The organism is Leptolyngbya sp. O-77, assembly GCF_001548395.1.
Taxonomy (GTDB): Bacteria; Cyanobacteriota; Cyanobacteriia; order Elainellales; family Elainellaceae; genus Thermoleptolyngbya.
The window spans coordinates 3,325,336-3,383,006 of record NZ_AP017367.1; the positions used below are offsets into that span (position 1 = coordinate 3,325,336).

General features: G+C 53.1%; 44 protein-coding genes, 2 tRNA genes and 3 pseudogenes (2 of these 49 only partly in view). 21 read left to right on the forward strand and 28 right to left on the reverse strand.

The window, feature by feature from the left end; all coding sequences use genetic code 11:
- The 9 genes from O77CONTIG1_RS14195 to O77CONTIG1_RS14230 form a co-directional block, all read right to left on the reverse strand.
- A protein-coding gene (locus O77CONTIG1_RS14195) for a GAF domain-containing protein (RefSeq protein ID WP_172799693.1) crosses the window boundary here: on the reverse strand, nucleotides 1–2,232 show its 5' portion. The gene continues 1,215 nt to the left of window position 1, outside the view; 2,232 of the gene's 3,447 nt are visible here — the first part of the coding sequence; it begins with the start codon at nucleotides 2,230–2,232; its stop codon lies off the left edge, out of view.
- A gap of 247 nt (nucleotides 2,233–2,479) precedes the next feature.
- Nucleotides 2,480–2,989: a chemotaxis protein CheW gene (locus O77CONTIG1_RS14200; protein ID WP_068511611.1), complete on the reverse strand. Its 510-nt coding sequence runs from the start codon at nucleotides 2,987–2,989 to the stop codon at nucleotides 2,480–2,482.
- Nucleotides 2,986–3,372 (reverse strand): PleD family two-component system response regulator, encoded by a 387-nt coding sequence (locus O77CONTIG1_RS14205; protein ID WP_068511613.1) that lies wholly within the window; start codon nucleotides 3,370–3,372, stop codon nucleotides 2,986–2,988. The genes O77CONTIG1_RS14200 and O77CONTIG1_RS14205 overlap by 4 nt, the downstream gene beginning before the upstream one ends.
- A gap of 95 nt (nucleotides 3,373–3,467) precedes the next feature.
- Nucleotides 3,468–4,526 carry a response regulator gene (locus tag O77CONTIG1_RS14210; RefSeq protein ID WP_068511615.1) on the reverse strand — a complete coding sequence of 353 codons (1,059 nt, stop codon included), beginning with the start codon at nucleotides 4,524–4,526 and terminating at the stop codon, nucleotides 3,468–3,470.
- An 802-nt stretch (nucleotides 4,527–5,328) separates the two neighbouring features.
- The gene (gene bcsA, locus O77CONTIG1_RS14215) at nucleotides 5,329–7,905 is read right to left on the reverse strand and encodes a UDP-forming cellulose synthase catalytic subunit (RefSeq protein WP_068511618.1); all 2,577 of its coding nucleotides are present in this window, start codon (nucleotides 7,903–7,905) and stop codon (nucleotides 5,329–5,331) included.
- A 9-nt stretch (nucleotides 7,906–7,914) separates the two neighbouring features.
- Nucleotides 7,915–10,305, reverse strand: a complete 2,391-nt coding sequence (locus O77CONTIG1_RS14220; RefSeq protein ID WP_084782651.1) for a cellulose biosynthesis cyclic di-GMP-binding regulatory protein BcsB — start codon at nucleotides 10,303–10,305, stop codon at nucleotides 7,915–7,917.
- Nucleotides 10,306–10,428: 123 nt separating this feature from the next.
- Entirely contained in the window at nucleotides 10,429–12,708 is a 2,280-nt protein-coding gene (locus tag O77CONTIG1_RS14225) for a tetratricopeptide repeat protein (protein WP_084782653.1), read from the reverse strand.
- Between the two features lie 692 nt (nucleotides 12,709–13,400).
- On the reverse strand, nucleotides 13,401–13,538 hold the full coding sequence (locus O77CONTIG1_RS24600; RefSeq protein ID WP_156435272.1) for a hypothetical protein: 138 nt from the start codon (nucleotides 13,536–13,538) through the stop codon (nucleotides 13,401–13,403).
- Between the two features lie 106 nt (nucleotides 13,539–13,644).
- The gene (locus O77CONTIG1_RS14230; RefSeq protein ID WP_068511627.1) at nucleotides 13,645–13,959 is read right to left on the reverse strand and encodes an RNA recognition motif domain-containing protein; all 315 of its coding nucleotides are present in this window, start codon (nucleotides 13,957–13,959) and stop codon (nucleotides 13,645–13,647) included.
- 279 nt (nucleotides 13,960–14,238) lie between these two features.
- Here O77CONTIG1_RS14230 and O77CONTIG1_RS14235 point away from each other — a divergent pair, with 279 nt between their 5' ends.
- From O77CONTIG1_RS14235 to O77CONTIG1_RS23605, 5 genes and pseudogenes are all read left to right on the forward strand, one after another.
- Complete coding sequence (locus O77CONTIG1_RS14235; RefSeq protein ID WP_068511628.1) at nucleotides 14,239–15,549, forward strand: sensor histidine kinase; 1,311 nt, start codon at nucleotides 14,239–14,241, stop codon at nucleotides 15,547–15,549.
- A gap of 21 nt (nucleotides 15,550–15,570) precedes the next feature.
- Nucleotides 15,571–15,840, forward strand: a complete 270-nt coding sequence (locus tag O77CONTIG1_RS24605) for a hypothetical protein (RefSeq protein ID WP_156435274.1) — start codon at nucleotides 15,571–15,573, stop codon at nucleotides 15,838–15,840.
- 128 nt (nucleotides 15,841–15,968) lie between these two features.
- Entirely contained in the window at nucleotides 15,969–16,199 is a 231-nt protein-coding gene (locus tag O77CONTIG1_RS14240) for a DUF433 domain-containing protein (RefSeq protein ID WP_068516592.1), read from the forward strand.
- Nucleotides 16,196–16,528 (forward strand): DUF5615 family PIN-like protein, encoded by a 333-nt coding sequence (locus O77CONTIG1_RS23600; RefSeq protein ID WP_084782655.1) that lies wholly within the window; start codon nucleotides 16,196–16,198, stop codon nucleotides 16,526–16,528. The genes O77CONTIG1_RS14240 and O77CONTIG1_RS23600 overlap by 4 nt, the downstream gene beginning before the upstream one ends.
- Before the next feature lie 86 nt (nucleotides 16,529–16,614).
- Nucleotides 16,615–17,564 (forward strand): annotated as a pseudogene (locus tag O77CONTIG1_RS23605) (transposase).
- Between the two features lie 790 nt (nucleotides 17,565–18,354).
- On the opposite strand, the gene O77CONTIG1_RS14250 reads toward O77CONTIG1_RS23605, so the two are convergent.
- The 3 genes from O77CONTIG1_RS14250 to O77CONTIG1_RS24610 form a co-directional block, all read right to left on the reverse strand.
- Nucleotides 18,355–18,747 (reverse strand): type II toxin-antitoxin system VapC family toxin, encoded by a 393-nt coding sequence (locus O77CONTIG1_RS14250; RefSeq protein WP_197673198.1) that lies wholly within the window; start codon nucleotides 18,745–18,747, stop codon nucleotides 18,355–18,357.
- The gene (locus O77CONTIG1_RS14255) at nucleotides 18,744–19,019 is read right to left on the reverse strand and encodes a hypothetical protein (protein WP_068511634.1); all 276 of its coding nucleotides are present in this window, start codon (nucleotides 19,017–19,019) and stop codon (nucleotides 18,744–18,746) included. Before O77CONTIG1_RS14255 ends, O77CONTIG1_RS14250 begins: the two co-directional genes overlap by 4 nt.
- A gap of 117 nt (nucleotides 19,020–19,136) precedes the next feature.
- A complete protein-coding gene (locus tag O77CONTIG1_RS24610) occupies nucleotides 19,137–20,345 on the reverse strand; it encodes a phage tail protein (protein ID WP_156435276.1) in 1,209 nt (402 codons plus the stop codon).
- A 148-nt stretch (nucleotides 20,346–20,493) separates the two neighbouring features.
- On the opposite strand from O77CONTIG1_RS24610, the pseudogene O77CONTIG1_RS14265 reads away from it, so the two are divergent.
- Nucleotides 20,494–21,505, forward strand: a pseudogene (locus O77CONTIG1_RS14265) (IS4 family transposase).
- Between the two features lie 58 nt (nucleotides 21,506–21,563).
- On the opposite strand, the gene O77CONTIG1_RS14270 reads toward O77CONTIG1_RS14265, so the two are convergent.
- Both O77CONTIG1_RS14270 and O77CONTIG1_RS14275 read right to left on the reverse strand, forming a co-directional pair.
- Nucleotides 21,564–21,977, reverse strand: coding sequence for a hypothetical protein (locus O77CONTIG1_RS14270; protein ID WP_068511639.1), 414 nt, complete (start codon nucleotides 21,975–21,977; stop codon nucleotides 21,564–21,566).
- A 139-nt stretch (nucleotides 21,978–22,116) separates the two neighbouring features.
- A complete protein-coding gene (locus O77CONTIG1_RS14275; protein ID WP_068511642.1) occupies nucleotides 22,117–23,040 on the reverse strand; it encodes a helix-turn-helix domain-containing protein in 924 nt (307 codons plus the stop codon).
- 245 nt (nucleotides 23,041–23,285) lie between these two features.
- Here O77CONTIG1_RS14275 and O77CONTIG1_RS24615 point away from each other — a divergent pair, with 245 nt between their 5' ends.
- The 7 genes from O77CONTIG1_RS24615 to O77CONTIG1_RS14300 all read left to right on the forward strand — a co-directional run bounded on the left by O77CONTIG1_RS24615 (nucleotide 23,286) and on the right by O77CONTIG1_RS14300 (nucleotide 33,160).
- Nucleotides 23,286–23,570, forward strand: a complete 285-nt coding sequence (locus O77CONTIG1_RS24615; RefSeq protein ID WP_156435278.1) for a hypothetical protein — start codon at nucleotides 23,286–23,288, stop codon at nucleotides 23,568–23,570.
- Between the two features lie 67 nt (nucleotides 23,571–23,637).
- Nucleotides 23,638–23,919, forward strand: a complete 282-nt coding sequence (locus tag O77CONTIG1_RS24620; RefSeq protein WP_156435279.1) for a hypothetical protein — start codon at nucleotides 23,638–23,640, stop codon at nucleotides 23,917–23,919.
- A gap of 303 nt (nucleotides 23,920–24,222) precedes the next feature.
- Nucleotides 24,223–24,561, forward strand: coding sequence for a hypothetical protein (locus O77CONTIG1_RS24625; protein WP_156435281.1), 339 nt, complete (start codon nucleotides 24,223–24,225; stop codon nucleotides 24,559–24,561).
- Nucleotides 24,562–25,032: 471 nt separating this feature from the next.
- The gene (locus tag O77CONTIG1_RS14285; RefSeq protein WP_068511647.1) at nucleotides 25,033–26,475 is read left to right on the forward strand and encodes a helix-turn-helix transcriptional regulator; all 1,443 of its coding nucleotides are present in this window, start codon (nucleotides 25,033–25,035) and stop codon (nucleotides 26,473–26,475) included.
- Between the two features lie 560 nt (nucleotides 26,476–27,035).
- Nucleotides 27,036–30,152 carry a PAS domain S-box protein gene (locus O77CONTIG1_RS14290; RefSeq protein ID WP_068511650.1) on the forward strand — a complete coding sequence of 1,039 codons (3,117 nt, stop codon included), beginning with the start codon at nucleotides 27,036–27,038 and terminating at the stop codon, nucleotides 30,150–30,152.
- Nucleotides 30,153–30,191: 39 nt separating this feature from the next.
- A complete protein-coding gene (locus O77CONTIG1_RS14295) occupies nucleotides 30,192–31,226 on the forward strand; it encodes a response regulator (protein WP_068511652.1) in 1,035 nt (344 codons plus the stop codon).
- Between the two features lie 317 nt (nucleotides 31,227–31,543).
- The gene (locus O77CONTIG1_RS14300) at nucleotides 31,544–33,160 is read left to right on the forward strand and encodes a bifunctional pantoate--beta-alanine ligase/(d)CMP kinase (RefSeq protein ID WP_068511656.1); all 1,617 of its coding nucleotides are present in this window, start codon (nucleotides 31,544–31,546) and stop codon (nucleotides 33,158–33,160) included.
- A 189-nt stretch (nucleotides 33,161–33,349) separates the two neighbouring features.
- Here O77CONTIG1_RS14300 and O77CONTIG1_RS14305 read toward each other — a convergent pair whose 3' ends face one another.
- The 4 genes from O77CONTIG1_RS14305 to proS all read right to left on the reverse strand — a co-directional run bounded on the left by O77CONTIG1_RS14305 (nucleotide 33,350) and on the right by proS (nucleotide 37,443).
- Complete coding sequence (locus O77CONTIG1_RS14305; RefSeq protein WP_317134109.1) at nucleotides 33,350–33,574, reverse strand: hypothetical protein; 225 nt, start codon at nucleotides 33,572–33,574, stop codon at nucleotides 33,350–33,352.
- Nucleotides 33,575–33,753: 179 nt separating this feature from the next.
- Nucleotides 33,754–34,506 carry a GerMN domain-containing protein gene (locus O77CONTIG1_RS14310; RefSeq protein WP_068511664.1) on the reverse strand — a complete coding sequence of 251 codons (753 nt, stop codon included), beginning with the start codon at nucleotides 34,504–34,506 and terminating at the stop codon, nucleotides 33,754–33,756.
- Between the two features lie 442 nt (nucleotides 34,507–34,948).
- Nucleotides 34,949–35,617, reverse strand: coding sequence for a Uma2 family endonuclease (locus O77CONTIG1_RS14315; RefSeq protein ID WP_068511669.1), 669 nt, complete (start codon nucleotides 35,615–35,617; stop codon nucleotides 34,949–34,951).
- Nucleotides 35,618–35,637: 20 nt separating this feature from the next.
- Nucleotides 35,638–37,443, reverse strand: a complete 1,806-nt coding sequence (gene proS / locus O77CONTIG1_RS14320; protein WP_068511673.1) for a proline--tRNA ligase — start codon at nucleotides 37,441–37,443, stop codon at nucleotides 35,638–35,640.
- A 276-nt stretch (nucleotides 37,444–37,719) separates the two neighbouring features.
- Between proS and O77CONTIG1_RS14325 the strand changes: the two genes are divergently transcribed.
- Together O77CONTIG1_RS14325 and O77CONTIG1_RS14330 are read left to right on the forward strand one after the other, a co-directional pair.
- Nucleotides 37,720–38,058: a hypothetical protein gene (locus O77CONTIG1_RS14325; RefSeq protein ID WP_068511676.1), complete on the forward strand. Its 339-nt coding sequence runs from the start codon at nucleotides 37,720–37,722 to the stop codon at nucleotides 38,056–38,058.
- Nucleotides 38,059–38,243: 185 nt separating this feature from the next.
- A tRNA-Gly gene (locus O77CONTIG1_RS14330) sits at nucleotides 38,244–38,314 on the forward strand.
- Between the two features lie 80 nt (nucleotides 38,315–38,394).
- On the opposite strand, the gene O77CONTIG1_RS14335 is transcribed toward O77CONTIG1_RS14330, so the two are convergent.
- Together O77CONTIG1_RS14335 and O77CONTIG1_RS14340 are read right to left on the reverse strand one after the other, a co-directional pair.
- Entirely contained in the window at nucleotides 38,395–38,745 is a 351-nt protein-coding gene (locus O77CONTIG1_RS14335; RefSeq protein WP_156435283.1) for a hypothetical protein, read from the reverse strand.
- Nucleotides 38,746–38,921: 176 nt separating this feature from the next.
- A complete protein-coding gene (locus O77CONTIG1_RS14340; RefSeq protein WP_068511685.1) occupies nucleotides 38,922–40,541 on the reverse strand; it encodes a B12-binding domain-containing radical SAM protein in 1,620 nt (539 codons plus the stop codon).
- A 705-nt stretch (nucleotides 40,542–41,246) separates the two neighbouring features.
- Between O77CONTIG1_RS14340 and O77CONTIG1_RS14345 the strand changes: the two genes are divergently transcribed.
- On the forward strand, nucleotides 41,247–42,269 hold the full coding sequence (locus tag O77CONTIG1_RS14345; protein WP_172799694.1) for a tetratricopeptide repeat protein: 1,023 nt from the start codon (nucleotides 41,247–41,249) through the stop codon (nucleotides 42,267–42,269).
- A 240-nt stretch (nucleotides 42,270–42,509) separates the two neighbouring features.
- Here O77CONTIG1_RS14345 and O77CONTIG1_RS14350 read toward each other — a convergent pair whose 3' ends face one another.
- Entirely contained in the window at nucleotides 42,510–42,866 is a 357-nt protein-coding gene (locus O77CONTIG1_RS14350; RefSeq protein ID WP_068511691.1) for a hypothetical protein, read from the reverse strand.
- Between the two features lie 445 nt (nucleotides 42,867–43,311).
- Between O77CONTIG1_RS14350 and O77CONTIG1_RS14355 the strand changes: the two genes are divergently transcribed.
- On the forward strand, nucleotides 43,312–44,457 hold the full coding sequence (locus tag O77CONTIG1_RS14355; RefSeq protein WP_197673199.1) for an endonuclease/exonuclease/phosphatase family protein: 1,146 nt from the start codon (nucleotides 43,312–43,314) through the stop codon (nucleotides 44,455–44,457).
- Between the two features lie 39 nt (nucleotides 44,458–44,496).
- Here the strand turns inward: O77CONTIG1_RS14355 and ribBA are convergent, their stop codons facing one another.
- A complete protein-coding gene (gene ribBA, locus O77CONTIG1_RS14360; protein WP_068511697.1) occupies nucleotides 44,497–46,227 on the reverse strand; it encodes a bifunctional 3,4-dihydroxy-2-butanone-4-phosphate synthase/GTP cyclohydrolase II in 1,731 nt (576 codons plus the stop codon).
- A 548-nt stretch (nucleotides 46,228–46,775) separates the two neighbouring features.
- Here ribBA and argC point away from each other — a divergent pair.
- Both argC and O77CONTIG1_RS14370 read left to right on the forward strand, forming a co-directional pair.
- Complete coding sequence (gene argC / locus O77CONTIG1_RS14365) at nucleotides 46,776–47,840, forward strand: N-acetyl-gamma-glutamyl-phosphate reductase (protein ID WP_068511699.1); 1,065 nt, start codon at nucleotides 46,776–46,778, stop codon at nucleotides 47,838–47,840.
- Nucleotides 47,841–48,530: 690 nt separating this feature from the next.
- Entirely contained in the window at nucleotides 48,531–49,343 is an 813-nt protein-coding gene (locus O77CONTIG1_RS14370) for a FadR/GntR family transcriptional regulator (RefSeq protein ID WP_068511703.1), read from the forward strand.
- A 107-nt stretch (nucleotides 49,344–49,450) separates the two neighbouring features.
- Here the strand turns inward: O77CONTIG1_RS14370 and O77CONTIG1_RS14375 are convergent, their stop codons facing one another.
- Together O77CONTIG1_RS14375 and O77CONTIG1_RS14380 are read right to left on the reverse strand one after the other, a co-directional pair.
- Nucleotides 49,451–50,116 carry a transposase gene (locus O77CONTIG1_RS14375; RefSeq protein WP_084782661.1) on the reverse strand — a complete coding sequence of 222 codons (666 nt, stop codon included), beginning with the start codon at nucleotides 50,114–50,116 and terminating at the stop codon, nucleotides 49,451–49,453.
- Between the two features lie 48 nt (nucleotides 50,117–50,164).
- Nucleotides 50,165–51,129 (reverse strand): annotated as a pseudogene (locus O77CONTIG1_RS14380) (transposase).
- Nucleotides 51,130–51,688: 559 nt separating this feature from the next.
- On the opposite strand from O77CONTIG1_RS14380, the gene O77CONTIG1_RS14385 reads away from it, so the two are divergent.
- Nucleotides 51,689–53,137 carry an aldehyde dehydrogenase family protein gene (locus O77CONTIG1_RS14385; protein WP_084782663.1) on the forward strand — a complete coding sequence of 483 codons (1,449 nt, stop codon included), beginning with the start codon at nucleotides 51,689–51,691 and terminating at the stop codon, nucleotides 53,135–53,137.
- A gap of 74 nt (nucleotides 53,138–53,211) precedes the next feature.
- Nucleotides 53,212–54,600 (forward strand): glutamine synthetase family protein, encoded by a 1,389-nt coding sequence (locus O77CONTIG1_RS14390; protein WP_084782664.1) that lies wholly within the window; start codon nucleotides 53,212–53,214, stop codon nucleotides 54,598–54,600.
- Between the two features lie 22 nt (nucleotides 54,601–54,622).
- On the opposite strand, the gene O77CONTIG1_RS25560 is transcribed toward O77CONTIG1_RS14390, so the two are convergent.
- The 4 genes from O77CONTIG1_RS25560 to O77CONTIG1_RS26980 form a co-directional block, all read right to left on the reverse strand.
- Nucleotides 54,623–55,672: a glycoside hydrolase family 19 protein gene (locus O77CONTIG1_RS25560; RefSeq protein ID WP_197673200.1), complete on the reverse strand. Its 1,050-nt coding sequence runs from the start codon at nucleotides 55,670–55,672 to the stop codon at nucleotides 54,623–54,625.
- Between the two features lie 440 nt (nucleotides 55,673–56,112).
- Nucleotides 56,113–56,186: transfer RNA gene (locus O77CONTIG1_RS14400), tRNA-Val, on the reverse strand.
- 98 nt (nucleotides 56,187–56,284) lie between these two features.
- A complete protein-coding gene (locus O77CONTIG1_RS26975; protein WP_286132327.1) occupies nucleotides 56,285–57,535 on the reverse strand; it encodes a hypothetical protein in 1,251 nt (416 codons plus the stop codon).
- Nucleotides 57,529–57,671, reverse strand: the 3' end of a protein-coding gene (locus O77CONTIG1_RS26980; RefSeq protein WP_286132328.1) for a helicase-related protein. The gene runs 226 nt beyond the window's last position; only the last 143 of its 369 coding nucleotides appear in the window; the start codon falls outside the window, past its right edge; it ends in the stop codon at nucleotides 57,529–57,531. Before O77CONTIG1_RS26980 ends, O77CONTIG1_RS26975 begins: the two co-directional genes overlap by 7 nt.

Below are 57,671 nucleotides of genomic sequence, written 5' to 3' on the forward strand. Positions count from 1 at the left end.
GGGTTTGAGCTGCTCTAGATGGCATTCGGTGAGTCCGGCTTGGGTAATATCGGCAACGACTTGCACGCGGCCTTGGCGATATTGCTCGACATACTTTTCGGCAAAGCAGGGGTCATAGATTTTGTTGGACAAGGCAGCCGGATAGCCAGATTCGACTGATTCGGCGATAAAGGTGCCGTGCCAGTTTTCGTCGAAGGCATAGACCGCGACCCGCTGACAGTTGAGCGATCGCCGCACTTCAGTAACGGCAACTCGCAAAATCCGCTGCTCCTCAAAGCTTTCGCGCATTCGGGACACAATCTCCGCCAGTTGGCGTTCCTTCTCGGCGGCGGCTTGCTGTTTTTGCAACAGCTTGGCCTGACTCAGGGCATAGCCAATCTGCACAGCAATCTGTTGCAGCAGCTCAATCTCGACCATTTCCCAATGCCGTGGGCCAGAGCATTGGTGGACACACAGCAGCCCGACCAGATCATCACCTGCCAAAATGGGAGCCACCATGTTGGCCTGCACCTCTAGGCGCTTCAAAATTTCGCAGTGGCAGTGGGTTAGTTCGGCGGTTTCGCGATCGGTCACAAAGCTGACTCGGCCGGTGTAGTAGCGCTCGATGGCTTCGGGGGTGAGGGGGTCTTCAATGGTTTGCCCCAAGGCCCGTTTCCAGCCGCGCCCGACATCTTCCGCACTGATGTTGCCACTTTTTAGGTCAGGGGCAAAGCGATAAATCAGTACGCGATCAGCTTTCAGCACTTCCCGCACCCCTTGTACGGAAGTGGAGAGGATTGTCTTTTCATCCAGGGATTGGCGGATTCGGCTGGTCACCTCTGCTAGCAGCAGAGCCCGTTCGGTGGCCTGCTTTTCTCGCTCGCTCTGCATCTGCAACATAGCCTCGGTTTGCACAACGCCATCTGCCAGTTGGTTAAAGACCTGAGCCACTTCTCCCAGTTCATCGGTTGCGTAGATTTCAGCGCGGGCCTGGCGATCGCCCTGGCTAAAGCGCTGGGCAGTCGCTTGCAGTTGCCGCACAGGACGTAGGATGGATAACCCCAGCACTTTTGCGAGCAGCAGGTTTGACGCAATAACGAACAGCACAATCAAAAACTGCACCTGTAAGCTCTGGAGAATGAGTTGGTTTAGCGCAGTTTCGGAACTTCCCCGCACTAACACAGCCGTTGGCTCACCGTTGAAATTGGGAATTGCCTCGGCAGCCAGTGTGTGGGTTATTGAGCCAACCTGTCCACGCCCGGTCACAACTTGACCACGAGCGGCGATCGCATCGCGCAATAGCTGCAGATCTTGTAGGCTAACGCCTGGGGATGCCTTACTAATGTCGGGGTTGTCTCCAGCAGCCAGAGCGGTTGTTAGTTCCAAGCTGCCATCAGGCTGCACCTGATAAACTGCACCATATCCATTTTTAAATGCAGAGAGTGGTTTTTCGACAATCCCCAGCTTGCCGTTGACGATGTCCCCCGAGACTAATGCCCCAATCACCTCTTCTGTACCGGGCGCAAAGACCGGCGTTACCGTATAGCGAATAAGCGCGTCTTTTCCCCGAATGTCTTTGGGCAGTGGCGGAGCCTCATTTTTTAGCTCATCCCACGAGACGATTGCCGTCGTTTTAATTTGTCGTGGGTTTTGCAGCACCGTACCCACTAATCCGTTGGGGTCAAATCGTTGCCCCGTGCGTTTTGCATTGGCGCTAGCGATAATCCGCAAATCCTTACCCACTAGCGTTGCATATTCAATCCCGTAGGTCTTGATCTCCTTTTGCAAAATTGTTCTAACCTCAGCTTCAGACCCTGGCGAAAGTTTTCTGCCTGCCGCATGGGTAGCTGCTGCGGCAATAATCGCTTGATTATCAGCCTGGACTTGAAATGCAAAGCCCATTTGGTTGACTTTGATGTCATAGGCAATCTCAATCATCTCTAGCTCAGATTTTGCCTGGTTTCGTAACTGATTGCGGCCAGAGGTTACAATCAGCAGCGCACCAATTCCAACCAAGCCAGCAATCGAAACTGCTGTGGAGGCTGTCAAACCGATGACTTGCTTGTTGCGAATTTTCAGGTTCTGGAACCACTGTGCCCAAGGATAGGGACTCGGCTGAGTTACTGTAATCGACTCCTTTCGATTGTTGCCGTAGGTAATGCCCCGATAAGTTAATTTATCGTTATAGTCGGGCCACGAGGATAATGCTTCCTCATGACCATTTTGAGGGAATGAATCGGTGGATGGAAGCACAGTAGAATCCGTAGAATCTGTTTTCTTGGAAGTTGGGCGAAATTCAGTGGTCATAGTTCAAAACCTAGCGCAAGAGAGGTTCAGGAATGAAATTAGGCAGCAGTGATGGATGCCGCAATCATGAGGCAGAAGGATTGGCTGAATGATGAGCCGAGGAAATGAGAAGTACGAGCTGAATCTTTTTAGCCCTGACGAAACGCAAGCATAGGTGCTGAGGGGCGTGTCATAAAACCCAAACAGGAAAACCTTAAGAGGGCTGCAAGAGGGATGAACGGGCGATCGCCTCTGCATTTAACACCAGCAGCAGCTCAGAATCTAGGGAAACACAGCCGTCTACATAAGGCGCAATGTTGCTAGAAAAATTGGCTGGCGTTGGCTGAATTAAATCGGGACTGATATTTAGAATTCCACTAACTTCTTGAACTCGAAACATGAGAGGAGTCGCTTCCGTCCGCACCAAAATCAAGTTGAACTGTTGAGAGCTGTAAAAACCAGACGAAAACCCTAACATTTGTGCCAAATCAACCACCCAGACCACCTGACTGCGGCGATTTATCAAGCCAGACAAGCAGGGATGCATATTCGGCATCGGGGTGATGCGCTGCGCGGGTACGGTGATGGCTTCCTGCACACAAGACAATGGCAGCACCGCAGGTGTTTGTGGAGTCAGATTGAATCGAATATGGGTGTGCGATCGCCCCACATAGGAGACTGGAGCCAGGGAAGACGGCGGATTGGGAACTAGAGCCGCACTCATAGCCCAACTCCAACAACGCTCATGACTGCTCGTAGCAATTGTTCACGGGTATAGGGCTTGGTTAAATACGCATCTGCCCCCTGCTTCATTCCCCAAAGACGATCAATTTCTTGGTTTTTGGACGTGCAAATAACAATTGGAACCTTGGATGTCTCTGGCTGCTTTTTGAGGCTGCGACACAATTCAAAGCCGCTCATCCCTGGCATCACGACATCTGTGACAATCACATCTGGGCGGTGTTGAATTGCTTTTTCCATTGCTTCTTTGGCAGTCACTGCATTAATCACTGTGCAGCCACTCTCTCGAAGGTAATGGCTCATCAACTCCATCTCAGAAGGCGTGTCTTCAACAACCAGGATCGTTTTCGTCAACGTGGGAGTCATGGATTCGTTTCCTCTATGAATAAAAATTGCACATGGTGTTTTGAGCAGCCTTTGCGAACGATGCTATGCCACTCTTGCTGTCTTTCAAACTTGTTCTAGCTCAAGTGCTTGAAGACAACCTTTAGCAAGTCGGATTGATTGAATGGCTTCGTTAGATAGCCAGATGCGCCAACCAATTTCGCCTTGGCGCGATCAATCAAGCCTGTGTTGCTAGTCACCATCACCACAGGAACATTTCTGAAACTCGGATGGCGGCGCAAAAGAGAACACAATTCATAGCCATCTAAGTTAGGCATCGTTACATCCAGCAAAATTAGATCAGGCTTAGTTCGTACAATTTGCATGAGCGCCTTTACCGGGTCGCTAATCAAAACGACTGAAAATATCGTGTCGTCTAGAAATGCTTGAATTGACCGCAAAATCGTTGGACTATCATCGATGCAGACGACGGTATAATGCTCTTTAGAAAGCTTGGGTGGATCTACCTCTATAGTCGAGCCATGCTCTGTAGGCGCTGTTTTCTCAGGTGCATCTTTAGATTGAGGGAAGACGGGCTGCGATCGCCCTCTTTCGATTGGAATGGTCTTAAAGGTAGGCGCTTGGGCGATCGCCATTTGTGGCTTTTGATGCGTCACATGCTGCTGACAATATTCTGCCAAATCTCGCAGATCGATCTTGCAAAAAGTCCTCCACTCTGAGAATCGCTCTCTTTCAAGCAGCTCATAGCTGCCCGCATTGATCAGCAAAAATCCCTCAATTACTTCCTTCGCCAGACTGTCAATTAAATTAAAGATATGTTCACCTATCAGGTGATTTTGATCAATCAACCAGCAAATCGCCTGATAATCTGGCACAAATTCTGATTGATAGATGGGGCGGTTTTCAAATAAGAGCCGCAGTTGCACTCGCACCGCGCTGACCAGGCTGGGCAGATGACGGCTGATTTTGCTGAGATGACGATCCAGTCGTCCAAAGGAATCAATAGAACTGGAGGCATACACCAAGTCGCCCTCTTCAAGATAAATGAACCAAGTTGTGGAACCATCAGTGACGCGCAAGCAGCCAGTCGCTTTTCGACTTTTAAGCTGGGCCAAAAGATTGAGTGGATATAACTTTTGAGGAAATCGATATCCTGCAATTGAGGTGGTATTCATGAGTCACTACTTGACCTTACTTCAAACTGTTGACAAACCTTCATAAAAGGTTCCGCAGCGTGTATCTGATTGGTTCAGTCTCTTGGGTGATGCAGTGCGACCAGCAGAGAGAACGAGGGCGATCGCCCAATCTCTTTCTTGAATGGTTCTACAGCGTTTTTGAAGCTAGTGAGGTACGTGAATAGTCAAGAAGCCCTTGCCTCGTTAGGACTGTGCGTACCTCACCCTGCAAGAAAATGCTGTATGCGCTTATTCCAGTTCCCAAATATTTGAACTACTGGAGAAGAAATGAAGTGTTAGCCTTGAGTGCTTGAACCGATAAGCAGGTTGGGCGTATGGGTTCAAGGGAGGCTTGAATGTTTTGGTGGAGATGCAGCGCTGAGCGTGGTAGAAGAGGTGGTAGATGCTTCAGGCAGGCTCTCTAAGGTCTGACTATTTCAGCAATTTGGCTGATGCGTATTATTAGATTAACAGACTTGTAAGCAACTTTTGCAAACCTCAAATAAAGATGAAACGGCAAATAAAAAGAGTGTCTTTAATTGAGCTTTTTGATTCATCTTGTATCTGCATAAACTTTAATAAAAGTGTCCGGATGTTCGCCCAAATCAATGCCATACACCAGCTTCTAATGCTATGTCATAGCTAGAACTTGGGTTGGTCGTTAGCGCTTCAGCGCTGAAGCGCTGACTACGAGCCAGGGCATCCCCCTAAAACTAAACCGTGACACTGCCCTAGCCACTAATCAGACGGCACTCCGTAGTCTCTTACACGGTTTTAACCGTAGATTCGGGAGAGCCAAAGATTAATTGAGCGATCGCAGCAGGCGGCGGATCTTATCTTTTTGCTGGCGATCGAGATCGGGTGGGAAGCTGAGTTCCAAAATAGTGCGATCGCTCAACCCAGCCAGCATTTCCACCCGCATGATTTGTGCGACCAGACTCTGCGGTTCTGGGTCATCCGGCTGACGAAACACCAACAGGCTGAGCAGTGGTTGGTTGACCTGCAATTCTTCGATTGTTTCAAGCTCAATCATTTCTATCTCCAGCCGCAGATCGCGCATCCCTATCTCCGTCAGCGTCGCCGGGTAGGATACATCACCCCACCCTTCCCAAAACAGATAGGACGCAGCCTGTACCTGCTTTCGCACGGCAATGCTGGATTCGGGTCGAAACTCGCGAAAGACTCGCCCAATGCTGGCGGCGATGAATTTAAAGGAATCTACCGGATTGTCTCGCTGCTCGCGCTTTTGGGAATACCACTCCTTTACATCGGAATAGAGGACAAGAACAAGGTCATCAGTCTGAGTGCGGCTCAGATTGATAAACTGAATGGCAACTTGTACCTGCAAGTTGCTGGTCGCCTTGGCGCGAATGATTTTGGCATCGAGTAAGACTCGCGCTCCATAATCCCCAATCAGTTCTACCCGAACTTCATCTGGTACATTAGGCCACTCATCTAGTAGTAGCAATGCCCCTGATTCGCTCACATTTTGTGTCGTGCCGCTCCACTGCTGGCCGTCGCTGTGGATGATAGCGGTAATTTTGCGAGGCAAGCGATGAGCATCGCGCAACTGGGGTTGTTCAAAGGCGACCAAGCAGGCCGCCAGCAGCAAAAACAGGTTAAACACATTCCAAACTGCATTAATCAGCACAGCCTGCGCGTCCTGTGGACTGATGACCAGCCAGAAGGGGATGGCCAGCAGGGAGGCAGCGGCGATCGCACTCAAATATACAAGATAGCGAACGCTCTCAAAATCGAAGTTGCGCTCGGTCACGGTCAAGCCCTTGTCTGTCACGTTGAACGATCCCAGCTTTGGATTAATCAACGCCAGCAGCGTCACAATGCCCGCCTGAAATGACATGGCAAATTCATACACTTCGTTCCAGAAAGAGAAGCGAACGTGCTTGTAGGGAATGTGGTTGGTCTGCATAGACAAGAGAATGTGCGGCAGCGCATAGGCCATGGTCTCTAGCCCTAGCCCGCGCACCGATGAAATGCCCAGCAGCAGGTAAATCATCGGCGCAATCACATACATTAGTCTCGGAAAGCCAAAGAAAAAGTGTGATGTGGCGCTGAAATAGCACAATCGCTGCGCCAGCGTGAGTTTCAGCTTGCGGTTAAACAAAGGATTTTCGAGCCGCAGAATTTGCGCCATGCCCCGCGCCCAGCGCACCTGCTGACCCACGTAGGACGAAAATTTTTCGGGAGCCAATCCCGCTACCATGATCTTGTCGTAATAGACAGACTGGTAGCCGAGCGAATGTAGCCGCAGCGCCGTGTGGCAATCCTCGGTGACGGTTTCGGTGGCGATGCCGCCAATCTCCCGAATATACTCGCGCCGCACGACCGCCGCGGAGCCGCAAAAAAATGCAGCGTTCCAGTGGTCATTCCCCTTTTGCAGCACTTTGTAAAATAGCTCGTTGCCCACGGGAATTTGTCCACGAGTCAGCAGGTTGCGCTCGAAGGGGTCGGGGTTGTAGAACCAGTGCGGCGTTTGCACCAGTGCGACTTTAGGCTTCAGGAAAAAGCCCACCGTTTCTTTGAGAAAGCAGCGGGCGGGAATATGGTCACAGTCCAAAATCAGCACCAAATCGCCGTGGGTTTTCTCTAGGGCGGTGTTGATGTTGCCGGCCTTGGCGTGGTCATTGTTGTCGCGCACCAGCATGATTGCGCCTACTTCGTCGCACATGGCTTGTAGCTCGGCGCGGCGTTCGGGATACTTGCGGCCGTCGTCTAGAACGTACACGCACTTTTTGTCGGCGGGATAGTCGATGGCGAGGGCGGCGATCGCCGTTTTTCGCACAATTTCCACATCTTCGTTGTAGGTCGGAATGTAGACATCGACACTGGGCCACTGCGCTTGGGGCACGGTGGAGAGGTCAATGGGCTGGCGCTGGCGGATGCGGAGCGTCTGAAAATAGGCCAGAAATAGCGTCAGAATTGCGTACATCTCTGCTGCATAGAGCAGCACGCTAAACACCGCATTCAGCCAGCTATCCAGCGACAGGGTGTAGAACGTGCGGTAGTAGAAATAGCGGAGCGTGGTCAGTCCGCTGAGGGCAACCAAGACCAGATGCAGCCGTTCGCTGAGCGCAGTATCTTCTTGCTGTTCCTCTAGGCGTACTAGCCAGTTGCCTAAAAAGACTAGCGACAGTCCAAAAATGGCCTGCTGCCAGATGCCAGGACGGGCTGTAATCATGGGCGTGGCCAGCCACAGCAGCGCACTCAGCAGCACCAAAAACACATAGCGATGGCGGCGAAATGCCGTCTCAAAAAAGAGCGGAATGCCATTGACTAGGCGAAGTAAGATCCGCTTGGTGATAGGATCTCTGGTCTGATTGGATGCTGGCGTTGCAGCAGGGGCGATCGCGCGAACCATAGACACCTCCTACTGCTTTTCTTGAGACAGGGTTCGATTCAGCCAGGCCTGACCCACGCCATACATCAGCAGCGCAATCAAAATCGTGCCAGGAATCAGCAGCAGCCAGTAGCCGCCCACCCGCTGCATCAGGCGATCGCGCCAGTTTGCTTCACTCAGGGTGGTGCGCTGGCGGGCCTGTTGCAGAAATTCCAGCGTGTAGGCATCGGGGCTATTGGCCTGCACTGCGGCATCATTAGCGCTGATCAACACTGTGTCTTCTCGCAGTTGATAAAACAGGGCATCCTGTTCAAATAAGGCCTGCAACTGCTGAATCCCGGTGCTGGATTGTCCCGTCAGTGCCAGCAAAACGCGATCGCCATTCCAGGGCGACACGATTTGTTTGGCAACCCCTTCCACATCTGGCAAGGTGCGAATCGCTGCGCCTTCTCGTTTGCGTTCAAACAGTGCCTCCAGGTTGAAGCCGCTGCTTGGGAAGGCTTCGGGCAGCGGAAAGCGCGATCGCTCGCCAATCGCAATGAGATGATGGGTTTTTCGCACCTCCGCAGGCAGTTGCCCAGCGCGATAGACATTGAACTTGATCGATTCGGCTTTGCTCAGTCGTCCCAGCCGCTCGCTCACTTCCATAAGCAGCAGTAATTCTGCGGGGTTGGGGTTTTGGGGTAGGGCGATCGCCGTCTGTGACAAATCCTGGGGTGCAGCAAAGGGATAGCCGACTTGCAACAGCTTCAGGTCGGGCACTCGCGCCATGTTTTCGCGCTTTAGCTCGAAGCTCGTGTCTGCATGAACCGTGCCCCAAAGCTGCTGATCGATTGCCCGATTACAGGAGCGGCGTTCGCGGGGGTCTAGCCGAAAGCGGATCTGAAGCTTGGAGTTGGGTTTGATTTTATCTGGGGGTAGGTCTACTTTGAAGGTAGCGTTTCTAACGCCGTCAACTGCATCCAGCTTTCGCCCTGCTAGCGGCAGTCCGTCGATCTGCACCTCCAAAAGCGAAGTGAGCGGGTTGAGCTGCGGCCCGTAGCTATAGCGCAGATTCAGCACATTACCCACCAAAAAGCGGTCGTCTGGCAGGGCCCGAAAGTCGATTTCGATGGGCGGCGCATCGGAACCGCGAGTGGTGATGTCCTGGAATGGCTCATTGGCCTGGGTGAGCAAGTCCTTGAGTTGGAAGGAATTTTCGACGGGCAAATAGCCCGGCCAGTCACGCGGATCGGGCGTGGGCACGTCGGCCAGGTCTTTCACCAAAATCACGCTGCCGGTTCCAATCTGGCGATCGCGGCTCTGGAGTAAAAATTGCACTGCCTTGCTAGCAGCGGCGGGTGTATTGCCTGTAGCCACTAGCACCAGGCTCTTTGCATCTGGCGAAGTGGTTAGCATTAGCACGCCCACATCATTGGCGATCGGCTTCTGGGTTTCATCTAGCCAGCGATCGCCCTGCAATTTCAGCGGCAGCTTCAGCGATTTCAGCACAGGCTGCATTTGAGTCGTGCCGATCACCACCAGTCGCTCGCCGGGGCTAAGTTCGTTGACCCGTTTTACCAGCCGCGTATCAATCGGGCGAAACTGTGCCAACCGTCCGAGGCTGCTCTGAAAGCGACTGGCAGCCGTCAGCCAGACTTCATCCACTGCGTTGGGCAGCAGATAGGCCAACTCATTGGGGCTGAGGCTGAGTTCGTCAAACAGCGGAAACGGATAGCGGCTAAAATCCAGCGATACTGGTCGGGGCGCAAGGTCAAATACAATCTTGGAATCGGGTAAGATTTCGGTCCAGAGTGACGGATCGTAGGGATCTTGGGTGCAGGTGGGCGAGTTGTTTTGTAGCGCTGCAATCACCACTTCGTTATAGTCTTGCAGCAGGCTAGTGGGCACATCATAGATGGCATTGCCGATTTCGCCCTGGGGCTTGTTGAGCGGCACACTGCCCACACTGGCCCCGTTAACCAGCACCGTCAGGTTCGACCGAGTGGCATAGAGCGCAGGCGAATGGCGAAACCGCAGCGACACTTTGACCGATTTAGTTTCCCAACTGCGCGGGCGCGTGAATCGCAGCCGCGACTCGTCATAAATCCCCCGCAGTTGCAGCCGCGTTCCCACCACAGGGCTGCGGTTAAATTCCAGGACATATTGCCCCGGCGATAGGGGCTTCAGTTGCACGGTCGCTGGTAACGTCGCTTGGTTGGGAGTGCCTGTGGCGGGTCGGCGGTCGGGCTTGGTTTCGGGAGGGATGGCGTTTTGCCGAAAGTCGGGAAGTTCGGTCTGGGCGATCGCCCCACTGTTTGCCAGCAGCGTCCCAAATAGCAGCAGCAAAAGGAAACCAGCGACCCGCTTTTGTGAACGCAGTTTGGAACGAGAAAACAGCCCGAAGAAGGAGACAAGTGGACGAGAAGTGTGACGCTTCATGGAAAGCCTGGAGGATGTTGGAATGCAAGGGAGTGTTGGAAGGAAGAGGGACGGATTTTGGATTTTAAATTTTGGATTTTGGAAGTGGGCGGCAATCCAAGACCCAAGATCCCCAATCCAGAATCAATACCGTTCCCAGAAGGGTTGATAACCCCGGCGGCGCAGCAGGTTATGTTCGACTTGCTGGAGGCGATCGCCCACGGTCGGATCAGTCACACCCTGTGCTTCTTGGGCAGTCCGCACCTGGCGCAGTTGTCGAATACCACGCTGGATCTGATCCTGGGCAAGGTACAGTTCTGCCATGACGCGCTGGGTTTCCAGGTCGTCTGGGCGCAGGGTCAGGACTTGCTGATAAAGCCGCTGGGCAGCAGCATATTGCTGTTGCTGGAACCGCACGCCTGCTAGGGCAGAGAGCGCACCGACCTCATTGGGCTGTACTGCCAGGATGCGCTCATAGGCCTCACTCGCCAAGGCCAAATCGCCCAGCGTTTGCGCCAGTTCGCCCTGGATAAAATAGCCAGCAATCGGGTCATCTTGTCGAGCCAGGATCTCGGACAAGCGCGATCGCGCTGCTTCTGGGTCGCGTTGGGCAATGACTTGCAGCAGTCGCCGCTCAATGGGTAAGTAATTGGGAGACGTTTCCAGCAGGCTAAGATACAGCGGTTCTCGCGGCTCGCTGGCAGGCAACGCGCCAACCAGGGCATAGAGTTCGGGATAGGCAGGCTGGGGCGAGTTGTCCGCCAGCCATTGCGCTAGGGCTTGCTCGGCGGCGGCATCAGAGATTTCGCCCAATTCATACTGGTGACTCAGTTGGGCAATCTGGGTGCGGGGCTGATCTGGCTCGCGGCGGAGGATTTCGTCATAGAAGCGGCTGACGGATGCCAGGTTTCCCTGCTGGCGGCGGATGCTGCTCAGTCCCAGCAGCGCGTCCAGCTTTACAGAACTGGGGACATTTTGAGACAGGATGCTTTCGTAGCGGCGGGCGCTGGCCTCCAGGTTTCCGGTCTGCCGCTCCAGGTCGGCCAGCAGCAGGTCTGTGCCAACGTCGCTCTGTCCTATCCGCGTGTTTTGGTAGGCCAGCAGCGATCGCCGTGCGTCGTCCCAGTTGCGCTGCTGGAGGCGGATTTGGGCGATGCGGAAGTGCAAAAACGGCACGTCTACCTCAGATTGCAGCAGGCTCTCGTAGATTGGCAGCAGGGCGGCAGGTGGCGGGTCAAGCTGGGTCAGGGCGATCGCCACCGATTGCCGCTCAAACCTGGCCTCGGGCAGCGGTTGCAGCGCATCTTGTAGTTGGGTTTGCAGCGTGGCTAGACTGATTTGGCCGAGCTGCTGCTCCAGCACCCGCCGCCGAACCAACAAGCTGCGATCGCCCGGATATTGCTCGCTCAACTGTTGGTAAATCCGCAGCGCCTCGGCCCGTCCCGCGACCGATTCGCTCAACACATCCGCCGCTTCAAGCTGCACGCCCAGGGACGGTTCGGCGGTGGTGCGGAGGGCCTGTCGATACAACTCTGCTGCCTGCTGGAGCAATTGCGGGTCGCGTTGGCGGCGGCCGATGGTGCTGAGGGCGCGGGCTAGGGGCAGGATGGCATTGGCTTGCTGGCGGAGTGGCTCTAGGGCTTGCAGTGCTTTGGGGAGTTGCTGATCAAGCTGGTAGGCGATCGCCAGCGTGCTGCGGGCATCAGGCACCAGCCAGTTAGGAACTCGCGGCCGCCGGAGCGTGGTTTCTAAAAGCTGAATCGCCTGTGCCGGGTCGCCCGTTTCTGCCAACGTGCGGGCATAGGCCGTCAGCGCCCCATCAGGAATTGCCTGTCCGGTGGCGCGATAGCGGGCAAAGAGGGTTTGCGACCGGGCGTAGTCGCCGCTGTAGGCATAGACCTGCGCCGCGCCCAGCAGCGCCGCCGGGCGGGGATTGTCGGACAGCAAGCGGTCATAATCTGCAAAGGCTTCGGCATAGCGCCCCTGATAGCCCAAAAGCAGGGCACGCTGGGTGCGAGCATCGGTGTCGTTGGGGGAGAGTTCTAGCAGTTTGCTTAGCGCGTCGATGCCGTCTGCCTGCCATTCGGGTCGATAGCCACCCAGCAAGCCAATGGCGCTGAGGGCAGTTCGGTTGGTTGCGTCCTGCGCCAACACTTGCTGATAGGCGTTCCAGGCATCGGCATCGCGGCCCGCCCGCTGATAGGCGATCGCCAGTCCTAGTCTGGCATCTAGCGAGTTGGGCAACTGCCTAAGCGCTTGCTGAAAGGCGGCGATCGCATCGTTTACCCAGCCGCGCTCTAGCAGCGTATATCCATTTCGCACTGCCGCTGGGCGAGTTGTTTGTGTGAATCCTGAGGGGGCGATCGCACCGCAAAGACTGACGGTCAGCCCCAAAATGCCGAGCCATCTTCCTATCTTTTTCATCTGAACTGTGCCTCCTGGAAGGGTTTCAGGCTATCTTCATCAGGACTTTACGAACTTTATGAATAGACACGAGATGTGAAACGGCAAGGCTTTCACCCGCACAATGCAAGTGATCATGACCAAGCAGGCATTTCAGAATTCAGCGTTATGCACTAAATTTCTGCACTAAATTTCTGCATTAATCTGCATTAATCTGCATTAAATTTCTGCACTAAGCTGCACAGCAACGTGATTCAGAAATGATGCATATTTGACAAGAACCTATACCCGTTTTGGCGTGCGATCGCACACGTCAAACACATTCCATCATTTAAGCTCCTGATGTATTCCTGGTTTATCTATGTAGCATCAGCCAATGCGCCACAAATCCAGATTCAGTCAGAGAAAACCCCTTGATGAGAACCCTGAGAACGTGCCCGAATGCAACCCTGAGACGCAATAAACACCCTGAAAATCGGCAAAATCAGCAATTTAGCCAGTTTATCGACTGACAGCATTTCTGAAGCCAGTGAGGTACGCGGATAGTCAAGCAGCGCTTGATTCGTCAGGACTGTGCGTATCTTACCCTGCAAGAAAATGCTGTATCTCGCAACCCACTCCTCTCCTACTCTGTACTATGAGAATTGCTGAGATCCGTATAAATTTTATGTAAACTCCTGCGTGAGGAGAGATCCAGAGCGCGGCGAGAGTCCCTAAAAATGCACTAAACGATGCACCGACGGCACATAAACCGATAGCACATAAACCGATAGCACATAAACCGATGGCATATAAACCGATGGCATATAAACCGATAGCACATAAACCGATGGCACATAAACCGATGGCACATAAAATGATCACAAAATGATCACAAAATGATCACAAAAAAGCGAGGCGCTGACTGCTCAGACCTCGCTTGTTACAAAGTTTTACAAATCTTGGGTACAGGCCTGCTTAGAAGCGGCGATCGCCCCGGCTATATTCGCCGCCGCCATTGCCGCCCCAGCTATTGGCCGGGCGCTTTTCTTCGCGGGGACGGGCTTTGTTCACCTTCAGATCGCGCCCCATCCAGGTCGCGCCATCCAGCGCCTCGATCGCCGCTTGCTCCTCACTTTCCGACGACATTTCCACAAAGCCGAACCCACGAATCCGACCTGTTTCCCGGTCTACCGGAAGCTGAACCCGCGTAACCGTACCATAATCCGAGAAGACGGTTTGCACCTCTTCCTGCGTAACCTTGTAAGAAAGGTTACCAACGTAAATCGACATGGAGTAACTCCGACAGTTAAAGCAATTGCAAAGGCTAGAGATTCAGAGCAGCGCCCGCCAACAAATTGATCCGGTTCGCTCGATCAGATTTGCTCTATCGAATATCTAAATCCGATGCGCTTAATCAGATGAACTCAGATGAAATTAAACCGATAAACTTGTAAACAAACTCGTCAACCGAAACTAAAGCCTCACCCGTTAGTCTAACACGGGCGCGGGGCGGAAGCGGCGATGAAAGCCCGCTGTCACGAATCCCTGCTCCTTCTCCCCGAACCCCTCATGTTTCAGGCCACTCGCCGCCGCCTTGCTCTGTGGTATACGACCGTTACAGCCGTGCTGCTGATTGTGTTTGCCAGCGGCGTGTATCTCTATGTGCGGACGACCCTGATCGAGCGGATCGACGACACGCTGAGCCATGTGGTAGAGGTGGTGGGGCGATCGCTCGTGATTGAACCCGCCAACCCGGCCAGGGGTCTGCCGCCACGGGTCAACATCGAGGCCAGCTTTCGCGACGACTCCGACTCGGTAGAAGACGACCACATCGACCTAGAGTGGTTCGACCCGGCGGGAATACTGCTCTGGTCTACGTTTTCGTCTGCGCCAGAGATTCCGCTGCATCCCAACAGCAACGGCGAAACGGTTCATGTAACGGAGGATTTGCTGCTGCGACAGGTGACGCAGCGCATTGAGGCAGGCGGGCAACTGCTGGGCTATCTGCGCGTCAGCCACCCCTGGTTTGAAGTGACGAAGCCCACGCGACAGCTCATCCGCGATCTGGCGCTGGGAACGGCGCTGCTGGTGGGCACGGTGGCAGGCATCGGCTGGCTGCTGTCGGAGTTGGCGATGGCCCCGGTGCGCGAGTCTTACCAACGGCTGAAGCAGTTCACTGCCGATGCGTCGCACGAATTGCGAAACCCCATCGCCGTGATCCAAACCAATGTGCAGGTGGCGCTGGCCGATGCGGAACCCGACCCTGCGATGCAGCAGCAGCAGCTTAAAGTGATCGAGCGGCTGACGCGGCGACTGGGGCGGCTGGTGGATGATCTGTTGTTTCTGGCGCGGCAAGACAGCGGTACAAAACTGGCCCGACGAGAGGCGATCGCCCTGCCTGTGCTGCTCGAAGAAGTGCTGGAGGAACAGGAGAGCATCGCCGCCGACAAGCCCGTATCGCTGAATTTGGAAATCAGTCCGGAGCTTCAGCAATTGCCTGATGCCGTGCAGATACAGGGCGATCGCGACCAGCTTATTCGCCTGTTTACGAACCTAATCGGCAACGCTATTCAGTACACGCCTGCGAACGGCAAAGTAACCGTCTCAGTGAATCGTAATAAACACAACCCAGCGCAGGTTCAGATTCAAGTCCGCGACACGGGAACAGGCATTCCAGCGGAATCGCTTCCATACTTGTTCGATCGCTTCTATCGCGTTGATCCCGCCCGCACCTCCGACAGTCGCAGCAAGGACAGCAGCGGCTCCGGCCTCGGACTGGCGATCGCCAAGGTGATTACTGAAAACCACCACGGACAGATCCAGGTAGACAGCGAACTGGGCAAAGGAACAATATTTACAGTGACGCTGCCTGCGGGGTGAGCAGGGGTTGGCGTGTTGCGAATGAGAAGATTGGATCGCCCGTCCCTCTCAGCACCGATATCTTCGGGCGATCGCCCTCATCTCTCAGCACCCGCACCTCTGGGCGATCGCCCCCCTGATATCTCTCGGAACCTCGAACTGCTGACCCAAATCTACCGCGACTTAAAGTTTGCAACTTACTCGAAAGTGTTTGGGAGTGTTCGATTTGACCCAGATCTTGAAGAACCGAGCCTTCGCAAGTGGGGGGCGAATCGCCTACCCACCGACAAGCTGACAGAACTAGAGCGCTGAGGGCTAACTGTGAAGCTCAACGGCGGCAAGTAATCTTTGCCACCCCACCGAGATCTCACGCCCGTCCGTTGCAGCGCAGTGTTAGCCTGCTCTAGACTTAGAAGTAGATGGAAACCCCTACTTTTATTATGAGCTATCGCGACATCATAACTATTGAACCTGATAAACGTGGAGGGAAGCCCTGTATTCGCCGAATGCGAATTACGGTTTACGACGTTCTTGGCTGGCTAGCCGCTGGGATGTCTATTCCTGAAATTGTTGATGACTTCCCGGAACTGACAGAGACAGATATCAGAGCTTGCTTAGAGTTTGCGGCTGATCGTGAACATCGTTTAGTTGCTTCAGTGAGTGCCGCTTGAAACTACTCTTTGATCAAAACCTGAGCCGAAAACTTGTCTCTCGCTTGGCTGATATTTTTCCGAATGCTAGCCATGTACAATTTCATGAGTTAGCGGAGAAGTCAGATACAGAGATTTGGGAATTCGCTAAGTTAAATGATTTCTGCATTGTGACTCAAGATGCAGATTTTGCGGAAAGAAGCCGACTATATGGTTCTCCACCAAAAGTGGTATGGCTAAGATGTGGAAATGCACCAACTAGCCAGGTTGAAACTCTCATTCGTTCTGGGCAAGAAGCAATTGAAGAACTTTTAAGAAATCCTACTTTTCACTGTTTGGAACTCCATTAATGCCAGAAGTGTTGAAAGATAGATTAAGCGACGAAAAAAAGGGACAGAATGCAGTATTCTGTCCCCTAGTAAACAAAAAATGATGCCTGATGATAGCCTCATTTCCGAAGCTTGTCAAATCGATCTTGATGCAGCTTTGTCCGCATGACTATCCCGTTTTGAACTCGCGCTTGTTCTTTGAAATCTGGTTGACCTTTGTGTTGGACAAGGGCTTAACCAGCATGAGAGACTTATTTTACCGCCTAAATCGTACAGGTGTTGAGGTCGATATATCCACCTTTTCTAAAGCTTGCAAAACTCGAACGGATGGGCACTTTTGTCGAATCTATGCACAGTTAATTGAGCAAGTAAAGCGCAACAGCCGACCGCGGCTCAGATACTTTTCCGATGATTCAACCATCGTTACACTTACCAGCAACTATTTTGGCTGCAAGGATATCACCAAGTTAAATTACTGAATGGAACAACTTAGAGCAAGATATTCGAGTGAATGCTGATTCATTTTGGGCAAGGACATGAGCAAAGTTTGCCGATTCGATTAGCACGATGATCCCGAAACGGCCGATCATGGATAGAGGCTTCGCAAGCTGGGAATTTCTCGACCAAATGAGTCTCACTCAAACAAAGTTTGTGGTGCGAATCAAGAACAATATGAAGACTGAACTTGACCACGACCGTTACGTCGTGGTTGGTTCTGTGATTTGGAGAGTCGGAGCGAGTTTCGTCTGGCAACTAATGTCAATGAGAGCGACGAAGAAATCAGTGATACCTATCGCATCGTTGGCAAATTGAGGTGTGATGGAAGTTTCTCAAGATGCACTTAAAGCTCGATCGCTCTCATCACCAAGAATGTGAATGGGGTGAGTATTCAGATTTATATGGTGCTCATCACGTATTTAATCTTATTGTTAATCGAAATTCCAGCATTCTATGGCAGTGAATTGCTCGACAAGTTCGGTATTTACAACTGGAACTGAGCCGTCGCTGCTCAATGGTTCATTGGAGCTACGATCTGCTGCCCGAAACACTCGTATGACTCTTGTAAGCTAAAATGTAAAGTTTTCTATCTGGATTCAACACTTCTGCATTAATGCACCTTGGGCTGATTTCTCAGTATCCTATGCTGTTTGATGTTGCGTGATCTGATCTGGCAGCGATTTAACTGCTCGACAAAGATCAATAATCGATATAATCGCTATCCAAGTTCTGCCCCTGCTGATCCCTGCCAGAAAGAATCAGATCATGAAAAGCATCATTTGCAAAAAAACTAGACTTAGATGGATCTGCATGAGCAATTTTGTTCAAAGCATCTCTTAAGCTAAGTTCCGTAAAACCAGGCTTCTCGCTGTAAGGTGGTCGGTAGCTGTTAATTACATCAGAAACATCTTTGCTGCTGGCAGAATGCTTTAAAGCACCAACAGTGATATCTTTGAGTAGCTTTTTTTGAATGCTGCATTATAATCCTGTTCAGGGCGGATTGAGAGAGCTAGAATTCGCAATATTTCAACACCTTTCTCGGATGAGTCTCGTAGAATCTCTCCCTCTTGTTTTGTTGATCTACTCCAAAACTATTGATGAAAGCAGTTTCTAAAGTTTTGGCTGATCATCTCTAGCTCGTCAGCACATTCATGGGAATGTTCTCCGTAGCCACATTCTAAAATCTCCACCTTAAACAGGGAATTGCAAGGTAATACTAAGCGATAATGCAGGCTAACGTTCCTCTTCAGCGGCGGCTAGTAACCTTTTGCATCTCCACTGAGATCTCTCAACCGTCCGCTGCAAGAGGGTTGTTAGCTGGCTTTTTTAGGGCAACAACTCAAAAGTAGTCACAGTGGCTTGGACGAATAATCGAAAAATCTCGATGATCGAGCGTATAAACGCGAGTAATAGCAAGCCCTCTCAGCTAGAGCAACGATCGCTGCATCTGTGAAATCAAGCTGATTATCAGCATATTTTTCCAAAATCTCATGCACCCGTACTAAATCCTCTGGGATTACAGGCTCAACTTGAACCGCATCAGGTGTCATGCTGGACACAAAACGACGCATTGCTTGATGACCCAATCTTGATGCAATCAGATAGCAGACTTCAGGTAGAACAACTACAGGCAGCACCAATGGCTCATTCACGCTTTGAGCGATAGCTAAGACCCGCTGATGATTACGATCGCTCTGATCCGTGAGCGCAAACAAAAAACTGGTGTCGAGTATTGCCGTCATGCCGGATTGCTTGGCTTGGAACTCCAGCCATACATAGGGTCAATTTCATTACGGAGAATCTCTTCATCCCGTTCTGAAACATCCTGTTGACCAGAGTTGCCCAAACCCGCAACTGCAACTAAGAAATTAGCAGTATGACCGTTAACCTCATTACGTTTAGCTGATTTATAGTGAAGATAATCTAGAAAACTGGCGAGTTCTAGCAAAGCCTCTTCAGGGAGAGCGCTGACTGCTTCAAGAATCTGTTGCCGTTCTATAGTGCTGCTGCTCATTGCCAAATCTCATGAGGAAACCTCCCCTATTTTACCTCGCAACTCAGCAATAGGGCTTATTTGATGCTTGTTGCAGCAGGTGGCACCTAAATGCAGTTAGCACCTGAAAAAATTGGTTTAGAAGTTTCTAATTACTGTTTCATATGTAGCACAGAGCATACCATTTAGTCTTCCAGAACCAGATGCCGCTGTCACAAACTGTCCAATATCCACCGTTACAGAGTGAGAATGATTTCCCCCGCCTTGTGTATAGGCATCTTTGGCATTAGTACCACCGGTATCAATTGATGTAAACGGACCCCCATCTTTGGGAAAATTTCGGCTGTACCATGCCTGAGGTAAAGCATGTTGGTGGTCGCCTGATGCGGTGGTATTTGCAGAAATGCTTGGTGGGTCAACAACATGATGATGTGAATCAGCCTCACCCTGTGTTCCTGCTTGCGGTCCGCCCGAACCTGCTCCACAAATAAAGCGATCGCGTAGATCTGGCGTACCCTTGGTGCCATCACATAGAAGCCATCCTGAAGGAATTGCCTCAGCGATTCCAGACCACAGCATAATTGTCCTAGAGGGGACAAGATAGGCTTTCATTTTCTCTAGTTCCATATTTTCTCCATAAATTTCTGGAAGACCGATCTTTGCCACATAAGCATCTGGAATCGTATAATCTTTCCAAGACTTACAGGCATCTGCTGCCACCTCAACACTCCTTAGGTGAGTTTCGATGGTGTTGAGTTCAGATCTAATAGCCTGCATTGTAATCTGCTGAGATTCTTTAACGGAATCCCGTCTAGCATCTCCGCTCGCTTCAGCGTTTAGTTCCTTGAGTTGGCTGGGTTCTATTGAAAGCAGGTTTTCAACAGGTTTACCGTTGATTGCAAACACTACGCCAGTACCAGTTTTATAGTCATTAAAGCGACGTCTAACAAAGTCAAAATCGTTTCGCAACTGAATTAGTTCAACGTACCGTCGTCCAAGAAGCTCAAGATCTGCTTCCCGCTTGTCGGCACTGAACTCTCCAGAACCATCCCTGAACTGAAGATTCGACATATTATCGTAAGGCTGATAGATGCCATACGCCACACTATACTCATTCCAATCAGCTTTACCAAAAGCGACAACTTGTTCAATCATCTCATCGGGCGTTTCCGGATTTCTTTGTCCAGTTGGGTAGCCATCACGAATTGCAAACACTCTGGTAGAAGATCTGCTTGCCACTCTTGCCAACTTGGCAGAAACAGAAGCGTCTGCGCTTGCTCCTTTCCAACCTGAGCCAGATACGGCTACCGAGATTTCCATTTGTTGATCTTCAGTCGTCGATTCCACTTCGATCACACCGATGTAAATACTCCCCGGAACAATTCCTGCTAAAAACTCGGTACCCAGAAGTGTTGAATGATAGCAAATATGTTTAAAAAAATAGCCCCTAATCGTGTAAACTAGAGGCTATAAAAAAGAAAATAATGTTAGTATCATGATATCAAACTTTCCTGAGATCGTCAAAAAGCATCTGGGCCACCTCGCCACGGATGACTATCCGGTTCTCAACAGCTTTCTATTTGTTTCTATTTGGCTCTCCTTGGTTCTCGATCAGAGTCAAAGCAGTATGAGGAGCGTCTTCAAGCGCTTAAATATTCGTGGCATCAAGGTCAAGATTTCTACTTTTTCTAAAGCCAGCAAGAACCGTGATCCCCAGATACTTTATGATCTTTTTTGGGTATTGAAGCAGGAACTCCACAAAAGGCATAAGATTGATGCTGCAAAGCTGACTTTATTTCCGCTGGATTCAACCATTGTTAGTTTGACGAGCAAGTTGCTCTGGGCGCAGGGTATTCACCAAGTAAAGCTGTTTAGTGGTTTAGATTTAATGACACATGAGCCGGGGGTGTTTTCATCCACTTTGGTCAAGGTCATGACAGTAAACATGGAAAACGATCGATGCTGTGCCTGATAATAGTGTCGGGGTCATGGATCGGGGCTTTTTTAGCCTAGCTCGAATTCGCTATTTACTGAATCAAGAGAATCGCTACTTTATCGTCAGAATCAAGAATAATATTAGTCTCAAGATGCTAGAAAATGGCAACTTCTTGATTGGCACGGGTAAGGAGCAAGTTGAAGCACGGGTTGTCGCCTTTTGTGATTTAGAATCACAAACAGAATATCGCTTGTCAACGAATCTACCGATAGGGGGAGAAAATACCATTTCCAATGAGGAAATTAGCGAATTTTATCGTTTGCGTTGGCAGATAGAGTTATTTTGGAAATTTCTGAAGATGCATCTGAAACTAGATCGACTAATTACTAAGAATGTGAACGGGATTGAGATGCAGATTTATGCGTGTTTGGTAGCTTATGTGATTTTGCAATTGGTGACAATTCCGAAAGAATTTGGCAACAAAGTATTAGATAAGCTACGATATTTACAGGCTTTTATGTGTGAAAATATCAGTTATGCCCACTGGCTCCAAAAATTAGTGTTTTGTTGACAAAACCAGCTTGCCACAGGATTAGTGTGTCTATTTTTAGAAAAGAAAATCTTAAGATTCAACACTTTTGCTCGGTACCATACTTTCTGGTAAATTCTTCTTTTGTCAGCTGCTTCGCTTCATTGATCACTTCCTGGGTAATTTGCGGTCGCTCAATCGTCTGTGTCGGATACTGAACGACACACTTGGCAACAATGTAAGTGCTGTAGCGGCTGAGGGAAGACTTACCCATAAATTCAGCACTTGCACTTGCAGTGAAAACACCTGAATAGCTTGCAGAGGCAGCAACATTTAGCACTTGCATTAAGTGTTCCTGGCTCCGAATCATCGTCAAGCTATACTCTGCACGCTTACCAGTTGCTGTAGGTAAAGTGCCTGTAAACTTGCCATTAACCGCGAAGCTGTGCATGGTTTTGAGGGATCGATTAACCCCTTGTCCTGCCTGAAGACCTTTTATGTAATCAGAGATCATGGATTTGTAATTACACTAATTTCAACAAAACTTGCTTACCCCCAAGCGCTCAGGTTGTTACACCCCCCAAGCTGTTGTTCAGATTACCTCAAGTGCATTTGCAGATCTTGCATAGCGTTGCTGCTTTTGCACAAAATTGCTATGAACTGGAAAATTTTTTGGGTGTCACGCCAGTCAATCGCTTAAAGTGACGATTGAGATGGCTCTGATGGGTGAAGCCACAGGCGATCGCCACCTCCAAAATTCCCATCTTGCCGTCTTTCAACAACAGCTTTGCCCGCTCTACTCGCTGCCGAATTACATATTGATGAGGAGTAAAGCCAGTCGATCGCTTGAAAGAACGGCAGAAGTGATAGGCACTGAGTTGGGCGATCGCAGCTAATTCCTCTAAACTCAACTCCTGGTCTAGATAATCATTGATATAGTCAGTCACAAGTCTCAATTGCACGGGAGGTAAGCCACCCACATAACGAGAAGACTTGTGGTTGTGAGATGAATAATTCCTCAAGAGATGGACTGCCAATGTATTGGTTAGAGCTTCTGAATAAAGTCGTCCACCCGGTCTGCAAGACTCCACATCGGCTTTGAGTGCCAGGGCAATCTGAAGAATCAGTGGATCGTAAAGCACAACCTGAGGCAATAGTTCAACTTGCTCCACGGCTAACATTTCTGCCGCATTGCGGAGCAGTAAGTCTGCTTTCAAATTAAGCATGATTGATTCAATCGGGTGTCTCCAGCGTCCCCAATAGGAATGCTGCATGGGAATGAGCGTCATGCCACCGTTGAAGTACGTTGCTGTTTGCAAACGCCCTTTTTTAATCCCGTCCATTTGCTGTTCTAGCTGGAAGCTTTGCCCGATACAAATACCGATCGCGTAGTGATCAAGGCAAAGTTTGGGAGTTTCTCCAACTGGCTGTTTATAACACTCTAAGCTGACACTGTTCCACTCCGCCGCATAGCTTGTTGACAGGGGTAACAGCCGCAGTGCATCGGAAAATTTTGGAGGCGAATCGGAAGGTTGATTAGGCTGGTTCTGCTCAGCATTTAAGGACAGTTCTGGCACGACTTACTTGTTCTATCACCTGCAAGCTGATTTTCCTACCAAATGTGATTAATTGACAAGTTTTAACCTTTTTGCTGCTTGATTGCGCCCCAACCATTGCCACACGCGATCGTCTTCCGGGTAATTTTGCATTGAGCAGACAAATTTGAAGCACGAGTTCAAGACCTTGATGCGGAGCCAGCTAACGGTGTAGCTCAACGGCGGTCGGTTGCTCTCGGTCTTGCTCAGAGTCTCTGTTCCGTCCGTTGCAGCGAGGTGTTAGCCTTCGCGATCGCCCCTCATCTCCCAACTCCCACACCTCTCGGCGATCGCCCTTCATCTCCCCAACACCAAAACCTCTCGGCGATCGCCCCCCCGACACCTCTCGGAACCTCGAACGGCTGACCCAAACCTATCACCGCTCAACGTTGGCATCTTACCCGAAAGCTGTTGGGAGTGTTCGGGTTGACCGAGCGCTGGAAGAACTAAATCTTCGCAACTGGGGGGCGAATCGCTCACCCACCCGAAAGCTGACTGAACCAGAACGCTGAGGGCTAACGGTGAAGCTCAACGGCGGTCAGTGGCTCTCGGACTCAGCCAGGATCTCTGTTCCGTCCGTTGCAGCGAGGTGTTAGCCTTCGCGATCGCCCTTCATCTCCCAACACCAACACCTCTGGGCGATCGCCCGTTTCTCTCAGCACCCAAACCTTTCGGCGATCGCCCCCCGGATACCTTTTGGGGCGTTGCACACTGACCCAAGTCTGTCGCTGCTCAACCTCTGCGGCTAACCCGAAAGCTGTTGGGAGTGTGCGGCTTGACCCGGATCTCGAAGAACCGAGCCTCTGCAAGTGGGGGGCGAATCGCCTACCCACCGACAAGCTGACAGAACCAGAACGCTGAGGGCTAACTAGTAATTAGACTGATCCCGTCTGCCTATCTACCCCGCAGAGGGCAATTAGGCTGAAATCCGTCTGTCTAAGATCCCAAATTGGGTAGATAGGCTGATTCAGATCTGTCTAAGATCCCAAATTGGGTAGATAGGCAGACGATAATCCGCATAATATCCCTGATTCTGGGAATTAGGCAGATGGCTTTACAAAGGCATCAGATAAGTGGGGCTAATGATTAGGCGCGATGCAGCGTTAGGTGCAGTTGCCCTGTTTGAAATTTTTGATTGGGGAGTTTGGATTTTGGATTGGGAGGTTGACCGGCCAAAATCCAAAATCCAAAACCCAAAATCGCCCTTATCTGTTCTTACTCATTCGCGCCAGAGTTGCTCCGGACTTCACGGTGCAGGCAGCGCAACACTTCGCCAGGTTGCTCGGCGTTGAGGACGATGCCGTTGGGCGGAAATTCCAAGGCGTGCGTCCACTCGAAGCGTTCGGCGTAGCGGAGCAGGTGCAGCCGGTCGATCGCCAGTTGCGCGTCTTCGGGCAGGCCGATGATGTAGTGGCGCAGGCGGCGACGGTGGGGCAGTTCGCAGGTGAGCGGGGGCAGCGAAAACTGGGTCGCCTCCGAGCGTGGGGACGACCAGGGTATTGAATTGTCAGCATTTGGGGTTTCCTCCAGGAAACGAGTGGGGTAGGAAACCCCGAAATGTTGGCCGCCCCCGGAGGTGAAGCGCTGGGACAGGGCGGCCTACAATGGACGCAGCCCTGAGACAGGCACAAGCTGTCGAGGGGTCAGGCGTTGGTGGGTGCGGCGAACACCTGCCAGCGCCGTAAGTGACTAAACGACCAAAATTTCGGGGGAAAACAAGCTGCTCGCACGACAGCTATGGCGCTGTATTATACACCGAATCGGGCGATCGCCATCTTCTTTTTTTGGTTTAACGGCTGTTTGATTTGGGACGCGACAGCCTTTGGGGGAGGAGTAAGCTATGGTAGCTCGTGATACAGAGCCTCTGGGGCGATCGCAGGCTCAATGGTATAAAGAATGGGTGTAGAGATTAGGAGGAGCCTCCTGCGCTGCTCAGGCTGTAACCCCATCCTTTGGAGGGATTGCTAAACGTCGGTGTCCGAATCGTCTGCTAATTTTGTAGATGCAACGCGCCTGCTGATGGGCTTGCAGCAGGTCAGTTCGCTGGTGCAGCAGTTTGGGGACTGTCGAGAGCCAGAAGAAATGGTGCGCCGGGCTACTGACGGACTTGTGGAAGCGTTTGATTGTGCGTTTGCCCGCATCTGGCTGATGGAACCAGACGGGCAGTTTTTGCGGCTGGTGGCTTCGTCGGGGCTATATACCCGGCTGGATGGTTCCTTTGCGCGAGTGCCGCTGGGGGCGTTTAAGGTGGGCAAAATCGCCCAAAATCGCATTCCGTTTTTGAGCAATAATCTGTCCAATGAAGCCTGGGTGAAGGATCGCGACTGGGCGATCGCCAACCAGATTACGGGCTTTGCGGGCTATCCGCTGGCACTTGGCGATCGCGTGATTGGCGTGCTGGCGGTCTTCAGCCATCGCCCGCTGTCGCCAGAGTTTTTGGAGGTACTGCAAAGCCTTTGCACCACGCTGGCGGTGATGATCGATGCGGGGCAGCGACAGCGGCAGGAAAAAAGGGCGATCGCCGCTCTGCGTCCTGGCTCCCCCGCGCCGCTGCTTTCAGAACAAATTGCCCAGTGGCTGCCGCCGACGCGCCTCAGCCTGGTGGGGACAGAGCGGGTGCTGTCTCCGGCGATCGCCTGTCTGTTTTTGCGGCTGGTGGAGGTGCTGCACGGGCTGTCCTGCACCTATTGCCGCCTCAGCTACGAGCCGCATCAGGTCATTCTAGAAGCGATGATTGTGCCGCCCAGCTTTGCAGCCCATCGCCTACAAGACTGGAGTGAAGCAGCGTTTGGCGAGTTTCCGCTGGCGGCGGCCGGTTTGCGAGGCACGTTGCAACTCTTGCCCAACCCGTCGCAGAACGTGCTGCAAGTGGCGTTGCAACTGCCCGACGCAGGGGCAGCAGCGGGGCCCACCGTGCGCGTCGTTTGCACCCGTGCGATTGTGCAGCTTGCCCTGACGCAACTGGCCATCCTGGCAGGACTCTCTGTGCCCCCATCTGCCGGACTCGCAGATGACGCAGATCTGCCGCTCCTCACCGACGACCCCGCCGCCGCCGCCCACGCCCGTCGGGTGCTGTGGCTGCAAACCCAGGCTCAGCCGTTGCCCACGCTGCCAGCCACCGTGTTGGGACGGATTGACCTGGACATTACCCCAGAGCAGTTGCGTCAGGCTGTTGAAACCGTGCTGCAAGACCGGCCCTGGCCGCCGACGCTGGGCGAAGAACTGAAGGGGCTATCGGATCGAGAGCGCGAAATTTTGGGACTGCTGGCGCAGGGATTGCGCGATCGCGACATTGCCGATCGGCTGATCCTTAGCGAAAGCACCATCAAGTTTCATCTCAACAATGTCCTGTCCAAGCTTCAGGTGCAAACGCGCTATCAGGCGATTTATCAGGCTACGCGCAATGGTTGGATTTAGAGGCTTTTAGAGGGAAATGCAGAAATGCAGGAGAATGCGTTAAATCAGAAAAACAGCGATCGCGTAAAGGGCTTTAGGAATCCTGCCATTGTTCATAAACGTGGCAATGAATAATCGAATAAACGTTAGGGCCGCAGAGGGCACCGCCCTAAGTTGAGGCACTTTCCAAATACATAACGATAAAACAAGGAAAAACTGCGCTGTATTGAAGCCATGCGAGGAATTAGCTCCATCTATTTATTTTGTATAGGCATGGACTTGCGAAATTCTTCTGCAACAAATAAACCTGATTCGTCTTACGTCGGGCGAATAGGTTCAACATTGCTCAATATTTTGCTTAGCCTTTTAAGGATTTCATTTTGCTAAGAGCCAAATGGAGATTTGTATAGATTTGTCGGGTATTCTGGAACACTGGAAGTAAAAACTCATTTCTTAACAAAGTTTTATCCTCTAGGCTGCTAGACGCTTTGAGATTCAGATTTATGCAACTTTTCAAAAATCGCGCTGGCAATCAGCACATGGATACACAACCTTCCCCGTGATGCAGTATATTCCGTGAAGTGTTTTGTGCGAATCCGGCGGCGAGTCTGCTGCTGTCTTTTCCTGAAGGGCAGATTCTGGAGATCAACGAGGCGTTTTGTGAATTGGTGGGCTGGAGCGCCAGCGAGGTGACAGGGCAGCGGATTGCTGAGACGGGGATCTGGGCAGAACAGGGGAACTACGAGCGACTCATCCAGCAAATCCAGATGGGTGAACCGATAAGCGCGATCGCCGATGTTTTTTGCACCCGCGCGGGTAGCCTCCGGCCTGTGCTGCTGTCGGCCCGTGCTGTATCATTTGGCGACGAGCCGAGCCTGTGGATTACGGCGATCGCCCAGCCGACCCAATCCACAGCATCTTCTCAGCCTTCGCCTCCGCACCTTGCCAGCCAGATGCTCGATCAGGCGGCAGCATCAATCGGGCAGATTCGCCTGTATCCCGATCGCCATTGGCAGTATGACTATTGCTCCGCAGGCTGCGAACGGGTGTTTGGCTTCACGAATACGGAACTGATTGGCGGCGCGTGGTTAGAGCGAGTGCTGCCGGAGGATCGGGAGATGGTGCTTTCCACAGGAACGGATGCGGTTTTGGCAGGGCGATTGCATCGCATGGAGTACCGATTTCTGCACAAAGACGGCAGCCTGCGATGGATCGCCAGCTACCAATCGCCCCGCTGGGATGCCACAGAAAACTGCTGGCGAGTGGTGTTTGTGGATACCGACATCACCGAGCAAAAGCGGCTAGAAACCGAACTGCAAGCCACGAGCGTTGCCCTGCGCCAGAGCGAAGAACGGTTTCGCCAAATTGCCCAAAGCATCAAGCAATTTATTTTCATCCGGGATGCCCAGACGCAGCAGTGCCTCTACGCCAGCCCAGGCTACGAGACGATCTGGGGACGCAGTTGCAACAGCCTGTATCAAGATCCCATGTCCTGGCTGGAGGTGGTGCATCCAGCGGATCGTCCAGATGTGGAAGCGGTTGTAGAGCGACAGTTTCAGGGCGATCGCATTTGGCATGAATATCGGATTTTTCGCCCTGACGGCACGCTCCGCTGGGTGCAGGCCGAGGTTTTTCCGGTTCTGGACGAAACCGGTGCATTTACCCGCTGCGCGGGCATTATCGAAGACATCACCGAGCGCAAACAGCTAGAAGCAGAGCGGCAGGCTGCTGAGGAATCTTTGCGACAGAGCGAAGAACGGTTTCAGCAAATCGCCGGCCATGTTAATCAACTTTTTCTCGTGTGCGATGCCGAAACGGGGGAATATCTCTACGTTAGCCCCGCCTATGAGCGAATCTGGGGCCGCAGTTGCGAAAGCTTGTACCGCAATCCCCAGTCTTGGCTAGAGGCAGTGCATCCGGGCGATCGCGCTGCGGTTCTTGCGCTCATTTCGGCTGAACAGCAACACAAGTTTATGCATCGTGAATATCGTATTGTTCGCCCCGACGGAACGATTCGCTGGGTGCAAGCTGACAGTTTTCCTGTGAGAAATGATGCAGGCGGAATCACGCGCATTATTATCGTCGCCGAAGACTTTACCGAACGCAAACATGCCGAATTGGCCCGCGAACTAGCAGAAACTGCCCTGCGAGACTCTGAGCAAAAATTTGCTTCTTTTTTTCGCTGTAGCCCAGCGGCGATCGCCGTCTCATGTCCCTCTACGGGGCAATATATCGAGGTCAATCCTGCGTTTGAGCAATGCACCGGCTATAGCCGTGATCAGGTCATTGGCCGTACTGCGGGCGAGCTAAACCTGTGGGTTGACTTGTCTCAGCGCGATCGCCTGCTGCGGCGAGTCAAAGAACAGGGCAGCGTGGCGAATTTCGAGTTTCAACTCCGCCGCAAGGATGGAGCGATTCGCACGGTCTTGATGACGGCCGAGCGCTACGAAATCGACGGCTACGACTATTTAATGACCGTCGGTGTAGATATTACCGAGCGGCGGCAGGCAGAATTGGCGCTTCAGGAAATGAGCGCCGCCATGAGCAACGCCATCGAGGGCATTGCGCGGCTTGACCCGCAGGGGCGATATCTGTCTGTCAACCGAGCCTACGCCCGGATCATGGGCTATGAGCCAGCAGAAATGATTGGCATGAACTGGCAGCAAACCGTTCACCCTGAAGAACTTGTGAGGGCGATCGCAGGCTATGAGTCCATGCTGCAACACGGCAAGGCTGAGCTAGAACTGCGGGGCCTCCGCAAAGACGGCTCCATCTTCTATAAGCAGGTCATCATGGTAGCTGCTTATAACCAGGAACAGCAGTTCACTGGCCATCACTGTTTCATGCGAGATATCAGCGATCGCAAACAGGCAGAAGCCGCCCTTGCTAGGGAATTGGCCCGCAGTAAAGCCCTATTCGAGGCATCCGTAGACGGTATCGTGGTGATGTCTGAGGGTAAGGTGATCGAAGCCAATCCCAGCTTTGCCCGAATGCTGGGTTATTCGCTAGAGGAAGTCCAGTCCTTGACGGTCGCCGATTGGGAAGCGCAATGGACCGGGGAGGAATTAGTGCAAGTCAAGGCGGAGTTCAAAGACCAGAGTCATCGGTTTGAAACGCGCCACCGCCGCAAAGATGGCTCAATTTATGAAGTGGAAATTAGCGCCAATCCGGTCAATTGGGATGGGCAAACGGTGCAGCTTTGTATTTGTCGGGATGTGAGCGATCGCAAACGCACCGAGCTAGAGCTAAAGCAGGCTAAAGAAACCGCCGAAGCCGCCAATTCTGCCAAGAGTACATTCCTGGCCAACATGAGCCACGAATTGAGAACTCCGCTCAACGCCATCCTTGGATTTAGCCAGCTTCTTGCCTATGATCCTCTGCTCAACGACAGCCAGCGAGAGCAATTAGAAATTATTAACCACAGTGGCGAACATTTGCTGAGTTTAATTAACGACATTTTAGAAGTCTCGAAGATCGAAGCGGGTCGAATCAAGCTCAATACAAATAGTTTTGATTTGTATCAACTGCTGGATGGACTAACACAACTGCTGCGCTTCAAGGCATCCGAGAAAAGTATTTCACTGGTGCTAGATCGCGCCCCAAACCTGCCGCAGTATGTAGTCACTGATGAAGGTAAGCTTCGACAAATCTTACTCAACTTACTCAGCAACGCCATCAAGTTTACCGAAGCGGGGTAGCGTTACCCTGCGGGCAGGGCTGCCGAAACGCCTGATTGCTTGCCCGACGATTCTTCGCAGTCGGACACGCCTCAAACCCAGCGACTCCAGTTTGAAGTCATCGACACGGGCTGTGGCATTGCAGCGGAGGAAATCGAGGATTTGTTCGATGCCTTTGTGCAAGCAAAGCACAGTCACCGAGCTAATGAAGGAACGGGCTTGGGGCTGACGATTAGCCGCCACTTTGTGAATTTAATGGGTGGCCACATCCGCGTTCAAAGCGCCTTGGGGCAGGGCAGCACTTTCGCCTTTGAGATTCAAGTAGAGGTACAAGCTGAGGCAGCAGTGTTGTCGCCCGTTGAGACTAGCCGTGTGTTGACGCTGGCGCAAGACCAGTCCCCTTGCCGGATTTTGATTGTGGAAGACCAGTGGCAGAATCGCCAGTTCTTGGTGGAGTTGTTGTCGTCTATTGGGTTTGAGCTTGAAGAAGCAACCAATGGCTATGAGGCGATCGCCCGTTGGTCTACCTGGCATCCCGATTTGATTCTGATGGATTTGCGAATGCCGGGAATGAACGGGTTCGACGCGGTTCGACAAATCCGCCAGGATGAACAGGCGCTCAGGTCTCAAAGTCAAACGCAAAGCAACATAGACTATTCCCCATTTAAGGCAACTAAGATTATTGCGCTGACGGCAGATGCGTTTGAAGAAACCAGAGCAACAGCGCTAGAAGCGGGCTGCGACGACTTTATTCGCAAGCCCGTTCAAGAGAGCTTGTTGCTCACCAAAATTGCAGAACATTTGGGCGTTCAATACATCTATGAAATGACTGAGAAGCGATCGCCGGAAGCCAATGTCGCGGCAGAAAATTTAGACTGCGATCTGTCGCTTATGCCTGTTGAATGGATTGCCGAACTGCATCAGGCCGCCACGGAAGGATTTGACGATCGCATCCTGCAACTGGTGCGGCAAATTCCCCCGGACTATTCCTGCCTGTCAAGTTCTTTGACCCATTGGGCAACAAACTATCAGTTTGAGGCGATTACTCAACTGACGCAGCCGCTCATCGAATACGAGACAGACTCAGCACCCTAGAGCCAGAGATTCAGCCCCGGAAGGGCTGTGACGTGGCATGCAGTGAATTGAGAACTGCGCCGATGCAGAATTTTTCGCAGGCTGTGCTTGCAAGAAATCGTTCGATCGGGGCTGGATCGTGGCGCGACCTAGTAGCCGCCAGATTTGCCTATCGGAAAACTCTGATTAGAATCTTGAGTGTGGGGATCGGGGGCGATCGCCCCAAAAACTCCCAAACACTTGTTAGGCACGGATTAAATTTTGCGGAACATTCCCCATGAATAGGACAGAATCATGGAAACGAAACATGATATTCAGGCACCTTGCAGGGGGACAGCGTGCGGTTGTTTAAGACCATTGCAGGACTTCGCTCCTATCTTGCGTCGTGCCTTCAGGAGACAGACAGTGCAGTGACAGCGCAGACCAGGCGATCGCTCGGTCTAGTGCCCACAATGGGCGCACTGCACGCCGGACACCTCAGCCTGATTCGCCGCGCCCGCCAGGAAAACGCCGTGGTCGCAGTCAGCATTTTCGTCAACCCGCTGCAATTTGGCCCGCAGGAAGATTTTCACAAATATCCCAAAACCCTGGCGCAAGACAGCGAGCTTTGTGAAGCCGCGGGCGTGGACGTGATTTTTGCCCCCAGCGCCGAGGAGTTGTATGGCGGACGCAGCGGCTCCAGAAAGGATATACTGACGCAGGTGATTCCGCCGCAGGCGATGATGGCGGTGCTGTGTGGGCCGCATCGGCCCGGGCACTTTGAAGGCGTGGCGACGGTGGTGGCAAAGCTGCTCAACATCGTGCAGCCCGATCGCGCCTATTTTGGGCAAAAAGACGCTCAGCAGCTGGCCATTTTGCAGCGGGTTGTGGCGGATTTGAATCTGCCCGTTGAGCTGGTTGCTTGTCCTACGGTGCGCGAAGCTAGCGGGCTGGCCCTGAGTTCGCGGAACCAATACCTTTCGCCGGAGGAGCGATCGCACGCTGCTGCTCTTTATCGCAGCCTGCATCGGGCTGAGCAAGCGTTTCACCAGGGTATTCGCAAGAGTCAGGAGCTAATTTCAATTGTGAAGGAAGAGTTATCAACCGTCGCGGCGGTGCGGCCGCAGTATGTAGAACTGGTGCATCCAGAAACGATGGTGCCGCTGGCCGAAGTGGAGGAGCGCGGGCTGGTGGCGATCGCTGCTCATTTGGGCAACACGCGCCTGATCGACAACATCGTGCTGAGCGCCCGCAAGCCGATTATCGCCATCGACGGCCCCGCCGGGGCTGGAAAATCTACCGTTGCCCGTCGCGTTGCGGCCGAACTGGGTCTGCTGTATCTCGACACGGGAGCCATGTATCGCGCGGTGACCTGGCTGGTACGGCAGTCAGGCATAGAGATTTCGGATGAAGCGGCGATCGCCGAACTGGTGAGCCAGAGCAAAATTGAGCTAGTCCAGCACTTAGAGATGCAGGAGCCAGAGGCAGGGGATGCTTCACTGAGTTTGGCAAGTCCGCTGACGGTTTTGATCAACGGGCAGGATGTGACCCGCGAGATTCGCACGCCAGCCGTGACGGCCCAGGTATCGGCGATCGCCGCCCAGGGCGAAGTCCGCAGGATGCTGGTCAAGCAGCAGCAAGAATACGGTCGGCGCGGCGGCGTGGTGATGGACGGGCGCGACGTTGGCACGCAGGTCTTTCCTGATGCCGAACTCAAGATTTTTCTGACGGCTTCGGTGCGGGAGCGAGCCCGCCGCCGCCAGCTTGATCTAAAGGAGCAGGGACAGCCGGAGATTTCTCTAGAAGCTCTGGAGCAGGCTATCTTTGAGCGCGACCAGAAAGACAGCAGCCGCAAGGTCTCCCCCCTCCGCAAAGCTGACGATGCCATCGAACTGGTGACAGACCATCTAACCGTCGAGGCAGTGGTGGATAAGATTATTGGTCTGTACCGCGATCGCCTTTCATCTGGAGCTTGAACTGGGGTTGCAGGTCTAGCTAGAACCGCAGCAGCAGTGGGCTAAGAGCATGGCACAACCACCGCTACTGCCCAAGCCATCAATCACCATCAATCAATCACCATAGGACTTACGCACTTGCAATTAAATTTTCTGGGTTTTGGACGATTTCTCCGCGAGAAATCGTCCAACTGCGTAAGTCCTACACCATTAATCAATTGAGATAGACTGCGGCCCGCTGCCATTGCTGCTGGGCGGCGCGTCGCTAGGGGAAACGCTGCTGCCTGATTGCTGGTCTAGCCAGCTTTTCACGGGGTCGTCGTTGAGATTTAGCCGGAATAATCCTGAGAAAAAGCCCCCCAAAAAGGCGACCGGGTGGCTGGTGATTTCTCGAACGACAGGCGTTAGCTCATCCAAAAACATGAGTTTCTCCACTGCGGATTCTAGTCTAGGCAGAATTTTAGCCTGAGTCAGCAATCTGATGGCGATCGCCCTCGGCAAATCCGGGGCAGATCCCTGCTTGCCCCCCGATCCTAGCGCGAATTTCTGGGCTTCTCAGCGGACAGACAGGCTCCCAGTAGCGCCTTTCTGCCACTCATCAGGCTATCCCGGTTCTACAGCGAGAAATCCTCAGCAATATCTGCCCGCGAGGTGGGCTGGTTGACTAGAATTCCCTCGCCGCCCAGCACCTCTAGCGGCTTGCCTTCGATGGTAATCCACACCTTTGCGTTGGGATCTAGCGTGGTTGCAGTATATACCACCTGCGCCAGCCGCCCGGTCATGGAGGTGCTGCCGCCGCCCTGGGTAAAGCTGTTGGACAAATCGACATGCACGCCATCGTCTTCCACCTTGACGCTGCGGAGGGTCGTGTCGCGGGGAATCGTAGATCCCACCGTGTTGTCGCTGGGGCCGAGCAGCAGCGCCTCGAAGGTGGCTTTGAGGATTTCTTCAGGGCGATCGCCCGACTCCACAGACACCGAAGCCGGAGCCAGTGTCGTTTTTTGACCGTCATCCTTCAGCCAGTAGACCTGCACCGTCCGCTGTTGCACCACGGCGATCGGCTCACCCGTCGGCTCTGCGTTGGAGGGCGCGTCCACTGCGGGTTCCTGCGCGATGGGCGGATTTTCGATGGGGGCTGCTAGGGGCGAGGGCGACACAGCGACGGTTGGCTCTGGCTGAGGCGCTCTGGAGGTGACCGTCTGCCAGGTAAACCAGGCCGTAGCACTGCCCGCTGCCAGCACGACCCCTGCCAATGCCGCAACCACGCCCACCGGCAGCCGGGAGGAGGAAGGAGCAGATTCCGGGAGTCCGGGCTGTTCGGTGGTGTCGGACGGTAGGGGCTGGTCTTGAAACGAGTGATTATCCATAGAAGCGTCCCCACGCTACAGGGGTAAGGGGTTGGATTTGAAAAAAGTTTGGAAAACCAGTGGAGGGGAATGTCAATCTTCCTCAGAGGGGCTGCGAATAGAGTTGCTGAAGGCCCCGCAAAGGCTGATTGGGCAACCCAAAATCGCAAATCCAAAATCGAGAATCGACATCAGTCCAAGGGCGGGGCGATCGCCACAACTGCTGCCATCCCATACGATCGCTGCCCTCATGCAAACACCCAGTCTTATAGTGCGATGCAGTGCTGGCCCAAGTTTTCAGACGGGCAAACTGAATGTTTGTTCCGCTGCTAGCAGTCTTGGGGGCATCTCCAGCCTGACACCCCATTTCCTTTATTCTAGAAATCTTGCGCTCATCCGGTGCGATTTGCTGAAAACTGCGCCATTTTGAAATGCTGTTTGAAATGCTGTCGGCGTGACCATCTCACGCTTCGCGGGAGCGCTGAAACTGGGTCATCAATTGCGCCACAACCTGGCTATTCTCTGTCTGCTTGGACTGCTCTTCTAGCGCAGCTTGCAGCACCGACAGTTCCAAACCTGTTAGAACCTGCGAAACGGTAATGCGGCGGCTGCCTTGGTCGGCAATTTGAAAGGCAATAAGCTGGCAGGTAGTGACATCCACCACCCAATACTCCGCCACGTTCAGTTCTTCATACAGCAGGCGCTTGATTCCCAGATCATCCGCTAGTGACGAGTCGGCAATTTCGATCGCCAAGTCGGGTGGCGGCGTGTCGTCGAGGTTGGCGATCGCCCGCCCCTGAGGCGCTAGCGCAGCGCGATCGCCCACGTAATAAGAAATATCCGGCTGAGCCTCTCGTACACCTGCTTTTCGATAGCTGCAATTGACCCAGCCAACCATTGCAACTTCCTTAGCACAGCACCAAAGGGCCAGAGTAAGTATCAGGATGGAATAGGCAGAAGCATGAGCGGCACTGCCTTCCATCGCTTCCAGTCGCATTTGGCTATTGAAGTAATAGCCTTTGGTTTTGGCACAAGACGGATGGCTGCTCAGACGTAAAAAATCATCCCAAGCAGCCGGAACCCATTGACTTGCTGGCTCTGTAGCCGTCACTGGAGCCGAAGTTCCATTCATCCCTCATCCTTCATCCCTAACTACCCGATCGCCTCCTGTATCCACTGCTGGAGCGTGGGCACGACCTGATCCAGCGCGATTTCCTGCGATTCTTTGGTGGCGCGTTTCACGACTTCGACTTTGCCCTGCTGGAGCGATCGCCCGGTCACCACGCGAAAGGGAATGCCCACGAGTTCAGAGTCTTTGAACTTGACACCAGCCCGCTCGTCGCGGTCGTCTAGCAGCGTTTCCACGCCAGCAGCGTTGAGGTCGGCGTAGAGCTTCTCGGCAACCTCTACCTGAGCCGCATCGGTGATGTTGGGGATGACGACAATAGCGTGATAAGGGGCGATCGCCACGGGCCAGATAATGCCGTCTTTGTCGTGGTTTTGCTCCACTGCCGCCTGCGCCAGCCGAGACACGCCCACGCCATAGCAGCCCATCACCAGCGGCAGTTCTTCGCCCGTTTCGCTGGTGTAGGTCGCGCCCATTGCTTTGGAATATTTCGTACCCAACTGGAAAATGTGCCCCACCTCAATGCCGCGGGCAGTTTGCAGGATTTGGCTGGGGTCATGCATTGCGCGATCGCCCGGCCGGGCCTTGCGAATGTCCACCACGTCCGCAGGCAGCGGATACTGCTTGCCCCAGTTTGCGCCGACGACGTGATAGCCAGACTCGTTCGACCCGGTAACGAAGTTCTGCAGGTCCACGGCCGTTTTGTCCACCAGCCGCAGGAATTTGGGATGCAGCTTTTCCTGCTTGCCGATGTAGCTGTCTTCTAGCCCAGGGGAAATGTAGCCCAGCGGCAGCGGTTTTGTCGCCCACTTGGCCTGCGCCTCGGCATCGGGCACGGTCAGCGCCAGCAGCGTCTTGCCCCCAAAGCGATCGCCCAGCTTCACTAGCTCATTCGTCAGCTTTACCTCGTTTACATCCTGGTCGCCGCGAATGCTGGCCAGCACCAGCACCGTCACGCCGTTGTCGTAAACGGCCTGATACAGCACGTTTTTGACAATTTGCGTGGGGGAGCATTTGAGAAACTGGGCGAGTGTTTCAATGGTGGGCGTGTTGGGCGTGTCCAGCTTTTCAAATTTCGTAAAGGTGGAGGGTACAGCATCGGGCGGCAGCGACACGGCTTTCTCAGTATTGGCAGAATATTTGCCGTCTTCGGTGTAGAGGATTTCGTCCTCCCCAGCGTCCGCCAGCACCATGAATTCCTGCGATCCCGATCCGCCGATCGCCCCGGAGTCTGCCTCCACCGGGCGGAATTTCAGCCCTGTGCGGGTGAACATATTGCGGTAGGCGCGATCCATGTCGGCGTAGGTCTGCTTCAGGCTTTCTTCACTCGTATGGAAGGAATAGCCGTCCTTCATGATGAACTCGCGCCCGCGCATCAGCCCAAAGCGGGGACGAATCTCGTCACGGAACTTCGTCTGAATTTGATACAGGTGCAGCGGGAGCTGGCGGTAGGATCGGATCATGTCGCGAGCGATCGCCGTAATCACTTCTTCATGGGTCGGGCCCAGCGCCACCTCGCGGTTTTGCCGATCCGTCAGGGTAAACATGATGCCTTCCGCCTGGGTGTAGGTGTCCCAGCGACCCGACTCTTTCCACAGCTCCGACGGCTGCATCGCGGGCAGCAGCACTTCCTGCGCCCCGGTCGCATTCATCTCCTCGCGCACAATCTGCGACACCTTTTGCAGCACTCGCCACATCAGCGGTAGATACGCATAGACCCCGCTGCCGATGCGCCGAATGTAGCCCGCCCGCAGCAGCAGCTTGTGGCTGGGAATTTCTGCCTCTGCCGGGTCTTCGCGCAGGGTGACAAATAGCATCTGAGACAGGCGCATCGCTGGGTCGTCCTTCCTACTAACGTTTGCGTTGGTTCTCTCAGTCTACCGAACCCCCTGCCCCCTGACTGCCGCAATTTCGTTCCCACTTCCACCAGTGGCTATAATCTTGCATAGTTGAGACTTGGCTAAGATTTTGCAGGGCGATCGCCCAACCCTAAAATCCTGATGCACCAGCAGCCTAGTCATCCCTATCGGGGTCATCCCTATGTGGTGCAGGATTGGTTTACAGATCTGTTTTTGTCTAGTTTTGTCTAGCCTTATTCACCTGTAGTTATGTCAATTACTCAAAACCGTCTTCGCCAGGACGGGCTGTATTTTCTGCAAGGCATTGCAGGAACCTGTGTGGTCATGGGAGGGCTGGCGATCGCCCTCACTTCGTTCACGCTGCTGTTGTCTGCGTTTGCGCCGGGGCGCTTTCGAGAGATGATTCGCGACAATTTGCCCCCCGATTTGCCCCTGGTGCTGGTAGCGCTGCTGGTGGGGTTGGCGGCATTTTTGACCTTGCTGGTGTGGGCGCGGTTTACCTCGCGGCGGCTGGCGCTGTGGACAGGGGGCGTTTTGGGGGCGATCGCGCTGCTGTCGATAGTGGTGGCGGCGATCGCCAGTCCCTAGCGAAAAACCAGGGAAGTCGGCACTCAAGGGCGATCGCATCGCAGGCGACGTAAGAGGGCGATCGCCCAAAAACTGAGCAATACTCCTAGCAGCTTGCTTTTAGAATTATGCTAACCTAGTAAAGCTTGAGAATTTCCCAACGCCTTTGCCTCACACCTTTGACGAGGGCCGTTATGGGAATGCTCGCGGGCATAGTTTAGTGGTAAAACTACAGTCTTCCAAACTGTTGATGCGGGTTCGATTCCCGCTGCCCGCTTCGGAAGGATCTAAACAATCTGACAGGCTGTTTATCAGAACGGATTGCTAAGCGGCTTGTTAGATGGCTTTCCAAGCAGTTTACAAGTCTTGGTCTTCGTCCTGTTCCTTCACTTCGGGCGAAGGAGAAACCAGCGTAAAAGGTGCGAAAGAGGGCGTGGTGGCTGTGCGGCTCATGGCGGGCGGGCGCACGGGGGCCGTGTTGCTGGGGTTGGCGCTATGGAGCGGACTGGTGGCCGAGTGGCAGAGCAGCGTCAGCGCACAAGAGCAAACTGCCAGCGATAGGAAATCCAGACCCTTCGTGGTCAGCACTTCTGGCTGGGGCGCAACAGCAGCAGCCACCTTGACCCGCGACCCGGTGTAGGCATGGGGCGAGCGGGCGGCGCGGCGCAGCATTGCTCTCTGGTTCCATTCACTGGACTTTTCAATCATGACAACGGTTTGGTAAGGGGGAAGAACGAGGAAGGAAGAACGAAGAGGGAAGAACGAAAAGGGAACCCCTAGCGTAGACTACCCAGATTGGGCCTATTTCCAACGTGGGTAGACACAAGCATAAACTTGCAGACGGTGGAATTGGGCAAATTGTTCGCGGGTAAGCGAGAGCCGGGTTAGACCATTGCGGGGGCAAACAGGGCTATCGCGCTCGCCTGATGTTTGAGCAGAGTCGCCTTGGGCAGTGGCCCATGCAGGTGCTCCCAGGGCAGCAGGTCATCCGCCTGCCAGGAGTCGAAAACGTAAGCCTCCAGCGGTGGCAGGGTTCCCCGCAGTTCCTTGAAGGCGCGGCGGTAGCTGCCCAGCGTGTCGCCATAGTGGCGCACCCTTTCTAGTAAATGGGACAAACGGCGATCGCCCCGTGAAATTAACGCCTGGATTACCGACCAATTATAGCTTTCAGGACGAAACTCGACTCCCAACGCCCCCAGTCGCTTTTGCAAAAACTTTAATCGCTTTTCCGCCTCTGGGTTCACGCCAAACCACTGAAACGGCGTGTGCGCTTTGGGCACAAAGGTGCTGCACCCCAGCGTCAGGCGCAGACCGGGCGCGGCTTTTTTCAAGGTTTTCAGCATTTCAACAGTTGCTTCTAGGTCGTCGGGCTGTTCGCCGGGGATGCCCACCATGCCATAGAGCTTGAGGCTGCTGAGTCCACCCGCTCTAGCGTGGATGGCGGCCTGAACAATTTCTTCAGTGTCCAGCTTTTTGTTGATGATTTGCCGCAGGCGATCGCTCCCACTTTCAACCGCAATGGTAATGGAGCGAGTGTCATGCTGTACGAGCGATCGCGCCAGTTTTTCCGTCACAGTACCCGTCCGCACCGATGCCAAACTCAGCCGCACATCGTCAAACTGCGGCTTGTTTAAATAGTCCAGCAGTTCGTCAAACTCCGGGTGCTGCGTCACGGACGCGCCCAACAGTCCCAGGCGATTCGTCACCGCCAACCCCCGCTCGATGGCGGGCATCAGCGATTGCTCCAAACTTGCTGGGCGAAAGGGCAGCGTCAGGTAGCTGGCCAGGCAAAAGCGGCACATTTCGGGACAACTCCGCACCACCTCCACCATGTAAATGTTTTCCCAGGCGGCCCGCTCGGTGACGACGGTCGAAGCCGACAGCACATTGCCGCGATAGGTCTGCTTTTCAATGACCGCAGGTGCGCCTTCCAGCGGGGCGATCGCCCGAATTTTGCCATCTGGTGCGGTGTAGGTCACTTCATAGAGCGAGGGGACATAGACACCGGGAACCTGCGCCAGGTGCCGGAGCTGCTGCGATCGCCCCTCCTGCCGCACTGCTTTGTAAGCCGTGATGAACGCATCCAGGAGCAGTTCACCGTCGCCCAGCAGCACCACGTCAAAAAAGTCGGCAAAGGGTTCGGGATTGGCCGTCAGCACAGGGCCGCCCCCAAAAATGAGCGGGTGGGCATCGGTGCGGTCGGGCGATCGCAGCGGAATCTCCAGTGACTCCAGCAGCTCCAAAATGTTCACATAGTCCAGTTCCCAGGATACAGAGAACCCCAGCAATTCGGGGCAGGCTGGCAGCGGCTCATGCAGATCGGTAAACAGGCGGCTGACCTGCACATCGGCCCGCGTCGCTAGCGTCGCCCAGACCACCTGATAGCCCAGGCTAGTGATGCCAACGGTATAGTCGTTGGGAAACGCAAAAATTACCGGAACCGCGTCGGCATCCGGCGTTGCAGGCGTAAACAGCAGCCGCTCATCGGCAAAAATAGCAGTCACAAAGGCAGAAGCAAGAGAGGAGACATTCTCCTTCAGCCTATAGCAAAAGCCTAGAAGATGTGGGCAATGTGGCGATCGCCGCCAGCAATGGACTCCAGGCATGTATATTTAGCTACTAAAAAATATGGGGATGTACGCAGATGTAGCGGGAGCAATTGAGGAATTGGAACGCTATAGGCGGCATTTTTCAGGGCATCTACCGTAGGAGTTTGCACAATCTTCATGGCAAGCTGAAGATACCGAAAAGTTCAGCCCTCACACATTGACAACTTTGTGACGAATTTTGCTGCCCTCAAGAGCAGTTATTAAACCCTGGTTGAACCCTAGTTGAACCCTAGTTAAACCCCAGTTGAACCCTAGTTAAACCCCAGTGAAATCCTTAGTTAAACGCTGATCAAACTCTAGTTAAAGTCCGATGGGTTAAGGGCCGAGTTACACACAAACTTGTTGAACGCTGATTGATTTCCAAGCTCAATTGAGAGAGTGGAACAGGTAGATAAGCTGGTTAAAAAGCCAGAGATAATTCATTAGGTCTGCGGCTAGATTTTGATCTACGAGGTGATCGAGTCACTAGTAATTTGCAGCTAGGACTACAGATATATTTCATTTATATTTCATTGAAGAAGATTCCATCTGGATGGACGTTTGTATCTGCAATGATCCGACGGATTGGAAGATGGACTGAATCGGGAGGCGATCGCAGTCATGGCTGATTTTTTTGATTCCCATCGGGGAACCTTTGTCCCAGAAACCGAGCGAACCACGGACGTTCGCAATTCAAAGGCAGCGAGCTTCAGCACTCGAAAAGCTGAGCTAGATCAACTGCTGGAAAAAGCGATTGAGCAATATCAAATTCGGGACTATCCATCAGCCCTGAAAACATTTCGGCATGTCCTCTTTGGCTACCGAGAGGTGCATGATTTGCAGGGCGAAGGCATGACCCTCAGCGGCATGGGTCTGGCCTTTTATGCGCTGGGTCAATACCAAGAGGCGATCGCCCATTCCTATCAAGCGCTGGCGATGGCTCGTCAGACAATGGATCGGCGCACCGAGCGTCAGGCCTTGGGAAATTTGGGCAATGCCTATCGCCATTTGAACAACTTTGAAAAGGCCATTGAATATAAAGGGCAAACGCTGGTTGTAGCCCGTGAAATTCAGGATCGGCGGGGCGAAATGGCGGCGCTCAACAACCTCGGCATGGTGTATAAGGCAATGGGGGATTGTGAACAGGCGATCGCCTATTACGAACAAAGCCTGCGTCTGGCGAAAGAACTGCATGATTTGCAGGTAGAGGGACAAGTTTTGCGAAACTTGGGCAATGCCTATCACGCACTAGAAAACGGTCAGAAAACGGTGGAGTGCTACGAGCAACTTTTGGAAATTGCTCGACAGCAGGCTGACCTGTCTACCGAAGGGCAAATCCTCAAAAACTTGGCGAGCGCCTGCTATTCTCTGGGCAACTACAACAAAGCCATTACCTATCATCAACTGCGGCTGGCGATCGCCCGCACCCTGCGCGACAGGCGCAATGAAGACCAGGCGCTCGAAAGCCTCAGCGTGATTTACGACGCAATGGGAGACTATGCCAAAGCCATCGAGTGCTATGAACAACGACTGGCGATCGCCCAATCTGCTCAAGATAAGGACTTGGAGCAGCAGCTATTAACCAGCCTGCGAAATGTATGCTATGCCGTTGGCGATTTTGTCAGAGCCAATTCGTATGAGTAAGGAGTAAGTTTTTTGCAAGTTCTTTTCTAAGGCTCCTTTCTGCGGAATAGACCCACGTTGCCAAACTTCGGAAATTGGACTGAGAATCTCACATCCAGACAATGTTTTACATTCACAAGGGCGTGAGTTCTGAAACCAAATAATCAAATTCAAAAGCCCCTAAGCTCACTGAAACTCAAGGGGCTTTTGGACAAGCTACGCTCTTGACTTGCAGACTAAAAGTTGCGTCGCCAAATCACACTATCGGTTCTGAGTTGCCTTTTCCAGGGCACGCTCAGCTTTTTCTTGAATCGTTACCGCCTGACGGGAGTTAGACGGACGATTCATCTTGTCTACGTCAGCATTTTCCTGAACTTCATTGATTCCCTTACGGGCCCGATCCTGCACTTCTTCCATGCTTTGCAGACCCGAATCCAGCGCCTCTTCCGCCTTTTCGTAGATTCCATCCAGCTTTTCTACGCCTTCGTTGGGTGCGCTAGACTGATTGCCAAAGCCAAACGCAAGAGCAGGCGAGGCGGTAAACAGCATCAGGACGACAAACGAGAAGGCGATTGCCACTTTATAGATCGACTGCTTTAGTTGGTTCCAAGTTTTCATGGGAGTTCCTCCAAGAATTACAATTCGTCAAGCCTGACTCAATCGAACTGCGCTAATTGAATTAGATAGTTGGACTTAGAAATCCGCTCAATCCATAAGCACCGCTTGACTCATTTGAATCATTTTTGAATCATTGAGTGACTCATTTATCCTGCACTTAGTTATACGCTGAATACCCCCTGCTTCAAATCAATCTCTAGAGCGAAAGCGGTTAGGTTTTCACAGTTTTTTCTCAGCAGAGCGGAGGATTAAATCTTGCCAAATAAGATTTGAAATTCTCCCTAAAGGAGGAGACAATAGAAGCGACTAAAAAGCGACTGATTCCTGAAACCTAGAGGCATTCATGCTTTCTCGCCTTCTCTCAACGGTTAGACCGAAAATAAAAGTGAGTGTGCTTTGCCAGACAACAATGCTGGGAACAGCCGCCTGCTTCAGCCTAGGAGTTTTGCAATCTTCTGCTGAGGCAGCACCGATTCGCTTTGCCTCGTTCAACGCCTATCTCAACCGCGAAACAGAGGGACAACTGCTGGCGGATCTGGCAACACCCGACCATCCGCAGGTGCAGGCCGTCGCCGAAATCATCCAGCGGGTGAACCCTGATGTGCTGCTGCTGTTGGAGTTTGACTATGACACGACGGGCGAAGCAGTGCGCCGCTTTCAGGAGAACTATCTCGCCGTGGGGCACAACGGCGCTGCGCCCATCCGCTTTCCCTACGTCTATCTCGCACCCAGCAATACAGGCATTCCGTCCGGCTTTGACCTAGATAACGACGGGCAGGTCAGCACTACACCGGGGACTCGCGCCTACGGAGGCGATGCGTTTGGATTTGGGCTGTTTCCAGGGCAATACGGCATGGTGCTGCTGTCGAAATATCCCATCGCGCTAGATCAGGTGCGGACGTTCCAAATGTTTTTGTGGAAAGATATGCCCGGTGCGCTGCTGCCCAGCGATCCGGCGACCCCCGACGCGGGCAACTGGTATTCTCCAGAAGAATTGGCGGTGTTTCGGCTGTCGTCCAAAAATCACTGGGATGTGCCCATTCGTGTGGGAGATCGCACGATTCATGTCCTCGCCAGCCACCCCACGCCGCCCGTATTCGACGGGCCCGAAGACCGCAACGGCCGCCGCAACCACGACGAATTGCGCCTGTGGGCAGATTACATCACGCCTGGCCGCGCCGACTATCTCTATGACGACCGGAGACAGCGGGGCGGGCTGAGCGACACAGCTTCGTTTGTAATTATGGGCGACCTGAACGCCGACCCCATCGATGGCGACGGAATGCCAGGGGCGATCGCCCAACTGCTCGACCATCCCCGCGTCAACGCCGACCTCGCGCCCAGTAGCGCAGGGGGACAGGCGATCGCCGCCGCCAGCACCGCCACCGGCCCCACCCGCTTCCACACCGCCAGCTTCGGTCGCCAGAGCCTCCGCCTCGACTATGTGCTGCCCTCGACAGATCTCACCGTCGTCGGCGCGGGTGTTTTCTGGCCCGCTCCGGGTGACCCGCTGTTCCGATTGGTGGGCGATGGCGATCCGATTATCAGTTCCGACCATCGCCTGGTATGGGTGGATGTGGAGGTTGAGTAGCGCGTTAGCAGTGGATGGGTCGGGCCGCTTGACCGCTCGCTAGTCCGTCGGCGGGTGCGTGGAAAACACATAAATCCGCTGGGTTGCCAGACTAGTGCAGACTTCCGAGGGGCGCACCTGATTAGCGCTGTCGTCCCGCTTCAGTCGAAAGATTTGGCGATCCAGTTGCACCTGTAAATTGGTCATGGGGTCGCCCCCCGCAGACACCAGAAACTCTAGCTGCTGCACGGTTGGCCAGGCGGCAACTTGGTCAAGAATTTGGGCGATCGCCCGTTTCGCGGGATGCTCTGGCTGCTGAAACCAGTCGGGGCTAGCGGTCTGCGATTGTCCAAAACCTAGATGCACGATCAGCGACGACTGGTTAAAGAGGGCGATCGCCACCGGCCGCGCCTCTTCCTGCACCAGCAGATCGTGGGCCTTGGCCAGATAACGCAGCTTCTCCAGTCGGTCGTAGCGCTCCGTCACCGAGGGGTCGTCTTCCCAGCGAATCGCCAGCGTCAGCAGGTAGGTTTGCAGCAGCAGATGTCCCAGTTTTTCTGCTTTCGTTGCCAGATAATCAGCATTGAACGGAGTCGCCTCGATTAGCAGCGGCACCCGGCTCACCATCTCCAGCCCATACCCCTTGAGTCCGGCAATCTTGCGCGGATTGTTGGTAATCAGGCAAAACTGGCGCACACCAATGTCGTTGAGAATCTGTGCGCCCATGCCATAGTTTCGCTGGTCAGCCGGGAAACCCAACCGCTGGTTTGCCTCCACCGTGTCCAACCCCAAATCTTGCAGCGAGTAAGCCTTTAGCTTGTTAATCAGCCCAATGCCGCGCCCCTCCTGCCGCAGATACACCACCACACCCGCGCCCGCATTTTCAATCATCTTCAGCGCCGCCTGAAGCTGCATCCGACAGTCGCACCGCAGCGACCCCAGGGCATCTCCTGTAAGGCACTCAGAATGCACACGCACTAACACAGAGCGATCCTTAAACGTCTCCGGATCGCCCTTCACAATAGCCACATGCTCGGAGTTATCCAGCAAATTTCGATAGGCATAGATTTTGAAGTGCCCAAACTGGGTCGGCAGATCCGCCACTGCCTCGCGATGCACGAACCGCTCATGCTGGAGCCGATAGCTGATCAGGTCGGCAATGCTGATTAGCTTCAGCCCATGCCGCTGAGCATATTCCACCAACTCTGGCAGCCGCGCCATTGAGCCATCGGGATTTTGGATCTCGCAGATTACGCCTGCTGGGTATAGACCTGCCAGTCGCGCCAGGTCTACGCCTGCCTCGGTGTGGCCGGCCCGCTTTAGCACGCCGCCTTCTTTTGCCCGCAGGGGAAAGATATGGCCGGGTCGGCGCAGGTCGCTGGGTTTAGTCAGCGGGTTCAGGGCAATTTGAATCGTGCGGGCGCGGTCTTCGGCCGAGATGCCTGTGGTCACGCCGAGGTGGGTTGCGCCGTCAATGCTGACGGTGAAGGCGGTCTGCTCGCTTTCATCGGTGTAGCTGCTGACCATCAGCGGCAGGTCAAGTTGGTCGAGCCGTTCGCCGGTCATGGCCAGACAGATCAGCCCCCGCGCTTCCACGGCCATAAAGTTGATCATGTCGGGCGTGGCGAACTGGGCCGCGCAGACGAGATCGCCTTCGTTTTCGCGGTTTTCATCATCGACCACGACGATCATTCGACCCGCCTTGAGATCGTCCAGGGCAGACTCGATCGAGTCGAATTGAAATGCAGGAGTAGGTTGAGCGGGTGTAGTGGCGGGCGTGAGCGGTTCCACGAGAAAATTCCTGATTGAAGAGAGAAAAGAAGAGACTGAAAATGCAGCCCTCTCAATGGTTGAGCGAGGCTGAAATGTAAACTTCTCTGAAGCGATCGGCTAAGTCGATTGTATCTCTTTCGGCTAAACCATTGACAAGCACGGCGCTATGATGGGGGCGGTTCGCATTGCAGACGGGTTTATTCGCACAATTTGGTAGCTAGGCGCTAGCAGCACGAATTCAGCACGGTCGAGGCTGGCTCTGCGGGGCGGCTCGATTTCCCAAAAATCTTTTGATTTCCTAGATAGCGCAAAATAGCAGGGTGTTTTATTGTTAACCTACTGATTTATGAACTTTTGAACTGACTGAACGATTCTCGTTTTTTAGGTTAGGGCTGGGCATCACCTGATCAGGCGATGCAGGGTATCGAGGCTGATCTCTTCAGATGCATCCGTAATGTGCACCCGTCGATGAATGATGGAATGCTAAACCTGATTTTTGCAGCCGTTGAGGCTGAACCTGTTGGAGTGAAAATTGCTGAGGCTAGCGTTGTATAAGGGCAATCATCATGGGTGATTTAGAACGTATTCCCGTCGGCATTGTGGGCGCGTCGGGCTATGGCGGCATTCAACTAGTCCGGCTATTGCTAGAGCATCCCAAGCTGGAGTTGGCGTATCTGGGTGGTGAAAGCACGGCGGGTAAGCCGTTTGCAGAACTCTATCCCCATCTGGGGCACCGGGTGAATCTATCGGTGGAGTCGGTGGATGTAGAGGCGATTGGCGATCGCTGCCAGGTTGTCTTTCTCTCTTTACCAAATGGTCTCGCCTACAAGATGGCTCCGCGCCTGCTGGAAAAGGGCTGCAAGGTGCTGGACTTGTCCGCCGACTACCGGTTCAGCGATTTGCAGACCTATAAGACCTGGTATGGGGGCGATCGCGACGATTTTGCGGTTGCGACCAGGGCGGTGTACGGGCTACCGGAGCTATACCGCGATCGCATCGCTGAAGCCCAACTGATCGGCTGTCCTGGCTGCTATCCCACCGCTAGCCTGCTGGGTCTTGCGCCGCTGCTCAAGCAAGGGCTGATCATTCCCGAAACTGCCATCATCGACGCAAAATCGGGCACCTCCGGTGGCGGTCGCCAGCCCCCTAAGGTGGACATGCTGCTGGCCGAAGCTGACAGTTCCTTCCGCGCCTACAACGTCGGCGGTCGCCATCGCCACACGCCCGAAATCGAGCAGGTCTGTAGTGACCTGGCTGGGCATGAGGTACTGGTGCAGTTTACGCCGCATCTAGTGCCGATGGTGCGCGGTATTTTGGCAACAATTTACGCCACCATGCGCGATCCGGGGCTGGTGCGCGATGATTTGCACACCATCTATTCTGCGTTCTACCGCAATGCGCCGTGGGTGCGCGTGTTGCCCAGCGGCACCTATCCCCAAACCAAGTGGGCCTGCGGCACGAACCTGTGCTACATCGGCATCGAGCTAGATTCGCGCACAGGCCGCGTGATCGTCATGTCTGCCATCGACAACTTGCTGAAAGGGCAGGCGGGTCAGGCGCTCCAGTGCCTCAACCTGATGATGGGCTGGGAAGAAACGTTGGGGCTGCCGCAGTTGACGTTTTATCCATAGTCGCTATCTTTAACTTGTCGAGTCTTGTGGTCAATAAGCTGTTGGGCGATCGCCAGCGCACGCTGGCCAATCTCTGCTGGAGTGCGCGAAAGAATGACTTTTTTCTTTACAATGACTCATCAAAATAAGACTTTTGTGGTGTCGTGATCAGGGTTGGGCGATCGCCCCAATTTCATCAATCGTATCTGCCATTACGCCGAACTGGAAGTGCAAAATTCTGAGTTTACAAACTCAGCCTCCTCATCCGTTAACCAGGAACCGCTAGAAAATACAAGCCCAAATTTGGGGAGGGCGGATATAAAGTTGAACACCCTACAAAATTGGGCTTTGCAACAAAATAGTTATCAAAAATAGTTATCAAAATAGTCATTTCTGAGCAACATAACTTGATTCAACACTTAATTCAAAGACGGGTCAACGATTCCAGCCGACGACTCTGTGGGAATTTTGGACTGAATCTTCTGAGTTTTCTCAAGGTTGTGTTAGGGTAATTCAAACTCACGGCACAGAAACCATTTTCTAAGCGCCTTAACTGTCTTAACTGTCCTATCTGCTGGATGGATATTTGGACGGATACGGGGTGTTGTGAAAAATATTGTGAAATCTGTCAGGGCGATCGCCCCGTAAGATCACCCCGTAAATTTTTGAATTCGCTCTTATTTTTGACGTGATAGAAAACGCTCCCACCTGATGACTATCCTGCACCAAAACGAAACGTCCCAACAGCAAATAAACTCCTCCGTTTCAATTGCGCCCCACAGCACCAAACTGCTCAGCTTCAACACATCACGACAATCGGCTGATGCCCTCCTGCGAGGCCCAAAGCCAACAGTCAACGCTTTTGAAGTCACTCTAGAGCGGCTCAGTTCAGCCGTAAAGATGGGGCTTTATGAACCCGGCGACCAACTGCCGAGCGAACGGGAAATTGCCGATATTATGGGCGTGAGTCGGGCTACCGTCCGAGAGGCAATTCGCCTGATGACCGAGCAGGGCATTTTGGTAGCGCGTCGGGGGCGCACGGGAGGCACCTTTGTCTCCAAGCACCCGGTGCCCGAAACATTACAAAATCTGCGAACCCGCCTCAGTGCTAGAGGAACCTCCGTCGCTGGAATTTTGGATCATCGGCTAGTCGTAGAGTCGGGTGTGGTAGAACTAGCCGCTCAACGGGCGACCGACGAGCAAAAGTGGGAACTGCAAGCGCTGGTTAACGCAATGGAGCAAGCAGACAACCATGCAGAATATCGCAAGCTAGATACGCGATTTCATCTGCTGATTGCCGCAGCAACCCAGACCGATCGGCTGTCGTCGGTTGTTGCAGATATTCATGCTGAACTGTCGGATTTGCTGACGGCTGCACCCTACAGTAAGTCCCAATGTCTCCATGCTAATGATCAGCACCAGATGATCGTAGATGCAATCTGCCTGGGACGACCCGACCTCGCCCGTCTCAAGATTCAGGAGCATATTTTGGCTACTAACAGTTACTTAAATGCCCTGCTATGAAAGTTGGTTTGAGATATTTTTAGAGTAGCTTTTGCGCCTGGAAACTTTTGCTTTTGATCAGAAGTGTTGAATCCAGATAGAAAACTTTACATTTTAGCTTACAAGAGTCATACGAGTGTTTCGGGCAGCAGATCGTAGCTCCAATGAACCATTGAGCAGCGACGGCTCAGTTCCAGTTGTAAATACCGAAACTTGTCGAGCAATTCACTGCCATAGAATGCTGGAATTTCGATTAACAATAAGATTAAATACGTGATGAGCAACATATAAATCTGAATACTCACCCCATTCACATTCTTGGTGATGAGACGATCGAGCTTTAAGTGCATCTTGAGAAACTTCCATAACACCTCAATTTGCCAACGATGCCGATAGGTATCACTGATTTCTTCGTCGCTCATCTCATTGACATTAGTTGCCAGACGAAACTCGCTCCGACTCTCCAAATCACAGAACCAAACCACGCGGTAACGGTCGTGGTCAAGTTCAGTCTTCATATTGTTCTTGATTCGCACCACAAACTTTGTTTGAGTGAGACTCATTTGGTCGAGAAATTCCCAGCTTGCGAAGCCTCTATCCATGATGCCGATGCCGTTTTCGGGAATCATCGTGCTAATCGAATCGGCAAACTTTGCATCATGTCCTTGCCCAAAATGAATCAAGCATTCACTCGAATATCCTTGCTCTAAGTTGATTCCATTCAGTAATTTAACTTGGTGATATCCTTGCAGCCAAAATAGCTTGCTGGTAAGTGTAACGATGGTTGAATCAATCGGAAAAAGTCAGAAGTGTTGAATTCGGACATAAAACTTAACATGCAACTACACGAGCGTCTCCGGCACCCAGTCAAAGCTCCAGTGGACAATTGAACAGCGACGGCTCAATTCGAGTTGCAAATATCGCAGCTTATCTAACAACTGACAGCCATAAAACGCTGGAATTTCTATTAACTGCAAAACGAGATAAGCAATCAATACCATGTAAATTTGTATCGTGACTCCATTCACACTTTTCGTGATCGGTTTGTCCAACTTTAAGTGCATCTTCAAAAACTTCCATAGCACCTCGATCTGCCAACGATGACGATACACTTCGCCGACCTCCTCATTCGTCATCTGTTCTACATTAGTGGCTAGACGAAACTCGGTTTGGCTTTCGAGATCACAAAACCAAACGACCCGATACCGCTGATGGTCAAGTTCGGTCTTCATGTTGTTCTTAATTCGCACCACAAAGAGTGTCTTGGTCTGGCTTAGTTGGTCAAGAAACTCCCAACTCGCAAAGCCTCTATCCATGATGCCGACGCCGTTCTCAGGAATCATGCCTGTTACCCACTCGGCAAATCTTGCATCATGTCCTTGTCCAAAATGAATCAAGCGCTCGCTCGGATTGCCCTGAGTTAAATTCACTCCGTTCATCAATTTAACCTGATGATAACCCTGCATCCAGAATAACTTGCTGGTTAACGTAATAACGGTTGAATCAATCGGAAATAGCATTCGCGCTGTTGCTGGATTCTTCCGCTTTAGCTGCTCCATTAGTTCAGCATAGATCCGAAAAAATGCTGGTCTTGTCGTATTTTGCAAGCTTTAGAAAAGGTGGAAATGTCAACTTCAATACCCGCCTTATTCAGGCGATAGAACAAGTCCCTCATGCTCGTTAAACTCTGGTCTAAAACGAAGGTTAACCAGATTTCAAAAAATAAGCGCGAGTTCAAAACGGGATAGTCATGCGCGCAGAGTTGCTGCAATATGGATTTGACAATTTGAGGAAACGTGGCTACCATTGGACGTTATTTTTTCTTTATCTGGGGACAGAATACTGCATTCTGTCCCTTTTTTTCGTCGCTTAATCTATCTTTCAACACTTCTGGCTTTTGATGTCTTGAGCGAACTAGGATAAATCTTGAACACGAGCCATCGGCATAGCAGTGGGGTTCGTTGCTCACCGGGTCGTTTCAATACTTTTGGCGATCGCCACAAATCGCTCTCACTTTTAAGTTGTATTACCGGAATCTAGACTTTGTAACACTAGCTACGGAAGCATACTCAATAACCGCATACCTTTAGCTCTGAGGTTGAATGGAATAGATTCATACCTTTGGATGAATGTTGCATCTTTTGCTTTTGCATCCACATTCACTCAGAGCATTCAATCTATATAAACTATATAAATCGTTCCATCTATATATCTTTCATTGTTCACGGTGGCATGGTTTGCATTATTGGTTCACACCATTGATTTGCGCCGTTGCAATCTTCTTGAACAATGGCTTGAACAATGGCTTGAAAGTGACTCGACAATAGACTTGATGTGGACTTGATCTTGATATAAATGGTGATAGCGTGACGCAAGGTTTTGGGACGCAAGATTTATTGATTGGGGGCGATCGCCTCCCCGCCGAGTCAGGGCAATATACCGAACTCATCGATCCCGCCACAGGGGATGCCTGGATTAAAGTCGCCGCAGCCACAGCCGATGATGTCGATCGGGCTGTGCAGGTCGCCGATCAAGTGCGATCGCCTTGGCGTAAGGTTAATAGTCGCGATCGCACCCAACTGTTGCTGAAGTTGGCGACCCTCATCCGCGAAAATTTGGAACCGCTGGCCCAACTGGAAAGCCGCAACGTCGGCAAACCCATCCGCGATGCCCGCGACGAGGTGAACCTGGCCGCAGACTGCTTCGAGTATTACGCTGGAGCCGTGAATAAGATCAGCGGACAGACGACCCCCGTGGCAGCAGCAGGCACCCATCTGACGTTTCGGGAACCCATCGGCGTGTGTGGGCTGATTGCGCCGTGGAACTTTCCCATCGCCATCACCGCCTGGAAGGTTGCGCCTGCTCTGGCAATGGGAAATCCAGTGGTGCTAAAGCCTGCCACCCAAACGCCGCTCACAGCGCTGCGGCTAGGCGAACTGGCGCTGGAAGCAGGCATTCCGCCCGGTGTGTTTAACGTGGTTCCGGGCGCAGGATCGGTGGCGGGCGAGGCGCTGCTGCGGCATCCGCTGGTGCGAAAGATCTCCTTCACTGGCTCGACTGAAATCGGGATGCACGTCATGCGGACAGCGGCAGACGACCTCAAGCGCGTGACGCTGGAACTGGGCGGCAAGTCGGCGAATCTGGTGTTTGCCGATGCAGATCTGGATCTGGCGGTTCCCAAGGCGATGTGGAGCGTGCTGGACAATGCCGGGCAGGACTGCTGTGCGCGATCGCGCCTGTTGATTCAGCGCCCGGTTTACGACGAGTTTTTGCATCGCCTGACGCAGCAATTCCAGGCGCTCCAAATTGGCCCACCGCTCGACGAATCGACAGAAATCGGCACACTGATTTCCACCCAGCAGCGCGATCGCGTGTTGGACTATATCATGCTGGGGCAGCAGGAAGGCGCAACCCTGCTCTGCGGCGGCACAGTGCCCACCGAATCCCCGCTCGACCAGGGCGCGTACCTCACGCCTGCCCTCTTCGCCCACGCCACGCCCAATATGCGAATTGCCCAGGAAGAAATCTTTGGCCCGGTTCTCTGTGCTATGCCATTTGACACAGAAGAAGAAGCCGTGGCGATCGCCAACACCAGTCTCTACGGACTCTCTGGCTCTATCTGGACCCGCGACATCGGCCGCGCCCTCCGTGTTGCCCGCGCCATTGAAACGGGCGTTCTCTCTATCAACACGGGCCACAGCGTCCACCTAGAAGCCCCCTTCGGCGGCGTGAAGCACAGCGGCATTGGTCGCGAACTGGGACTTGCCGTGTTAGATCATTACAGTGAGTGGAAGAGTGTCTTCATTGCAGAGTAGCGGAGCGTCCGTCTCTTTTTTACTTCTCTAGCCAATACTCCCCATTCTTTAATCCTTCTATTTCGTATTCCTTTATGCATTCTTCTTCTCGTGGCCGATTGACTGTCGAAACGCTGACGCAGCTTGTTCAGGATGAACAGATTGAAACTATCCTTGCCGTGTTCCCAGACCTCTACGGACGGCTGATCGGCAAGCGGATTACGGGCGATTTTTTTGTGAACGACGTGCTGCAAGATGGCGTTCACGCCTGCGATTATTTGCTGGCCTGCGACATGGAAATGGACCCGGTTCCGGGATACCACTTCACCAGTTGGGCCAGTGGCTATGGCGACTTTCGCATGATTCCTGACCTGAGTACGCTACGAGTTGCGTCTTGGCTAGAGAAAACAGCGATCGTGCTGTGCGATGTTTACAACGAAGAAGAAGACGTGCTAGTCGAGATTGCGCCGCGCAGCCTGCTGAAGACGCAGGTAGAACGGGCCAAGTCGCTGGGCTATGTTGCCAAAGGGGCATCGGAACTGGAGCTATACGTCTTTGCCGATTCCTACGAAACCGCGCGGCAAAAGAACTATCATGACCTCCAGCCCATCGGCAGCTACATTGAGGATTATCATATCTTCCAGGGCACCAAGGAAGAGTTTCTCATTGGCGCAATCCGCAAGCATTTGGAGCGATCGGGAATTCCTGTCGAGTTCTCCAAGGGCGAATGGGGGCCGGGGCAGCAGGAGATCAACTTGCGCTATGCAGATTTTCTAGAAATGTGCGATCGCCATATTCTCTACAAGCACGCCGCCAAGGAAATTGCCTGGCAAAACAACGTCGCTGTCACGTTTATGTCTAAATGGGACGAGCGCTATGCCGGGTCGAGTATGCACCTGCACGCCAGCCTGTGGGATCAGGAAGGTAAGATCGCGCTGTTCCCCGGTGAGGAAGCCTTCGGCCCGGTGCATAGTTCGCCGCTGTTTCGCTGGTTCCTCGGCGGCTGGATGGCGCATATCCGCGAAATCTTCCCGTTCTACGCGCCCTATCCCACGTCCTACAAGCGCTATGTAGCAGGTTCCTTTGCGCCAACGGGCATTGCCTGGTCCTATGACAACCGCACAGCGGGCTTTCGCATTTTGGGACACCGCTCCTCGCTGCGGCTAGAGTGTCGCGCACCGGGAGCCGATGCCAATCCTTATCTTGCCTTTGCTGCCACCCTCGCGGCTGGACTCGACGGCATCAAAAACCAAATCGAGCCGCCGCCCATGTTTGAGGGCGATGTGTATGAGGCGCGGGATTTGCCGCAGGTGCCCCACAGCCTGAATGAGGCAATTCATGAGCTAGAGAAGAGCCAGTGGGCGCGGGACACCTTTGGCGAAGCCACGATTGACCACTATTTGCATTTCTTCAAGACCGAGCAGCGTAAATTCGACGAAGTGGTGACGAGTTGGGAACGGGCCCGCTATTTTGAACGGGCCTGATCCCCCTCTAATCCCCCGTCGATCAGCGAACGCCTAGCACCTGCTTTGCCCGGTTCAGGTATTTTTGGCGATCGGCTAGACCGTTGCGGCCGCCATTCACCACGCGGGTGACAGCAATCAGGTCGTCGCGGTCAGCGTGTTGGTTGATGTTGCGGGTTTGCCAGAACCACCCAGCGGCAGTGACAGCATACTGCGGCGACGCAACCAAATCGGGATTTGCTACAAAATCAACCCCCATTGCCCTGGAAAACTGAGCATAGTTGGAGCGACCCGTTAGCTGAATTACGCCGCGCCCCATATAGCGTGCGCCATCGCCCGGTTGCGTATTGCCCAGATTTCGCGCCAGACTCGACGGCGGCTCGTAGCGGCGCTGGGCATCTGTCGGGCCCCAGATTTCGCGCAGATAGCGGAAGCCACCGCTTTCGTGCAACACCTGCCCAAAGAAATGGGCCATTCGCAGGGGGGTGTTGATTTCAAACCGCTCGAAGGTGGCGTTGATGCCGGGGGTCATGGCAATTACGCGATCGCGCAATTGGCTAGAGCCAATGATTTGCAAAATTTGATCTGTCGTGACGAACTGCCGCTTTGCGGGGGGATAGTTGGCCTGGGTATTGGGTGGTGCGGGCTGGGGCAGTGCGTCCTCAGGTAAGATAAATAGCCGCACGTAAGGTAAGCTTCCAGCGGGGCGGGCAGGCAGATCTGAGAGCAACCGGATAAGCGTGTCGATTTCGCTATCCAGCGGGTGTAGTTCTGGCTGTTTCATCAGCAAATCCCGCAGGCGATCGCTCCCCCCATCTCGATAATGGGCCATAGTGAACGTTGTGCCGTAGATGCCGTGATAGGGATGGGCACTGGCAGGCGCGGGCGGCAACCCCGTGAGCTGACGAATCGCCCGATCTAGAAACCGATCGGCATCATGGGGCTGGGGGGGCAATTGCAGCAAAAGCTGCTCAAAGCGGCTAATTCCATAATCTCGATACGTCCTAAGTTTTGCGCTATCAAGCGTAGGCGCAGGACTAGCAGTGCTGCTGGGCGCGGAATTGGCCGCGTGATTAACCGAAGCATTAGTCATGGCGATTTTCCCTGATTCCGAAGTGGTTATGAAGCAGTGTGCGATCGCGCCTACGGGGGGAAGGCTAAACGAGCGATCGCCGGGGCAATGTCTACCGGGCAGATGCATAATGAATGACTGAGTTTAGAATGCCCAAACTCACGTCCGCAGCACAGCGACCCGCTTTGAAATCAGTCTTCATACGGCCATCCTGTGTTTAAGCGGTCAAGTCAATCTGGAAAATCCTACAGCCAACAGCAATCTGCGTGGTCAGTCCTGAATCGCAAACTCGAACCTGTGAAACGGCACTTTGAAGGGGTGGAATGGTGTGAAATGGTGTCCGGAGCGTGTTGTGCCGTCTTGCTGGATACTTCACGCTCTGGCCGTAGAATTCCAGACAAAGCCCCAACTTGTTTCCTAATCGGCAAGGAACCAGATCCAGATAAACAAACGCTCTTAAATGGACACAACTGGACTCGAACCAGTGACCCCCACGATGTCAACGTGGTGCTCTAACCAACTGAGCTATGCGTCCTAAACAGTCTACTACTATAGCAGCCTTGGGCGATCGCATCAAGCTTTTTGTCCTCAATTTTACAAAACGCTGGCTGAAATGCTTTTTCTGCCTGGGGTTCACGCTTTGCCGTCCCATTGCTGCTTCATCCGCTCGATGCGCTCTAGCAGGCTCTCGTTCGACAGGCGCGAGTTGAGCCGCTCCACCAGCAGCGGAAAAGCAAAGGGCGATGGTCGTTTAGTGGTTTGCCACACCAGAGAGAGCGATCGCACTCTATCCAGCGTTTTGGCCAGCCGATGCACCTCTAGCTGATCTGTGAGGACTTCTTGCTCTGCTTGCTTCAGCAGCAAGTTATCCGGTTCATATTTGGAAAACACTTCGTAAATCAGCGACGAACTGACCTGGAGTTGCCCTGCCGTCTTTTTGGCAGAGGGATAGCCCTTGAACACCAGCCCAGCAATCTGGGCAATGCCGCGAAACTTGCGGGCGGTGAGTTCCGATAGGTTGAGGCTGGCGCGAATGTCGGCTTCCAGATTCTCTAGACTAAAGAAGTCATCGGAAAACAACTCCTGAAAGGGATAGTCTTTGGGTGCGAGGATTTCAAATCCATAGTCATTTACCGAAATCGTAAACGTCGCCTGCTTTTGTCGCGCAAACCGATAGCCCCACAAAAAGCCCAGCCCCTCATGCACAAAGCGCCCTTCAAAGGGATAAACATAGAGATGCTGTCCTTCACGGGTCTTGCAGGTTTCAATCAGCAGTTCGTTTACGGCGGGCAGGTGGGAAATGCGCTGCTGAGCAGACAGAATGGGTTTCAAGCAGGTGAGTTCTAGATTTGTGTTTGCATCCTGGCTCTGTTCAATTTCACGTCTCAGGTGCGTACTTAATGTGTCGGATATTGCGAGATTTCCGCCGCCCCAGGTCGGAGTTACAGTAGACTTCTTGCTTGTGCCCTTGACGTAAACCACCATGTCTTTCATTTGAAAAAACTCAAGCTGCCGCCCTGCAAAAAAGAACACATCGCCCTTTTGTAGTTTGGATGCAAAGCTTTCCTCAATCGTGCCAATCTTGCGGCGATTGGTGTACTGGATCTGTACCGATTGGTTAGACGTAATCGTTCCGATACCCATCCGATGCATCCGGGAAATTTGCGGATCGATAACCCGATAGCGGTCATCCTCCAGCGTGATTTTTCTGTACCTTGGGTAGGCGCTAAGCGACTTCCCACCCTTTTCCAAAAAGTCGAGTATCCAGGTAAATTCGGCATCCGTTAAGCGTTCGTAGGATACTGTTTTGCGAATGGCGGAGAGCGTGTCGGCAGGCGTGAAACCATCCCCACAGGCCAGGGTGACTAGGTGCTGAATTAGCACGTCGTAGGGCTTATGAAGCGGGGCGGGCGTACTTCGATATCGCCCTGGGCCAGCCCATTGCGAAAGGCAGAAATTTCCAATAGCTCCAGCGAGTTGGTCGGCAGGAAGAAAATCTCGGACGTGCCTGCGGGGACGT

Excerpts from the sequence above, each read along its gene's own strand:
- O77CONTIG1_RS14210 (WP_068511615.1), bottom strand. The coding sequence starts at position 4,526 with ATGAATACCACCTCAATTGCAGGATATCGATTTCCTCAAAAGTTATAT.
- O77CONTIG1_RS14240 (WP_068516592.1), top strand. The coding sequence starts at position 15,969 with ATGAGCTATCGCGACATCATAACTATTGAACCTGATAAACGTGGAGGG.
- O77CONTIG1_RS25560 (WP_197673200.1), bottom strand. The coding sequence starts at position 55,672 with ATGACTAATGCTTCGGTTAATCACGCGGCCAATTCCGCGCCCAGCAGC.
- O77CONTIG1_RS14370 (WP_068511703.1), top strand. The coding sequence starts at position 48,531 with ATGACTATCCTGCACCAAAACGAAACGTCCCAACAGCAAATAAACTCC.
- O77CONTIG1_RS14335 (WP_156435283.1), bottom strand. The coding sequence starts at position 38,745 with ATGATTGAAAAGTCCAGTGAATGGAACCAGAGAGCAATGCTGCGCCGC.
- O77CONTIG1_RS14345 (WP_172799694.1), top strand. The coding sequence starts at position 41,247 with ATGGCTGATTTTTTTGATTCCCATCGGGGAACCTTTGTCCCAGAAACC.
- O77CONTIG1_RS24605 (WP_156435274.1), top strand. The coding sequence starts at position 15,571 with ATGAGAAGATTGGATCGCCCGTCCCTCTCAGCACCGATATCTTCGGGC.
- O77CONTIG1_RS14390 (WP_084782664.1), top strand. The coding sequence starts at position 53,212 with ATGCATTCTTCTTCTCGTGGCCGATTGACTGTCGAAACGCTGACGCAG.
- O77CONTIG1_RS14315 (WP_068511669.1), bottom strand. The coding sequence starts at position 35,617 with ATGAATGGAACTTCGGCTCCAGTGACGGCTACAGAGCCAGCAAGTCAA.
- O77CONTIG1_RS14200 (WP_068511611.1), bottom strand. The coding sequence starts at position 2,989 with ATGAGTGCGGCTCTAGTTCCCAATCCGCCGTCTTCCCTGGCTCCAGTC.
- O77CONTIG1_RS14250 (WP_197673198.1), bottom strand. The coding sequence starts at position 18,747 with ATGACGGCAATACTCGACACCAGTTTTTTGTTTGCGCTCACGGATCAG.
- O77CONTIG1_RS14270 (WP_068511639.1), bottom strand. The coding sequence starts at position 21,977 with ATGATCTCTGATTACATAAAAGGTCTTCAGGCAGGACAAGGGGTTAAT.
- O77CONTIG1_RS14220 (WP_084782651.1), bottom strand. The coding sequence starts at position 10,305 with ATGAAGCGTCACACTTCTCGTCCACTTGTCTCCTTCTTCGGGCTGTTT.
- O77CONTIG1_RS14230 (WP_068511627.1), bottom strand. The coding sequence starts at position 13,959 with ATGTCGATTTACGTTGGTAACCTTTCTTACAAGGTTACGCAGGAAGAG.
- O77CONTIG1_RS14225 (WP_084782653.1), bottom strand. The coding sequence starts at position 12,708 with ATGAAAAAGATAGGAAGATGGCTCGGCATTTTGGGGCTGACCGTCAGT.
- O77CONTIG1_RS14235 (WP_068511628.1), top strand. The coding sequence starts at position 14,239 with ATGTTTCAGGCCACTCGCCGCCGCCTTGCTCTGTGGTATACGACCGTT.
- bcsA (WP_068511618.1), bottom strand. The coding sequence starts at position 7,905 with ATGGTTCGCGCGATCGCCCCTGCTGCAACGCCAGCATCCAATCAGACC.
- O77CONTIG1_RS14255 (WP_068511634.1), bottom strand. The coding sequence starts at position 19,019 with ATGAGCAGCAGCACTATAGAACGGCAACAGATTCTTGAAGCAGTCAGC.
- argC (WP_068511699.1), top strand. The coding sequence starts at position 46,776 with ATGGGTGATTTAGAACGTATTCCCGTCGGCATTGTGGGCGCGTCGGGC.
- O77CONTIG1_RS14325 (WP_068511676.1), top strand. The coding sequence starts at position 37,720 with ATGTCAATTACTCAAAACCGTCTTCGCCAGGACGGGCTGTATTTTCTG.
- O77CONTIG1_RS14350 (WP_068511691.1), bottom strand. The coding sequence starts at position 42,866 with ATGAAAACTTGGAACCAACTAAAGCAGTCGATCTATAAAGTGGCAATC.
- proS (WP_068511673.1), bottom strand. The coding sequence starts at position 37,443 with ATGCGCCTGTCTCAGATGCTATTTGTCACCCTGCGCGAAGACCCGGCA.
- O77CONTIG1_RS14310 (WP_068511664.1), bottom strand. The coding sequence starts at position 34,506 with ATGGATAATCACTCGTTTCAAGACCAGCCCCTACCGTCCGACACCACC.
- O77CONTIG1_RS14205 (WP_068511613.1), bottom strand. The coding sequence starts at position 3,372 with ATGACTCCCACGTTGACGAAAACGATCCTGGTTGTTGAAGACACGCCT.